Origin of the sequence: Streptomyces broussonetiae (assembly GCF_009796285.1) — a bacterium.
In the GTDB taxonomy this organism is placed as follows: domain Bacteria; phylum Actinomycetota; class Actinomycetes; order Streptomycetales; family Streptomycetaceae; genus Streptomyces; species Streptomyces broussonetiae.
In genome coordinates this window covers 1-56901 of sequence record NZ_CP047020.1, presented here as the reverse complement: position 1 = coordinate 56901, position 56901 = coordinate 1, and the positions used below count along the sequence as shown (strand labels likewise).

Here is a 56901-nt window from a genome sequence, read left to right as displayed (position 1 = left end):
TGTCCCAGGTGGACGGGGCTGAGGTGGCCCGACGGTATGAGGATCTGCGGGCCGCGGTCCTCGGCGGCCCCGATGGGGGATCGCGGCAAGGCTGGGCGGTGCTGGCCCGCTCCGGCATGGCCGCCTGGATCAAGGCGGTCGCCCGAATTCCCGTGCCGTCACGGCACGTTCGTGACCGACCGCCCGCGCCGGTCGCGGTGGCGGTGGCGGGCGAGCTGGTGGAGGTACTGGCGTCCATGGCCTGGATGGCGGCCGGAGGCTGTCGCAGCGGGTGACCGAGGCGAGATGGTGAGGAGGACGCGGTGAGCATCGACCAGAGTGGAAAGGTCACGGCAGAGCATCTTCGGCGAGGGGCGTATCTGTATGTGCGCCAGTCCTCGCTCAAGCAGGTCGTCAACAACAGCGAGTCCACGCAGCGGCAATACGCCCTGCGCGGCAGGGCCATCGCACTGGGCTGGGAAGACTCCCAGATCACCGTGATCGACTCCGACCAGGGCCGCTCCGGGGCCTCGAGTGCGGGCCGGGACGGCTTCCAGCACCTGGTCGCCGAGGTCTCCATGGGACACGCCGGGATCGTCCTCGGACTCGAGGTGTCCCGCCTGGCCAGGAACAACACCGACTGGCACCGGCTGCTGGAGATCTGCGCGCTCTCCGGGAGCCCGGTTGCGGGGTGGGCAGCTGGCCAAGGCCCGCCGCGGCGAGCTCAAGCAGGGCCTTCCGGTCGGCTATGTCCACGACTATGGCGACCGTATCGTCAAGGACCCCGATGCTGCGGTGCGGGCCGCCATCACACACGTCCTGGCCGTCTTCGCGGCCACCGGTTCGGCCCGCCAGGTAGTCAAGTCCTTCGCCGCCGAACACCTCGTCTTCCCCTCCCGCATCCGCAGCGGCCCCCGCAAGGGCGAGCTGATCTGGGGACCCCTCAAGCACTGGCAGGTCCTCAACGTGCTCCACAACCCGCTGTATGCAGGGGCGTTCTGCTACGGACGGCGCAAAGTCGAACGCAGCACGGACGGCAAGACCCACATCCGGCTTCTGCCCCGCGAGCAGTGGGACACCCTCATCCAAGACCATCACGAGAGCTATGTGACCTTCGCCCGGTGGGAGACGAACCAGCAGGCCCTCGCCGCCCAGGCCGCCTCCCGCGGCCTGGAACGGACCGCGACTGCGCCGAGGGAAGGGCCCGCACTGCTGCAGGGCCTGGTCATCTGCGGCCGCTGCGGCAGGCGCATGACCATCGCTTATCACCAGCGGCAAGGCCGCGAAGTCTCCGATTACCGGTGCATGACCCACGCCATCCAAAACGGCGGCACGGTCTGCCAGCGCATCCCCGGCCCCAGCATCGAACAAGCCGTCGCCACCCTCCTGTTGGACGAGCTGACCCCGCTCGCCGTCGAGGCCGCCCTGCAGGTCACCGACCACCTCGCCACCCAGGCCGCCGAGGCCGACCGGCTCCGCTCCACCCACCTCCAACGCGCCCAGCACCGCGCCGACCTGGCCAAACGGCGCTATCTCGCAGTCGACCCGGACAACCGTCTGGTCGCCGACAGCCTGGAAGCGGACTGGAACGCGGCCCTGCGCGAAGTCTCTGCGGCCCGCAAGGACATCGAACGCGCCCGCAGCGAAGCCGAACCCGTCAACGAGGCCCTGCGGGAGAGGCTGGCCCACCTCGCCGGCGACGTGCACCGACTCTGGCACGATCCGGCCACGCCGATGCGGGAACGCAAACGCATCGCCCGCCTGCTCATCACCGACGTCACCCTCACCAAGGCCGAACGGATCACCGCCCAGGTTGCGGCTGTCCGGCGGCCGGCACCACACCCTCGACCTGCCCTTCCCGCTCGGCGGCGGGAAGCTGTGGCAGACCCCGGGCAGCGTCGTCGCCGCGATCGACACCCTCCTCGAGGACCACACCGACGCGGAGATCGCCGACATCCTCAACCAGCGCGGCCTGACCAGCGGCAAGAACCTGCCCTTCCACCGGCTCCTGGTCCGCGACATCCGCCAGGACTACCAGCTCACCAGCCGCTTCGACCGGCTCCGGGACCGTGGCCTGCTGACCGCCCACGAACTCGCCGAACTCCTCGGCGTCAGCGTCCCCACTATCTGGAAGTGGCACCGGGCCGGACTGCTCGAGGGCGAGAAGTACAACGACAAGAACGCCTGCCTCTACCCATACCCGGGACCCAACCCGCCCCGTGTCCAGCAAGGCGTCCGCCTCGACCGCCGCCGACCAGCAACAACGACCCCAAAGCGAACCCGATAGCAGAAGAGGTGCAGTATGACGACAAGGGCTTGTCCCAGCATTGCCCAGTTCGGCCGACCGACAGACGGACACCGAAGTCCATTGCCGGCGCGGCGAATTCACGACTGGTGTACTGGGCGAGTTCTAGTGCTGGATTCCTCTTTCGGTGGGTATAGCTGCTGGTAGCGGGGCGGTTTCGGGTACTCGGGGGCGGGTGCTGGGGCATGGTGCTGAGGGCACGGCCGGGCCGTGACGAGGACGAGCGAGTGGTGGTCCATCGCCTGGCGTCGGCCAGAGAGGCGCCGAGGGATGTGGTGGAGCGGTGCCGGATGGTGGAGCTGAGCTGGGACGGGTGGCTGGTCCCGCAGATCGCCGACGAGCTGGGGTGTGGTCAGAAGACAGTGCGCCGCTGGCTGCACCGCTTCAACCGCTTGGGGCTGGAGGGCCTGGAGGATCTGGGCGGTCAGGGCCGCAAACGAAGGATCACCGAAGCAGAACGCTCGAAGATTGTCGGCCTGGTCAAGCAGACCCCGCCCGGCCGACTCGAGGTGCAGCCGTCGAACGAGATGTGGGCCGCCAACGAGTCAGGGCCCTCGGAGTGGACCTTGGACACGCTGGCCGCCGCGGCCCGAGACCTGGGCATCGAGGTCAGCCGCTCCCAGGTGCGCCGGATCCTGCGCGCCGAAGGGGTCCGCTGGCGGCGCACACGATCCTGGACGCGCTCGAAGGATCCGGACTTCGAGGGAAAAGGACGCGGATCGTCGAGCTCTACATCAGCCCGCCCGCCGGCGCGACGGTGGTCTGCGCCGACGAACTCGGCCCGGTGATCCCCCGCGCTTTCCCGCCGGCACCGGGCTGGTCGCCGGACGGGCACCGCATCAAGAACGAGATCGACTACACCCGCGGGCCGGAGAAGACCTGGGTCTACGGCGCCTTACGCGTCCGCGACGGTCAGGCGATCACGATGACCGCCACCTCCCGCAACAGCACCTTCTACCAGCAGTTTCTCCAGCTGGTCGAGGACGCCAACCCCGCCGGGGACATCTACGTGATCACGGACAACCTGTCCTCGCACAACAGTGTGTCCACCCGCACCTGGCTCGAGGACCACCCACGCATCAAGCACGTCTTCATCCCGGTCGGCGCCTGCTGGCCCAACCTCCAAGAAGGCTGGTGGCGCATCTTCCGCAAGACTGCCCTGGCCGGACGCTCCTTCGGCGACCCAGGCCACATCACCCACGCCACCAACGTCGCCACCGACCAGCTCAACTCCCGCGCCCGACCCTGGATCTGGGGCAGACCCGCACCACCCACCAGGCGCCTACGCCGCCGCTATGTGTACTTCCTTTGAGGAATCCAGCACTAGTAACTGTGTGGTCGTCAGTTGCGCGGAGGGCTGGGCGACGCGCTGATCTGCTTGGCGTAGGTCTGGGTGTACTTCGGGATCAGCGCCTCGATCCGGTTGACGTAGTTCTGCGTCTCGGGGATCTGTGGGATGCCCTGGGCCTTGAGGACCGGGCGGGAACCCGCGTTGTAGGCGGCGAGCGCGAGCTGGGTGGGGTCGCCGGGGATGCCCTTGACCTCCTTGAGCAGATGGCACATGTAGGCGGCCTGGGCCGGGATGGCGTCGGCTGGGTTCCACACGTCGGCCTTGCCGTCGCCGGTGTAGTCCTTGCCCCACTCCGCCCAGGTCGACGGGGAGAACTGCGCGATGCCCTGGGCTTTGCCAGAGTCCGCCTGCGGGTTCCAGTGGCTCTCCGCGTCGAGTTGCGCGGCCAGCATCGGAACGCTCAGCTCCGGGCAGGTCTTGGTGGCCGACTGAACGGTCGCCAGATACTGAGTGGGGATAGTGGGCAGTGCGGGCGGCCGGGTCAGCCACCAGACGGCGCCGAGGAAGGCGGCGACGAGTACGGCTCCGAGGGCCAGGCCCACCAGACACCCTCGGCGGCCGGAGCGCCTGGGTGTTATCTCCGTCTGAGAAGCGCGGTACTCCGTGGCGGGCGACGACACCCCCCAGGAGGGGCGTGCGGGCTGACCTTGCCGCCATCCCTGGCCGCTGTCCGTCACGCCGGCTTGGTGGTCTTGCATGTGCCCAGTCCGTCCAGTCGTCCATCCGGTGCCGATGACGGGTGGGACGCATTGGGCTCCACGTCAGTTGCAAGATCACGCAATCGAGCGAGCGTCTGTGGGCTTTGCCACATGGAGGAACCGGCCTCCGCCGCCCACGAGCAGGGCGTGGCGCAGAACGAGCTGGGCCTTGGTGATCACGATGCGGTAGAACGGAATCCTTGAGTGACCGTGGACGTCACATTCCGCAGGGGAGATGCGTGTGGGGATGCCGCCGGACCTGAAGGTCATCGCCGAGGGGATGATCAAGGCCTCGATGGGCATGGTGACGACCGTCATGCCCGGCGCCCGAGACACCACCATCGCGCATGTAGTGCCGCGTGCCGACATCAACCCGGGAGAAGTGCATTACTGAGCTCTTCGGATTGAGCGACTCTGTCGGGAATCTTGAGGACGGCAGTTAACGATCGTGACGTTGCGTCAGGCTCGTTGGGACGTCCCGCCATCGTTCCCCAGGAGCCCGATGTGTCCCTCCAACCTCACTCCGGAGCCGAGATCCCGCCGCTGACCGCCCGGGTTGCCCGCGCGGCCAACCCCAAGGGCACCACCGCGATGTGGATCCGCGACCGCCTCGATGGCCTCTGGAGTGACGAGGACTTCACCGCCTGGTACCCGCGTGACGGCCGCCCTGGGCTCTCACCCGCCCAACTCGCCACCGTCTGCGTGCTGCAGTACGCGATGAACCTCTCCGACCGCCAGGCAGCCGAGGCGGTGCGCTGCCGAATCGACTTCAAGTACGCCCTCGGACTGGACCTGGAGGATCCCGGCTTCCACCACAGCGTCCTGTCCGACTTCCGCGACCGGCTCGCCGAAGGCGACCGCGCCGACCGGCTACTGGGCCTCGCATTCACCCGGATCCGACGGGCCGGCCTGCTCAAGGGGCGCGTCACGCAGCGCACCGACTCCACCCACGTCCTGTCCGCCGCACGGGAGTTGACCCGCCTGGAGCTGGTGACCGAGGCGGTCCGCGCCGTGCTGGAAGAGGTGGCCCGCGACGCGCCAGAGGTGCTGGATGAGCTGGTCACCGCCGAATGGGCCCAACGCTACGGCCGGCCGGTTCGCCTGTGCTCCCAGCCCAGCCACCCCGTCGCCCGTCTGGAGCAGGTGGGCAACGACGCCCGCGAACTGCTGCAACGCCTTGACGCCCGGTTCCCCGGCGGCGCTCCGGCGCAGGCGAAGGTGCTCCGAACGATCCTGGTGCAGCACTTCCTGGTGGATGCCAAGGGGCGGTTTAGGCCGCGCACGAAGCGCGACGGCCGGCCGCCCTCCCGGATTCAGATCGAGTCGCCGTATGAGGCCGAGGCACGCTGGACGCGCCGCGGCGACACCCGCTGGACCGGCTACCTCGTGCACGTGACCGAGACCTGCGACGACAAGCGGATCAACGTCATCACCGACGTGGCCACCGCCGTCTCCAGTGCGGACAGCCAGGCGCTGCCCGGCATCCACGCCCGCCTCAGGAGGCTGCGCCTGCTGCCGGACCGGCACCTGGTCGACGGCGGCTACACCTCCGTGGCCGGCATGGACGCCGCCGCCCGCCTGCACCGCGTCACTCTGATCGGGCCGCTTCCGCCCAGCACCACCCCGCAGCACCGGGCCAACGACGGATTCGGCCGGGAGAACTTCATCATCGACTTCGACCAGCGGGAGGTAACCTGCCCCAACGGGCAGGTCAGCGGCAACTGGCAGGACCTGCCGGTGGCCGAGCCGACCAAGGTCACAGTCCGGTTCGACGCCCGCCAGTGCGGCCGCTGTCCCGAGCGGGCCAAGTGCACTCCAGGCCCGTTTCGCAGCCTGTACTTTCCCACCCGCCGCCTGCACGAACTCCAAACCAAGAACCGCGCCGACCAGCAGGATGCGGACTGGCGCCGACTCTACGGGCGACGCTCGGGGGCCGAGGGCACCATCGAGGAGTTCGCTGATGGCCACCGCGGACGCCGGTGTCGCTACCGCGGCCTGGCCAAGACGCACGTCCAGCACGTCCTGACCGCACTCGCGATCAACGTCGAGTGGCTGAGCCTTCAAGAACCCGTCCACGGCTCGTACCGACCCCGCCCTCCCACGGCATTCCAGCAATACCTCGACGCACGCGACTTACCCCGGCCGCTGTGGTGGCGCCAAGGGAAGTGACGCCCGTCCTCAAGATTCCCGACAGAGTCACTCAATGGTTCGACCCGGGCGAGGTGACCCTGGCTTCGATGCCGACCCTTCGAGGGAAGTTCATCAGTTGCGCAATAATGAAAGCATCATCTGAACGGAGCCAGGGGGAGGGCCGGACCATGCGAGGCACGTCCGCTGCAGAGCGCCTGCTGGAAGAACTGGCGCAGGGATACCCGCCGCCTCCCCCGGACGCCCAGGTCCAGCTCACCTACCGGCCAGTGGCCATGAACGAGCAGGCCGGATGGCCGCGGCCGGGCACCGTCACCGCCTGGTGGACAACCCGGACGGCGCCACCCTGTACCGCCTGCGCCTGTCCGGCGCCCCGACGCCGCGCTGGGTCGTCTACGACCCCGACCGGATCGCTCTGCTGGTCGAAAACGGCACATGGCGCTCCCGGACGGCAAGAAGGTTGCCGGACGGCACAACAGTCGAAGTCAGCCTGGGCGATACGCCCTCGGGGGAGGAAGACCATCCATGGTGCACGGCAACGTTCAGCGGCGCGACGCGAATCTCCGGCTGGGAGCCGCCGTGTCCGAGATCGAGGGGCTCTATACGGCCCTGCTGAAGACCACCTCCCCTGGACGGCGCCGACGGCTACAAGCCGAGCTGTCGCGTGCCGCCAAGCGGCTCGCGGGGCTGGCAGCCGCTCCCGGACCGGGGCGAGGAGCTTTGCCTGCGGCTCCGAGACGTTCACGCAGGGCACGCCGGAAGGCACTGGCCGAACGAGGCGCCGCGTGGATCATCGCGCGCTACGGACGGAACGCACGCTGAGGCCATGCCGGCCGACCACATGAGATCACTGACGCCGGGAATCGGGTCGCAGTCCGTTGATCGGGCACTCCGTGCCATCGGGCGCTGACCGGCACGTTGCCCGGGCCCACCCTGATACACATCCAGCTCGCATCCGGCGCGCCCTTGTCTTGCGCCGCCATGCGCTGGCCGACACAGCACAGAGCAGCATGATTCGCGGAGGAATGTCCGACTAGTCTGTTCCCAGGTGTCTCGGAAAGTCTGGTCGACATGGCCCGCCCGCAGTCACCGACCGGGAGACTCAATGCCGGAGCACTCGCCCGCCCCGCCACACGGACACCGCAGCCTCTGGGAGACCGCACGCGGCGCACTGCACCGACTGAGAGGGCGGACAGCCCGCACGGCCCGTGCCTCGGAGCACGTCATGGTCCGGCTGTCGGGCGAGATCACCGCGAAGAACGCAGAAAGTGTCAGCAAGGACCTGCTCGACGCCCTCGCGACGCATCCACGCGTTCTGGAGGTGGATCTCCAACGCGTCACCTACATGAACAGCGACGGAGGCCAGGCCTTCCTCTCCATGCTGCGCCAGGCACGACTCCATGGCACAAGGATCATCGTCACCCATACCAGCACCAACGCCAGCATTACGTTCCAGCGGCTCGGCCTGACCCAACTGCTCGACATCCACGAAGAGGGCGCACCCGAAAACGGCACACCAGATGGCCAGTCTCCGTGACGGCGCGGCCTTCCGCAGGACGAGCGCAAAAGGCATGCAGGTCGGTCGCTTGCCCCGCGACGCTGCCTGACGCCACCGCGACGCCTGACCACCGAACGCCAAGGCATAGATCGAAATTGCTCGTAATAGAGAAATGGCAGTGCCGTAACAATTCCGTCAGTACAGATACAGAATGGCACTGACCGCAGGCTCGGTCAGGTCCGGCGGGCACACTGCCCGGCATGAACGGATGGCCCGAGGGGTGGAGCGAGGACAGCGAGCCGGAAGGCGCTCGCGCGGTGTCTCAGGCGGGAAGACCACTGGGCGGTTACGCACCGCAGTCACAGCAGTTTTCCGGTGCGCCGCAGGGGCCGACTGCCGAGCCACCGCTGCCGCCTCAGCTGTCACCACGCAGGGCGGCGGCACACGGTGGCGTACCGCGGCAGGTGAGAGGTGACGGCAACGGTACGTACCGGGCGGGCCGCCCGGCGCGTCCGGACCGCCCGAGGAGCTGGCGCAAGCGGATCGGATACGGGCTGCTGGCGCTGGTGGTCGTTCTGATGGTCACGTCTGTGGGGACGTACTTCTGGGCGGACAGCAAGCTGACCCGAACGATCGACCTTGGCGCGCTGCCGAACCGTCCCCCGCAGGACACGGGCACCAACTATCTGATCGCGGGTTCCGACAATCGCGGCAACCTCACACACGCACAGCAGCAGGCGCTGCATGTCGGCAGCGACAACGAGGGGCAGTTCGGCAACAGCGACACGATGATGATCCTGCACGTGGGCTCGCACGGGGACACGTTGCTGAGCCTGCCGCGCGACAGCTATGTGACGATCCCGGCATTCACCGGGCAGACGGGCAAGCACTACCCGGCATCGAAGCACAAGCTGAACGTGGCGTTCTCGTGGGGCGGCGGGCAGTTGCTCGCGCAGACGGTCGAGTACAACACGGGCCTGCACATCGACCGCTACGCGGAGATCGGCTTCGGCGGGTTCGTGAACCTGGTGAACACGCTAGGCGGGGTGAACATGTGCCTGGACAAGCCGATCAAGGACAAGGACTCGGGCGCGGACTTCAAAGCGGGCTGCCAGGAGTTCAACGGGGCGCAGTCTCTGGCGTTCGTCAGGGAGCGGCACCAGGAGGCGAACCAGGACCTGGGCCGCGAGAAGCACCAACAGCAGTTCCTGCACGCGGTCGCTCAGCAGACGGCGACGCCGGGGACGTTGCTGAACCCGTTCAAGCTGTACCCCGCCCTTGGCGCGGGGCTGGAGACTCTGAGCGTCGACAAGAGCATGAGCCTGTGCGACCTGGCGAAGCTGGCGCTGGCCATGAAGGACGTCTCCGGCGGCCAGGGCACGTCGACGGTCGTCCCGGTCGCCAACCCCAGCTACCCGACAGCAGACGGCGATTCCCTCCTGTGGAACCAGACCCAAGCCAAGACCCTCTTCAGCAAGCTCCAAAACGATGATCCTGTGGCCGGCTAACGCGAAGCGTCGAACACCATCGTCGTCGCGCTGTACGCCGCCGGGCTCGTCCTGGCCCGCAAGCACCACGAACGGAACCTGCTCGGTAGGGATAGTCCTGGCGAGACCGGATACTTCCGCGTGCTGGCGTCCGCGAGAGGGAGCAGTGTGAGCTGAGGGCTTCGGGTGGCCTGTCCGGATTCTTGCCCGCCTGTAGTACCTTCCGCGGCCGCAGCCGTGCGCGCGTGATCCGCGGCCTGGTCACGTCGGTCACCCAGCGCCGCGTCGAGACCGTGGACCAGATGTTGGCCTGGCTGATCGTCACCGCCTACGTCCCGGTCGCGGTCGCCGGCGTCGCGCTCGACAAGGTGTTCCGTACAACGCTCGGGCAGCACGTTCCGACCGCGATCTTCTTCGCCCTCAACGGCATCGCGCTTTTCGTCACCGAGCAGCTGCGGCGCGGCGGAACCGCGCGCAGGCGGGCCGTGGCCGTGGCCGCGCGCGGGGAGGAACAGCTGTCGGCGGAGGAACAGTCGGACCTGCGGATCACCCGGCTGACCATGCGCCAGGCCGTGACCATCGGCGCCGCCCAGATCATCGCTCTCCTCCCCGGCATCAGCCGCACCGGCTCCACCATCAGCGCGGGCATCTTCAAGGGCCTGAACCACGAGGACTCCGCCCGCTGCGCGCTCCTCCACGCCGCGCCGGTCATCGGCGGCGCCGCCCTGCTCAAGCTGCCGCCGCTGCTCGGCGCTCTTGGCAACGGCCTACGCGGCCCGCTCCTAGCGGGCAGCGTCGCCGCCTTCGTGGCCGCCTACCTCGCGCCCCGCTACCTGGCCCGGCACTTCGAGCACCGCGCCCTGATCCCCTTCGCGATCTGCTGCTCGGTTGTGGGCCTGGGCAGCCTCGCCTACTTCGCCGTTGCGTAAGGGGCGTCCGTCCCAAGCAGGGACGAGGGCTGGTTCATGCCGGCGTGGGGGCGCTGCCACGCGGGGCGGGGGGGCACGCATTCTTCCTCGGGCGGAGGGGCCGGTGCTTTCGTCCTCGGGCGAAGGGCCGGCGCGTTCGCTTCCGAGCGACGTCCCGGTCCTCCGCAGTATCCCTGATGGCTCGGTGCAGCCAAGGGGGGTTGTCTGACCGCTCGTCGTGGCTCAGGTGGCGTCGGGATCGTAGGCGTGCGCGGGGGCCTGATCCGGCGAGGCCGCTCGGCTCGCCCCGCTCCCGGTCCGACCGGTCGGCTCGGTTCGCGCGGCCCGCTGGGTCGACTCACTCGGCTCGCCGTTCACCGCGTCGGCCAGCTCGGCCAGCTCCGCCCTCGGATCCAGGGCGGAGCGAATCTCCTCGATCCCGAGGCCGTCGCCGTCGAGGAGGTGCTTGCGCACGAACGTCTTCGGGTGCAGGTCCGCCAGCTCCAGGTCCTTGAACTCCGGGCCCAGTTCCGAGCGGACGTCCTCCTTGGCTGCCTCGGAGAACGCGCGGACCTTGCGAAGGAACCCGGTCACCTTCTGTATGACCTCGGGCAGCTTGTCGGGACCGAAGAGCAGGATGATCATGATCCCCAGGACAAGCAGGTCCAGCGGACTCACGTCGAACAACATCGGTGTCTCCACTCTGTCCCCGAAGGGATGCCGGGCTCACGGCCGTACGAACTGGGTCTCGGCGGCGCTGACGTCGGCGGCCGGCTGCGGCGGGGGACGGCGGGCCGTGTCGCTGACCTTGAGCAGGACGGCGACCAGCAGCCAGTTGGCGACCATCGACGAGCCGCCCTGGGCGAGGAACGGCAGGGCCTTGCCGGTGAGCGGGATGAGCCCGGTGACGCCGCCCACGACGACGAAGACCTGGAGGACGAGCGCCGAGGCCAGGCCGCCGGCGAGCAGCTTGCCGAACGGGTCGGTGACGGTCAGGGCCGTGCGCAGGCCGCGCTCGGCGAGCAGGGCGTAGAGCAGGATGACGAGCGTCACCCCGGTGAGGCCGAGTTCCTCGCCGACCGTGGTCAGGATGAAGTCGCTGCGCCCGGCGAAGCCGATGAGCTCAGGGTGGCCCTCGCCGAGGCCGGTGCCGAGCATGCCGCCCGAGCCGAAGCTGAACAGGGCCTGGGCGGCCTGGTCCGAGACCAGTCCGGCCGGGCGCTGGTCGGGCGGCAGGAAGATGTCCATGGGGTGCAGCCAGGCGACGACCCGGCCGTGGACGTGCGGTTCGAAGGAGCCGACGACGAAGGCGCCGACGGCGAACATGACGACGCCGAACACCACCCAGCTGGTCCGCTCGGTGGCGACGTACAGCATGATCACGAACAGGCCGAAGAAGATCAGCGAGGTGCCGAGGTCCCGCTCGAAGACCAGGACGAGCAGGCTGAGCATCCACACGGCCGCGACCGGGCCGAGCTGGCGCCCGCGCGGCAGGTACATGCCCATCAGCCGCCGTCCGGCGAGCGCGAGGGCGTCCCTGCGCATCGTCAGGTACCCGGCGAAGAACACCACGATGACGATCTTCACGAACTCGCCGGGCTGGAAGGACAGCGGCCCGATGAAGATCCACCGCTTGGCGCCGTAGACGTCGCCGGGATAGAACGCGGGCGCCATCAGCAGGACCATGCCCACGGCGATCGTGACGTACGGATAGCGCTGGAGCCTGCGGTGGTCCTTGAGCAGCGCCACGACCCCGGCGAACACCGCCACCGCGATGCCGCACCACATCAGCTGCCCGGACGCCGCGGGCGGCGCGTGGTGGGAGTGGGTCGAGTAGGCGATGTCGAGACGGTGGATCAGGACGAGCCCCAGGCCGGTGAGCAGGGTGGCCAGCGGCAGGATCAGCGGATCGGCGTGCGGCGCGAACCGGCGTACGGCGACGTGGCACACCAGGGGCAGTGCGGCCGCGGCCACGCACGTCAGCGCCATGTCGGGCGGCAGCTTCCCGGTGAGCGCGAGGGCCGTCTCGGCGTAGCCGAACACGCATATGAGTAGGGCGCCGAGCAGGAGGGCCAGCTCCAGCCCCCGGTCGCCCAGCCGCCCTGACCGGCTCGGCCGCACGGCCAGTTTCGCCGGCCCACGCCGACCAGTCATGCCTTCCCCCTTGATCGGGTCCGCCGCCCCGCATTCCCGCTCCGGGGCCCGGCGATTAGAGTTATATAGTTGCGCAATAACGCAACTGAACTGTAGCCGAGGGCGGGTAAGAGGAGAGTCGACGTGGCGGCACGCGGGAGGGGACGCCGCAAGGCGTGGGCGGTGGCGACCGGTCCCACACCGCACCTGATCCCGGGCGGACCGGGACGCTGGCGGTGGCACTGGGCTGAGCCTGCACGGATCATTGGACCTTGACGGACTGGAGGAGTCCCACGGCCACCCACACGGCGAACATGGACGAGCCGCCGTAGGAGACGAACGGCAGCGGGATGCCGGCCACCGGCATGACGCCGAGGGCCATGCCGATGTTCTCGAAGGACTGGAACGAGAACCAGGCGACGATCCCGGCGGCGACGATCATGCTGTGCAGCTCGGTCGCCTCGCGCGCGATCCGGCAGGCCCGCCACAGGATGACCCCGATTAGGCCGATGATCAGGATGCCGCCGGCGAAGCCCAGCTCCTCGCCGGCGACCGTGAAGACGAAGTCGGTCTGCTGCTCGCACTTCCCCATGAGGCATCGGACGAGCTTCGTGCCCCTGCCTGCCACCGGGCAGCCGGTTACAGGCGCTGCGCGCTCAGGCTCCCGCACTACCAGAAAAGTTGCATACTTGCGTAATGCAGCAAGCATATGGCGAGAATGGGCCCGTGACCACCCATGACACCTCGAACCCGCAGCGCCCTGGCCCCGAGCACTGGACCGAGCTGCTGCACATCCGCATGGAACGGATCGAGGGCCTGCTCGCTCCGGCCGATCAGGTATCCGAGTCCGAGCGTCCCGCGTGGCAGCGGCGCACCCAGGGCGAGCAACGCTGGGCTGTGATGGCGGCGCTGCTGGTCGCCGTCTGGGTGCAGTGGGCGCTTCCTGCACGACTCAGCATCCACCCGCACTGGCTGCTGCCCGCCCTGGAGCTGGTCATGATGGCGGCGCTGTGGATAGCCCATCCGCACCGGCGGATCGAGCATCGCTCCCGTCTGCTGCGCGCACTGGGCGTGCTGCTGGCCGCCGCGGTCAGCCTGGCCAACGGCTGGTCGGCCGTCATCCTGGTACGCGACCTGCTGCACGGCACCGAGGGCTCCAACGCCGCGGCCCTGCTGACGACCGGCGGCGGCATCTGGCTAACCAACGTCATCGCCTTCAGCCTCTGGTACTGGGAGTGGGACCGGGGCGGCCCGGTGGCCCGCGCCCTGGGCACGCACCAGCACCCGGACTTCCTCTTCCCTCAGATGCAACAGGAGGGCATCGCGCCCGAGGACTGGGAGCCGCAGTACATGGACTACCTCTACGTCGCTCTCACCAACGCCACCGCCTTCAGCCCCACCGACACCATGCCGCTGTCCCGGTGGGCGAAACTGCTGATGGCGACACAGTCCACGATCTCGCTGCTGACCCTGGCGCTGATCATCTCGCGCGCGGTCGGGGTCCTGCAGTAACCCCGGGCAGAATGGGGCACACGCGAACACGGAAACGCCCGCCGCAGGATGTCCGACTCTGGAAAACACCCCCTCCGTAATTCTGAACGCCGACCGGGGCCACTAGGTCCGGTCGTCACACTCCCGCCGTCCGCCAGGAGGGCGGGCCTCGCGCCAGCCGCGGAGTGGCTGATGCGCGCCGTTGACGGCAGGGCCTAGCGCCCGCCGCCGGGCGGGACGGCGGGTGCTTTTGGTTGTGCGAGGCCTTCGGCGGGCAGGCCCTGCCACCAGGTGCCGGGCGGCAGGTGTTCGCCCTTCATCACCAGGGACAAGGCGCCGAACCGGACTCCGGCGCCGACGACGGCGTCGTAGAGCACCACCGAGCGCGGGCCGATGCTCGCGCCGGGCCCCACGGTCACGGTCGACATCTTCATGACGCGGTCCTCGAAGAGGTGGGTCTGCAAGGAGACGTCTTGGCCGATCGCGGCATCGTCACCCACTTCCACCAGGTCGAACTCCGTCAGATACGTCGTGCCGAGCCAGGTGCGCCGGCCGATGCGGGCGCCGAACAGGCGCAGCACCGGCGGCAGGAACGGGGTCCCCGCCAGCGCGTCCACACCGGCGGGCACCGCGGCCGCTTCGAAGAGACCGGTGCCGAACTCGGTCCGCCGGACGAACAGGCTCCACAGGGGTTCGACACGCGGCCGGTACCGTCCGGCGACCGCCCGCTTGGCCAGCGCGCAGCAGCCGGTAGTCGCCAGGAGCGTGCCGGTGGTGAGACAGGGGGCCAGCAGCAGCGTGACCGACGGGCCGGTGTGCCAGGCGAGGAAGGCCAGGGCCAGCAGACATCCGTAGGCGTCGGCGGCGAGCAGGGTCGCCGGCAGGGTGGCGCGGAAGAACTCGATGGCCAGGCGGCCGAGCACGGCCGCGCGGGTGGGCTCGAACGTCAGCCTCTCGGGGAAACACCCACTGGCCTGACGCACCGGCAGCCGCAGCGCAGGCGAGCCCAGCCAGGTGCTGTCCTCGGGCAGTCGGCCCGAGGACAGCAGGCTGCCGACGCCGACGAGCGAGCCGGGGCTGAGCCGGGTGCCGGCGGGCACCAGCGCCGCGTTGCCGACGAACGCGCGTGCCCCCACCTCGGTGGGCGCGAAAGCCATGCGGTCGGCTGCGAAGGAGGCAACGCCCACGCCGGCCATGTCGGCGACGAACCCGCCGTCGTGCAGGGTCAGCAGATCCGGGTCGATGTGCGCCACGGTCGACACCTCGGCGTGGCGGCCGACCCGGGCGCCGAGCAGCCGCAGCCAGGGGACGGTGTACAGGGTGGCGTACAGCGCGTTGGTGCGGACCAGGCTCTCCTCCAGCAGTTTGTCCGCGACCCACTTGCGCACCCCGAGGGCTGTCCGCGCGCGGTGGACACCCACCGGCGTCCTCGGCAGCACCGCCCGCTTCCCGACGGCGACCAGCAGGCACACCGTGGCCACGAAGACGGGGCCGGACAGCAGGACCGCGGCTGCCGTCACACCCGTACCGCCGTGGGCCCTCGTCCACCAGATCAGGGCGGCTGCGGGCACGGTCGCGGCGACCGGCACCGCTTCCAGCGCCAGCAGGCCGAGCAGGGCGCCCACCAGGTGCCGGGGCCCTCAGCGGTCGGCCGGGCCCGGTGTCGCCAGCATCGACTCCACGACCGGCGCGAGTGCCTCGACCGGCCGCGCGGGCAATCCGGCGCGGCGGCCTCCGGAGGCGATTACCTCGTCCGCGCCGGCCACGGACTGCTCGCCGAGTCCGGCCCCGGCCCCCAGCTCGGCCCCGGGCTCGCAGACGGCGTTCGCGCCGACGTACGCCCGTGCCCCGATGCTGATCGGAGCGATCGTGACCCACCCGTCGGCGACCTGCCAGGGGCGCAGGCAGGCGCCGTAGCCGATCGCCGCGTCGGGGCCGATGCGCAGCAGCGCGGGCAGGCCGATCATGCTGGTCACGACGGTGGTGCGCGGCCCGACCCGGGCGCCGAGAAGCCGCAGATACGGGCCCATCAGCGCGGACCCGCTGAGCACGCGCATCGGGCTCAGCCCGAGCAGCAGCACGTCGAGCGCCCACAGACGCAGGTAGGTGACCCCCCACAACGGGTACCGGCCGGGCCTGATCCCGTGCGCCAGCGGCCGGGCGAGCAGGACGGGGGCGATCCAGCGCACGGCCAGGTAGCCAGCCAGCGCTGCGAGCGCCGACACCAGGGCGCTTCCGCCCGGCAACCGGCCGAGGTGCGCGGCGTATACCCGCGCGTCCCACGCCCCGAACGGCGGCCGGAACAGCGTCGGCCGCCGCCCGGTGACGGAGACGATCTGCCGTGCGCCGGTGCCGATCTCGTACTCGATCCGGGCGAGCGGGAGACGGGTGAGATGCGGATGGGTGACGGTGTGCTCGCCGATCGCGTCGCCGGCGCGGTACTCCCTGAGAACGTCCGCCCGGTAGCGCTGCGCGTGCGGCCCGATGAGGAAGAACGTGGCCGGAGGATGGTCGCTGCGGCACAGGACGCCTCGCTGGCGCGGAAGGTGCCGGACCTGCACTACGCGGTGACGGAGTGGATCAGGCTGCTGCCGGCCGGCTACCCGGCGGGATCGCGGCGCCTGGACGAGCTCGCTGGCCGGCTGCGGATGCTCATCGCGCGCCGGATCGCGCACCCGGACCGGCCCGTCGCCGGGCATCTGGCCGGCTGGGTACAGGCCGCCGTCAATCTGCGCCGCGGCCGGGGCGAGGACGTCGACAGCGCAGCCCTGCGGCCCGGTAGGTCCACCTGGTCGTGCCCGTGCCCGAGGTCCGAAGCAGGTCGAAGGCGACGAAGTGCACCGGCCACTGCTCGACCAGCCGGGTCGCGCCCTCGCCGCGGCGTTGCAAGCGGCCCTGCAACCGCTCGAACGCGAGGCGCCCAGCGGCATCCCATACGACCAGCTCCCCGTCGAGGGCCGTCGCATCGGGGAGCTGCGCGGCGCCGGAGCGCAGCTCGGGGACGGAGGGTTCGAGGTCGGTTCCCTTGCGGGAGCGCAGCACCAGGCGGTGAGCGTCCCACGCCAGGAGTGCCCGCCAGCCGTCCCACTTCTGTTATGCGCTGTTGAGCTGTCCGCGAGCTATGGTCCAGCGCCACGTCGGTCACGGGATGGGGGGTGCAGTTCAGTCGCCGGGATATGGCGCAGTGCAGGTTGAGGGGTGTTGTCGGGTTCGCTGGGTGGGTTGTCGAGCAGGTGCGCGGTGTTCAGTTCGGTGAGAGCGAGCCGGAGGACAGTGGTGTCGGCCGTGGGGTGGGCGCGGGTGGCGGCGGTGGTGAGGTCGGTGAGGGTGCGGTGGCCGTCGGCGAGGTGGAAGACGGTGGCGCACAGCGGGCTCAGGAGGTGCCCCTGTTCGGCGTGTTCGTCGTAGACGGCCAGGCGGCCGTCGGTGGTCTCCTTGACGCGCAGCCCGTCGCGGCGGGCCCGGGGGAGGCTCATCGGGGGCACTCCTTTCGGTGCCTGGGCACAGGTGTCGGGTGCGGTTCACAGGGTGAACTGGTCGCGAAGATCCTCTGCTACCAGTTCGGTCTGGTTGGTCTGGGCGGCGATGACCGGGACGGTGCGGTAAATGTCAGGGCGGTTCCATTGCGCCAGGTACTGGTCCAGTGCGGTGTGGCGGTGGATCCAGGCGGTCATGCCTTCGACGGTGTCGGGGAGTTCGTCGAGCAGGTGGGCGAAGACGCTGTGGTGGTAGGCGATGGCGTGGGTGGTGGTGATGCCGGTGACGGTTTCGAGGTGGTGGCAGCCCTCGGCGCGCGGGAAGGTCCGTCCCCAGTCGGCGCCGCCGAGGTAGAGCAGTGACCAGGGCCGGCCGTCGAGTTCGGCCAACGCGCGGCGCAGTACCCAGGTCGCGCCGGGCAGGAAGAGGGCGTCGTCCTCCAGGACGAGCAGGGACTGCAGGCCGTCGGCGTGGGCCTGCTCGATGGCTCGGCGATGGGAGAGCGCGCAGCCGATGTGGTGGTTGCCCGACGTGGCGGTGGCCGACTGTCGGTGGATGCGTTCGGGACGGAGGCCGAGCGTGCTCAGGCGTTGTTGCATGGCCTGCCAGCGGTCGGTGCGTTCGTCGAGGTTGATACAGGTGATGGCGTCGAAGGCGGTGAAGGGATTGCGCTTTTCGGCCTGGTAGTCGGCCACGGCCTGGCGGACGGCTTTTTCGCCCAGGACAGCGGTGAAGTGGTCGATGGCCTCGTCGGGGCTCTGGCCCAGTTCGTCGTAGCCGATGAGGTAGTTGAACAAACGCTGGTACCAGGTCGTGGCGCTCCGGTTGCGGCGGGGTCCGTCGAAACGGTGGGTCCAGCGCAGGGCGGGCAGGCACTGCACAGTGTGGCCGGCTCGGCGGAACTTCTCGTGCAGGTGGCCCTCCTCGCCGCCGTGGCCGGCGAAGGACGGGTTGAGGCCGGGCCACGCCTTGGTCCGGCAGGCGAACAGGCCCAGCCCCTGCATGCCGATCTCAAAGGGCGAGGCGCCGGGGTCGGTTCCGCGTGGGTCGGTGTCCCAGGCTCCGTACATGAGCTGCTGCCAGCGGGGTTCCCAGTGAGTGGACACCTTGAGCCCGTCCGTGGATACCAGCGGACCCTGGAGCAGGTCGCCGCTGTCGGGGTGGGCGTCGATGTAGTCCAGAAGGGCGGCGAGGGCTCCGGGGTGCAGTTGGACGTGGGAGTCCAGGCACAGGACCCAGTCCGAGGCGGCCTCGCGGAAGACCCGGTCGCGAGCCGCGGTGCTCACGCGGCGGTCGTAAGGGACGTAGCGCAGCTGGGGGATGTCCAGTTCCAGGCGCTTCAGCGCCCAGGCGTGCGCTCCGGAGGGGTGGTTGTCGATGACGAGGATGCTGACCTGGTCCATCACCTCGGCGTGGTAGAGCAGCAGGCTCGTCACGGTGAAGTACACGCCGTCGTAGTCGTCGTACGTGGCCATGCCCACCGTGAGGGTGCGTGATTCCTGATCCGGTCCGGGTTCCGGGCGCAGCCGGAAACGGTCGTCGGAGGCGGCCACCAGCTCCCGCAGGGCCGCCATTCCTGCCTCGTCCGCCGTCGCGGACGTCGCGTCGGACGGCTGCGCTGCTGTCATTCCTGCCTCGCTCACTGGGACTGTGGTACAGGTCCTCGGCCCGGCCGCGGAGGACCGTTGCGGCCTGCTCACCGGTTCGGCTCGCGGTGCTGGGTGAGTCCTCGCAGGCGGTTGACCTCGGTGGTGAGTTCGTCGATGCGTCGGTTCAGGGCCTGGATGCAGACCAGGGCGATGCCGTTGGCGTCGACGAGTGGGATCACACGAGTGTTCTCGTGGTGGAAGTCGAAAGCGGCATGCCAGTCCTGGGCCATCGGCCCGATGTGGCGCACCTGTTCGGGCTCCCACAGGTAGCGCCACGTGCTGATGGGCAGGGCAGTGACCGTCTCCAGTACCTGGTAGCCGTTGACCGCCCCGGCCGGGGCGACCGCGGCGCTGTCCGCGGTGGCGGTGCGCTCAGGGGCCGTCCGGTCCGCCGTCCCGGAACGTCGGAACAGGCGCACGCTCAGCGGCTCGAGTCGACCGGGACCACGGCGCACTTGAGTCGACGGTCACTGGGGGGCGTGGTAGCGCAGTCCGTGCCGATGGTGATCGGCGCGTGCGCTGAGGTCGCGATGTGGACGCCGTCGCCGACCAGGACGGCATCGTAGCCGTTCAGCAGCTCCTGGATGGTGCCGGGGCCGAGATTCTCCGAGGCGGTGATGCCGGCGATGCCGTTGTAGTTGGTGTAGGCCGAGCCCAGCAGGCGGCCACCGGAGGTGTAGAAACGGATGAGCGCGCCCACCAGGGGCCGCCCGGTGACCATGTCGGTGGCCGTGGCCGTGATGTTCTCCAGCTGCATATCCGTGACGTTCAGCGTCCCCTGGCTCGCGCTCAGGCCGACGGGCTTCAGGCTGGGGCAGTCGGTCTCGCCGCAGATGGGCGGCTGAGCCATGGCGGGCGTGGCGGATGCGACGATGGTGCCGAGCGACAACGTGCTCACCGCAACGGCCGCGAGCTGGGCAACTCTGTTTCCTGAGAGCTTCATGTTCTCTCCCCGGGTGTCTCATGGGCGGACTGGTCGGAGGTGCATCTCACCCGAACAGCCCACCACCCGCATCCGACAATCGGGCCATAGGGGACGCCGGTCGCATCTTTCGCCCCATCGGGTGAACACTCCGATCGGGGACGCGTTCGGACTCCGGACCCCTGACCGAGAGGCAAGACTCTCTGCTCAGTGCTACGAAGATCCGTCCTGATCGACCGGCCGATCTCCAGCATCGCCCCGGAGAGGCCTGGGGTGCAGCTTCACCCTGTCCGGCATGACCACACCACCGACGTGGCTGGGGGCACCTTGTGGGCGTCGCTAACGGAACCGGCCACGGACTACGAGCAGACGGCCGAAATCGTTGGCATTGTGGAGGTGGGTTCTGGCGGACAACGGGCGGCGAAAGATCCTGTCCATAACTTCGGCTCCGCCGACCAGTTCTGGGGCAGGACCGGGCTCCTCCCGCGCGATCACCCGCCGGTCCAGCTCGATCTCCGCGGTCTCCAACGCCCCGGCCAGCCGCGCGACTTCCTCCCGCAGCCCTTCCACCCGCACACGGGCAGTCGCCTCCCGCTCCTCCAGCATTCCCAGCACCAACGCCACCGCGGACCCCTCGGCCATCAAGCGGACACAAGACGCCGCATCCTTGCCTCGCTCCGAGCGGGACAATGCCTGACCAGCAGAAATCAAACGATCACGTTCGGTTGAGAGACGGCTTTTCAGCCTGTCTTCCTCGCAGGGGGTGTACCAGTCGGTGTGGGCACGCTGGTCGGGCTGGGGACTTCGGCAGGAGCACCGGATGGCTCGCCCCGGTAACACGACCGGTCGCTCTTGTCCGAGGGATTCGCCGGCCAGTCTTTCCGGATGGGCAGGAAGTAGCCGGGGTGGGCCTTGATCTGCGCGACGCCTCTGGCCCTCAGAGTGAGACACCAGTGAACCGTCAGCGGTCGAGAGTCCGTCGCCCGACGCACTGTCAGGGTTGCGCGGTAGGTGCCCGGCGCGAACAACCAGTTGTCCGCCCGGAAGTCCATGATGGACACCGACGGCTTGTCCCTGGTCACCAGGAACGGCGAGGCGTCGTTCTCCTCGACGAAGCCGTACTGGCCCGTGGTCACGTCCCCCTGCCAGTGCCCGCTTGCATACCACAGGAAGTCGGCCTGGGCGCCGGGCGACTTTGCAGCCCCCTCGCGCCGCATCTGCATGGCGAGCCCGGTGACCGTCTCCGCCCGCTGGGTCTCACCCAGGACGGCGATGACCGGCTGCATGAGGATCTTCGAGTAGGTGCCCTTGCTGTCGACAGCGAGGCGGATCATGTCCGGCATCACCACGGTGATGCCCGGGGCGGAACGCACGGCGATGAAGCTGTACACGGAGATGACCAGGGCGGTCAGAGAAGCCACCAGCGGCACCCACGTGCCGGCCGTCTCCGCGTACTTCTTGCCTCCGCGCCTTACGCGTGGTCCGGCCTCCTCAGCCCGTGACCGGGGGCCCTGTGCGTCCTGCTCGTCCGACACCGAGACCTCCCGCCCACGCTCGCCGACCAGGACAGCCAAAGGGTTTAACGCCGCTGACCCAACCCTGCTCGATGGGGCCAAACGTGGGCGCGGCGAGCAGGGCGTGGCAGCGTGACGTGATCACGAACTGACTCGTAGCGTGGCCTTCGCGGGCTACGGGTGCTGAGTGCATGCCAGTCAGGGCGTGGGTGGGACGGCGCGGGCCAAAGGTTCCAGGTCTCCGTACAGGGCGGCATGGAGTGCGGCGGCGAGTTCGCGGGCTCGTTCTTCGCTCTGAACGCCGTGCATCATGAAGTAGATCGGTCCCGTGTAGGCATCCAGGTCGACCTCGCGGTTTTGGACCAGGCGAGTGATCGCGGCCCGGACCGCCTCGTTGAGGTCGCCGGTGACAGCATGGTGGGAGCCAGCGGTGAGCGTGTCCGCCTTCACGATCCACCGTCGGCGTCTTTCGAATTCGATGGCGACGAACACAACGTTGTGCGCCATGGCATTGCGGTAGACGTCGTGGAAGGCGTCAGTGCCGGTGGCATCGGGGATCAGGTGGGCGGGGCAGGGAACCGGCAGCGGCTGCACCAGGGCATTGTGCCAAGAGGTGAGATCCATTGGCATCCGGGACACGATGGAGCGATTGAACCGCCCCTACTCGAATAGAGACTCCGGACTGCGACTGGATGTTGGGCACGACACGGCGAACGGCCATCGGCGACTCCGACAAGAAGGAAGGTGCCTCTGTCTCCCCAGGACTGCGGCACGTCCACTGCCGTACACACTCTCGATATGCCCCCTAACTCCGTTTGCCGTGCAGCGACATGATTTCGCCACATATCTCAAGCTGCGTCACCCCCTGCTGTTTCTTGGGGACGATGTGATGTGCTGACGTGCGTTCCCAATCTTCGGTGCAGGGGTGACGATGGCTGAACTGTCCCGGCGCAGGCTCCTCGGCTCCGCACTGGGCGTCGGTGGGCTCGCCGCTGCCGCGTCCTTGCTGCCGCCCAACCTGCAACGGGCCATGGCCGGCACGGCGCGGCGGCCGGGATCGCTCCACGACATCAAACACGTCGTGATCCTGATGCAGGAGAACCGATCATTCGACCACTATTTCGGCACCATGCGTGGGGTGCGAGGTTTCGACGACCCGGACGCGGCCGTCCTTTCGACCGGTAGACCGGTGTTCTACCAGCCAGACCCGGAAAACCCGGACGGCTACCTTCTCCCGTTCCACCTCGACACCAGGACCACCAGCTCCCAGGCCATCCCGTCCACCAGCCACGCCTGGTCGGTGCAGCACGAGGCCTGGAACCACGGCCAGATGGACAACTGGGTGCCAGCGCATCGCCAGGCGGACGGCGAAGCCAACGGCCCGTTCACCATGGGCTACTACGAGCGCGCCGACATCCCCTTCCAGTTCGCGCTCGCCGAGTCCTTCACCATCTGCGACGCCTACCACTGCTCGCTGCTCGGCCCTACCTGGCCCAACCGGCTCTACCACTGGACCGGCACGATCGACCCGAACGGCCTGGCCGGCGGGCCGGTCATCAGCAACGTCATCCCCGAGCCGTTCCGCTGGACCACCTACCCGGAGCGGCTCACCAAGGCGGGCGTGTCCTGGCATGTCTACCAGGAGGAGGACGATTACGGCTGCAACCCGCTGGAGTTCTTCCAGCAGTACCAGGACGCCGAGCGGGGCGACCCTCTGTACGAGCACGGCCTGACCATCGGCACCGCCGACCAGTTCGCCCGCGATGCCCTGGCCGGACGGCTGCCTACCGTGTCGTGGATCATCCCGACCGCCGCGCAGTGCGAGCACCCCGACTACCTGCCGGCCTCCGGTGCCGACTTCGTTGCCCGGCAACTGGACGCGGTCGCGGCCAATGCCGAGCTGTGGCGCAAGACCGTCTTCATCCTCAACTACGACGAGAACGACGGCCTGTTCGACCACGTCATCCCGCCGGTCCCGCCGGCCGGGACACCCGACGAGTTCGTCGACGGCGTGCCGATCGGCGCGGGGATCCGGGTGCCGTGCATCATCGTCTCGCCGTGGACGCAGGGCGGCTTCGTGTGCAGCGAGCCCTTTGATCACACCTCCGTGCTGCGGTTCCTGGAGCGGGTCACGGAAGTGCGCGAGGAGAACATCAGTCAGTGGCGCCGCCGTACGTTCGGCGACCTGACCTCGGCGCTCGGCTTCCCCGGCGAGCGTTTCTTCCCGCACCTGCCGCCCACCAAGGGCCAGTTGTGGACGGCGGAGCACGAGGTGGGGACCCTGCCGCGGGCCACGTTCCCCGGAGCGGACCAGACCCTGCCCCACCAGGAGACCACCGGTCCCGAGCCCACTCCGGCCGGCCCCGCCGTGACCGCGCGCGAGACGGAGCCCCTGGCGGGGCGGCGGCCGTACGTCATGAGCCGGTTGGTGGAGAACGCCACCACCCACCTCGGCGACTTCGCCGGTGACGCACCCACCCGCGGCGCCGGCATCCGGGGCTCGAACTTCCCGGGCATCCAGGACTCCGTGCCGAAGACCGGGCCCACAAGCGGCGTCCACGCCTACGCGACCGCACTGGTCAGCTATTCCATCGTGGTGATCGACACCACCACCCGGAGGCTGGTCGCGTGCATCCCCGGCGGGGCCAACCCCTATGGGATCGCTTCCGCTCCGGGGACCGGAAAGCTGTACGTGACCAACTCCGGCGCCGGCGACGTCTCCGTGCTGGACACCACCAAGGGCGCGATCACCGGCACGGTCGACGTCGGCCTCTACCCGCACGGCGTGGCCTCGTCCCCGGACGGCCGCACTGTCTACGTCGCCAACACCGGCCCGGACACCGGCGTCGGCGGATCGCGGACGCTCACAGTGATCGACACCGGCGCGGACAAGGCCACCACGACCTGGCAGACCGGCCTTGCCCCGCGCTCCGTCGCCGTCAGCCCTGACGGCCGGATCGTCTACGTCAGTTGCCACGACGGCCTGACCGTGCTCGACGCGGAAACCGGCATGACGCGCAGGCGGCTGCCCGAACTGGCCAAGGCCAACGGTGTGGCCGTGCACCCCGACGGCAAGCGGGTCTACGTGGTCAGCCCGTCAAGCGACACCCTCGCGGTTCTCGACACCGCCTCGCTGCGCGTCGTCGCCCGGGTCCGGGTGGGCCGCACTCCGTGGCAGGTCGCGCTGAGCCCGGACGGAACACGGGCCTGGGTCAGCGGCGCCAACGACGACACCGTCACCATCCTCGACACGGCGACCGCGAAGGCGGTCGGCACGGTCCGGGTCGGCCACATCCCGACCGGCATCACGACGACCGTCGACACCGTCTGGGTATGCACGAATGCCGGCGCCACGGTGGACGCGATCGACACCACCAGCCTGCGAGTGCTCGCCCGCATCGAACTGGGACTGTCCACGGGCCCCAGCGGCGTGGTGGTCGCCTGACCCGGCGTCGTACGGGCGGAGCTCGGTGCGTGGCTGGTCTTCGAGTTGCGCCGTGAGGCGCTGTGTTTCGTGTGGAGGTGTGGGACTGTGCGCCACGAGGCCCTGATGATCCGCGTGCGGGTGTGAGACCCGCGCCGTCGTCTCCTTTCCGCAGTTGCTGCGGGCGGCCATGACCCTGCGCCGTTCGGCACGCACTTCCTGTCGATCGTCCTCGGCGCACTGCTCGTCGGCCTCCCGCTCATTGCCCGGCTCCTGTTGCGCGGCCACCACGGTCCGAAGTGAGGGTCGACCGGACGAGCGGCCGGCCGTCTTCAGGTGTGTCGGATGATCCGCCCGGGGCGCCTGCCGTGTCGGCAACAGCTTCCTGTTCAGCTGTCAACTCGGAAGCCGCTTGATCAACCCTGTCGAGCGGTCGGCGCAGGGTTGCTGAGCCTGGCCGAGACGTTGCCGACTGCCCTGTCGTGTAGTGTCAGAAGTTACGCGATATGCGTGCAGATAGGTGATAACGGCAAATTAAGGGAGGACTGCCGACGGAATGGACCACCTATCTTGCACAGGCTCCCCTCGTCCTTACCGGGGGTCGCTGCACACCCCGCTGTGAATGCTCATTCCTAGGTCTCCTGCGGCGCTGACGTGCAGGAATTGCTGCTGTTCGCTCACATGACGTAATCTCCGTGCTTGCAATATTGCGCAACTGTGCAACCTTTATTGGGTGCGGAACGTCTTGGAAACCGAGGGCGTGAGTCGCGGCGCGCTGCGTACGCGAGTCGGACCCGGTCCACCATGACCGTCAGCGGATTCGGACGAGGAATGCGGATGACAGGCCAGCGCATCGCCGCTGCCGGCAAGGACACGTATCTCTCCCGCAGCGACGTTAGGTCTTCTGCGGCGTCCCGTGGAGCACGCAGTGTGCCAGGCCCGCGGGCGCGTCGGGCAGCGTCGTCACGTCGTAGATCTGGCGTCCCCTCGGCAGGGTCGCGCCGGGCGGGACTCCTCGTGTGGGGTCTGCCAGTTGTCGGTGTCGGCGTGGACGAACTGCTCGCATCAGGACCGGGATGGGCGTTCGCGCTCACTGCGGTCATCGCGGGGGGCGTGACTGCGGGGATGTGTTCCCGGGCCGGCGCCTGGTGGGTTCTGTGTGCGCCGCCGCTGGTGTTGATGGCGGTCACCGTCGTCACCGAGCAGGTCGCGGGCGTGAGTGCCCGCAGGGTGCTGACCACGTCGGCGGTGCACTGGGGCATCGACGCGTTCCCGGCGATGGCAGGGGCTGAACTTGCTGTGATCGCTGTGCTGGTGGTGCGCATGATCCGGTCCCAGCGAAGCAGGAGGGGGAGCGGTGCCTGAGGTACACCGGAGCGGGGCGGGCCGGGGCAGGACGGAGCCGGGTCGGCGCCGCAACGGCGCGACGGGCGGCAGGACGGTGCGCGGCCACAGGCCGGCCCGACGCTCGCCGTGGGTGAAGGCCGGGCGGGTCGCGGTCGGAGTGACCTCGGCGGCAATTCTGCTGGCCAGTGGGGTCACGTGGGCCACCTTCACCTGGATCAACGGAGGCCTGAACACCTCCGACGCCCTGGACGCAGCCAACAAGGGGGCGCCACGCCATCTGGACAACTCGGTGAACCTGCTGCTGATCGGCCTGGACTCACGCAAGGACATGAACGGCAACGATCTACCGAGGCAGTTCGTGCAGAACCAGCTGCACGCCGGATCGAGCGACATCGGGTACTACAACACCAACACCCTGATCCTGATGCACATCCCCGCCGACGGCGGGAAGGTCACAGCGTTCTCTGTCCCGCGCGACGACTACGTCCAGACATTCAACGGCGACGGAACCGTCCAGGGCCACTACAAGATCAAGGAAGCCTATGCCAACGCCTATACCAGCGCGCACGACAGGCTGAGCGCGCAGGGCGACAAGGGCCCTGACCTGGAAGCGCAGAGCAGGGAAGCCGGACGGGAAGCCACCCTGGTCACGGTGCAGAAGTTCCTCGACGTCCCGGTCGACCACTTCGCCGAGGTCAACCTGCTGGGTTTCTACGACATCGCCAAGGTGGTCCAGCCGATCCAGGTCTGCCTCCAGCACCCGGTGCACGACCGGTACTCCGGCGCCAACTTCCCCGCCGGACTCCAGGAGCTGAACCCCAAACAGGCCCTGGCCTTCGTGCGCCAACGCCACGGGCTCCTCATGGGCGACCTTGACCGCACCCACCGCCAGCAGGCGTTCTTGTCCTCCGTCACGCACAAGCTGAAGACCGACGGGGTGTTCAGCGATCTCGGCAAGCTGCAGGGCCTGTTCGGCGTTGTGAAGAAGGACCTGGTCATCGACAGCAAGCTGAACGTGCTGGACTTCGCCCAGCAGGCCACCAACCTCACCGGAGGGAAAGTGGAGTTCCACACCCTGCCTATCGCCGGTTTCGCCCACCGCAACAACGAGGAGGTCAACCTCGTCGACCCTGAGCGGATAAGGTCGATCGTGCAGGCGATGATCGGTCATGATGCATCTGCCTCGCCCAGCGACGGCGCGGGGGTCGGTAAGCCGTCCTCGGCCGCGCCTGCCGCCCCCGCTACCGTGGATGTCCTCAACGGCTCCGGCAGAACCGGCGCCGCCGCCACGGAACTCAGGTCCCTTGCGGCTCTGGGCTACACCGCGGGGCGAACGTCCAACGCTGCCACGCGGCACGGCACGACGATCGTTTACGGCTCCGGCGCGCAGGCGGCGGCCCGGCAGATCGCCGACCGCCTGGGCACCGCGGCACCCGTCGCCAGCCCCTCGGTCCCCGCCGGCCGAGTCCAGATCACTCTCGGCACGGACTTCACCCCGCCCGCCGCAAACTCGACCGGCTCCTCCGGATCCAAGGCCACGACACCAGGGAGCGAGCCCTCGCCCATTCCGTCGACGGCCTTCGCGGGCGACTCGGTGAAAATGGGCGGTATCCCATGCGTCAACTGACCCGCGCCCCCGGCAACGGGCCCCACAACAAGCAGGCGCATGGTGTCGAGGTCCATCCGCCTGCCGAACGGAGGTCTTCTCCGACCGCGGTACCCGCTGGGCGACCAACGGTGCCTGCACTGTGGACAACACAATAGGCACTCCGTCAGCCGCCCATGGCATACGTCAAGTTCGAGCGTCCAGCGTCAGTCCGCTGCCGTCGCAGGTGAACGTCATGCCGACTTGTGGTCCGGTCTCCCCAGGGTGAATTCCAGCGGCGACAACGGCTGAAGTGGCCTCTGTTCTGCTCGCGCGGCGAGCAGTGCGACCATCGCGCCGATGGTGGCGGCAATGTCGGGGTCCTGAACGTAGTAGACCTGCCGTCGGCCCTCGGGGCGGGCGGCAACGAGCCCGGCGAGCTTCAGCTTCGCCAGGTGCTGACTGACCGCGGGCAACGCCATGTCCACCCGGCCGGCCAGGCCGGTGACATCGCTCTCACCCTGGGACAGAGCCCACATGATGCGCAGTCTGGAACGTGAAGCAAGCAGCCCGAACGCGGTGACCGCCTGCGCTACTGCTTCGACGGGAGGAGCCTGAAGGCCACCGACGTCAACCGTCATGGTCCTCTCCCGCCGCTTCACAGGTCACAGTTGACACACGCACACACACCCAGTGTAGGCGTCGGTGCGTGTATCGCCGGGGCGCACGGCCCGTCGGTCCCCTGTGCCGGAAGGCGGAATGCTCCGCCAGATGGACGACCTGCCGCCCTTCCGCAAGATCAGGCTCGCAGTCTCCCGACGGTGGGTGGGATCGGAGCCGGGTCTGGTCAATGGCGTCCGTCCGCGTAGTCGGCCGCCAGTAGCACCCGCTCGGCAAGCGCGCCAAGGCGGATCACCCCCTTAATGCACATGCTCCGCTATCTGCACACGCACGGCCCCCAGTTCGTCCGCGGCACCCTCGCGTACCTCGTAGGTGACGCGAAGGCCCTCGGTAACGAACGTGCCGCCTTCAATGTCCTCGCGCCGCACCCGTGCCTCACGGCCGTCGTCCCCGTCGATGTAGCCGTAGCCCCTCACCTGATTGAACCACCGGACCACACCCGCTGACCCGCTCACTCACTCCCCCGTGCCTCCTTCAGGCGTCATCCGGGTAGCCAACTGGCCCCCGTTACATCCTTTTCCCACTCATATGGGGCGCACTCCGCACCAGGCGCACGGCCAAGCGCCTTCTCAAGTACCCGTAGAGCGCACTGACGGTCCTCCAGGGCCACCACCCGAAGAACTCCCGCAACCGGTCCGCCGGTACCGACGCGTCGAATTCCTGGGTCAACTGCTCGCCGCGGGTCACGCGTCGGAGTCGGGCTGGCTGCGCGCGGCTGCGTAGGCCTGGGCCGGGGTCATACTGACGCCGTTGAGGGAGACAGTCCTGTACGGGCTGACCTGAGCACAGGTCTTGGACTGGTCAGCGGTCTGGGCGTGGGCGTTGGAGACTGCGGCATGGGTGTCGGCCGGGGCTGGCGAGGATGAGCCAGAGCCGGAGCCGTAGGTGGTGCCGCTGGGCCAGTCACTGCCGATCACCAGGGTCAGACCGGTGCCGGTGCCCTGCTTGAGGCGTGAGGAGGGCAGGCCGAGCGTGCCGGCCACCGCCTGGGCCTGCGGCTTCTCGCCAGGGCCGTAGGTAAGGGTGGTAGTCGTCGCGCCGGGTGCGTTGGCCGTCGTGCCCGAGCCGAAGCCCTTGCCCGTGAGGGCGGTGGCGATGTCGGAGGCACGGCCGCCGATGCCGGTGCCGTTCTCGACCTTCACCGCGATCTGGGCGGTGTTGACCGGCGCCGGAGAGGCAGGGCCCGTAGTCGGCTTCCTGTCCGAGCCGCCGCTCAGGGACTGGTCGTTGGCGATCGTCGCGAACAGGGACTTCGCGCCCTGCCCCACGACGAGTCGCTCGCTGTTGTTCGGATCCGGGCCTGTCTGCATGGTGGTGAAGGTGATCCGCTTGGTGGGTACCTTGTCGACGTCCGAGGCCAGGCCGATCAGTTTGCTGATGCTGCCGAGACCCGTGTCGACGGTGAGTGCCTTGGTGGCGGCGTCGGCGAGCCCGTAGACCGCAGTAGGGTCGGTCAGCGTGCCCGCGCTCTTGAGCTTGCGGAGCATCGAGCTGAGGAACATGTGCTGGGCGTACGTGCGGCCCAGGTCGCTGCCGTCGCCGAAGCCATGTCGGGAGCGGACGAACTCCAGGGCGGCGACGCCCTGGAGGGTGTGGGTGCCCTTGGCCAGCTTCAGGTGGGAGTAGGTGTCGTAGACGTTGTCGCTGACGCAGACCGAGACCCCGCCGACCGCGTCGGACATGCTGACCACGCCGGCGAAGTCGAGCTTGACGAAGTGGTCGATGGGGATGCCGGTGAGCTGGTGGATGGTGGCGACCTGGCAGGCCGGGCCGTACGACAGGGCGCTGTTGATCATGCCGTAGTAGCCGGTCGTGCTCTGCTTCGACGTGGGGTCCGTGCAGGCGGGGACGTTGGTCATGGTGTCGCGGGGGAGGCTCATCACGGTGGCGTTGGAGCGATCGGCGGCTATGTGCACCATCATCTCCACGTCCGCGTTCCCGTTGCCGGACTGCACGCCGGTCTGCGAACAGCCGCCGCCGAGCTTGCAGTCCTCCGCGCTGGTGCGGCCGTCCGAGCCGATGACCAGGATGTTGATCGGGGTGCGGCCGAAGGCGTCCGCCTTCTCGCTGCCGCCCTTGCCGTCGAGCGAGACGCTGTGGATGTTGCCGTTGAGGTGCTGGTAGAGCCACCAGCCGCCACCGGCGGCAGCGAGAAGGATCACCGCCAGGGCTATCCCGCTGATCCGCAGCACGCGCCTGCCCCGCGAGGCCGGCCTGGCTCGGCCCCGCGCCTGGGCGCGTCCCTGCGTGCGGGAAGCCGCTCGTCCGCCGGACGAGCGGCCGCGGGCGGGTTCGCCCGCGCGCTGTCGGGGCACCCGGCCGGCGCGGTTGCGCGTGGCCCGGCCTACGGAGTCGTCCCTCAGGTCACTCATCTCCCACTCCCGCGAACGGTCGGGCCCATCCGTCCCTCGGGCATGCGGCGGGCGAGCACGGCCGTATCCGTCGGGCGAAGCAGGGCTTCACCTCTGTTGCATAGTTGCGCAACCTAGCAAACGAATAGCCTGTTCATCATCCAACCTGCCCGGATTTACAGGGTGAGCGGTGTCAAGGAGGGTTCACGGCGGTGTGGGGTGCAGGGTCACCCCCAGTCGCCGCCGCCGAAATCGCCACCGCCGTCCGACCCGAAGTCGCCGCCGAAGCCGCCCGAGAAGTCGGAGGCGCTGAAGTCCGCACCGGAGAAGTCGCCGCCCTCCGGCAGATCCGGAGCGGACGAGAAGACGTCGCCGGAGTCGGCGTAGGCGGAGGATGCGCTGAGCAGGCTGCCCAGCAGGGTCCCGGCGAGCAGCCCGCCGACCACCGCGCCTGCGCCGCCGAAATAGCCGCCCGCCCACGGGGCATAGGCGGGGCCGGCGTTCCAGTAGGGCTGGGCGCCCGCATCGGTGTGGACCATGCGGGTCATGGGCTGCTGGCCCTGGCTGACACGGACGGCGTCCTCGGCGCAGGCCGGGACCATACGGAATCCGCCCCCGGGCGGGAACCAGTTGACTTCGCTGACCGACGGGCCGTGCCGTGGGTCGAAGAAGCAGGGCAGGCGCTTCTGCGGCAGCGGCGCCCCGGTGCGGCGCGCGGTGAGGGTGGCCAGCGCGAAGCGGCCGTCGGCCAGCGCGGCGGTCACAGAACGCACGTCCTGCGGCCGGGCGGCAGCGGCCATCTGCTCCTTGGCCCGCTCGTAGGCGTCCAGGGCAAAGCCGTAGTCGGCACGCATCTCATCCGTGGCGCCGGGCTCGGACGGGGAGAAGTCCAGCCGGTCCAGCTCCTCGCCGAAGGCGGTGATGTCCTCGTCCACTACCACCCGCAAAGCCTCCAGCTCCACGCGCTCCGCCTGCCGGCGCTTCTTCACCCGCCGGTACAGTGCGTACCCGCCCCCGGCCGCCCCGGCCGCGATCAAACCGCCGGCCAGCAGCCCGCCACTGCCAAAGCCGCCTCCGCCGGCCTGCGCCCACGAGGCCGGGGCGTGTCCCCTGGCCTGCTGGACGGCCTGGTCGACGAAAGTGTTCAGCTGCGCCTCCGTGTTCGAGGCGTCGGCGCGCTGCACCGCGCCGCGCAGATTGGCCACGGCGCCCGGTGACATCACCTGATGGTCGGCCTTGGCGTTGAACAGCGTCCCGAGGCGGACGGCGTACACGCCGGTGATGCCGGTCAGCGACCGCAGATCCCGCATCAGGGACGCCTGCGGGTAATCGGCGGACTCGGGCAGCACGGCAACGAAGACCGGCTTGTCGGCATCCTCGATCTTCGCGGCCAGCTTGTCGGCCGCGGCCTTCGGCAACTGGTCCTGGGCCCGCGGGTCGACGTACACCGGGCCCTTCCTGAACGCCTCCGCCACCACCCCCGTGCCGGTACCTGTGGCTGCGGAAGCACCGGGAACCGACACCGAAAGTCCCAGCACCGTGACTGCGGCCAGCACGACCAGGCCGCGGACAGGGCGGGCGGCACGGCGGGCCCGTGACGAAGCAGGCATGAAGACGACCTCCTTGGAGAGTGAGGGCGGGCGGCTGCCACCGCGGCAGCCATTCGCTCAATTGCGCAATCGCTAAAGTATCAAGACTTTGGAAAGTGGCTGGCTGTCCTGACGTCAAGCCCCCGTGATGCACGCCACGTCGAGAGGGCGGCTCAAAGCGCACCGAAGCCCGGAGATTCCATCATCTGCGCAACTTCTAAAGTGTTACGCAGAGGTTCCGCGGCGGGGCGGACCGACGGAGACGAAGGGGTGAGGGCATCGGATGTTCCCCGACGTGAGCCCTATGGACCTCCTCACGCTGGCGATCCTCGTGGTTCTGCTCTTCGGTCCGGACAAGCTGCCCGAGGTCATCCAGAGCATGGTCGGATTCCTGCGCAAGGTGCGGGAGTTCTCCGACAGCGCCAAGGAGGAGATCCGCTCCGAACTCGGCCCGGAGCTGAAAGACTTCGAGTTCGAGGACCTGCGCCCCAAGATGTTCATCCGCAAGCACGTCCTCGACGGCGACAACCTCGGGATCGACGAGATCCGTGCCGCCCTGGACCCGAGCGCGGAGCTGTCGGACCTCGCCGAGGCTGTACGCGACGCGGGGAATGCCGGCCGATCGGAACCGCCGGCGAGAAGCGGCGTGTCCCCGTCCGAGGAGACGCCGTCCGATCCGGTCTCACATCCTGCATTCGATCCCGACGCCACCTGACGCCGCGACAGGCAAGACCTCAAGACGCTCACCCCTGGCTGCCGAGCCTCCGCTCGTAACGTGCCCGGGTCGGCAGGAGTGCGGCGGTATACAGCGCCAGGACGGCCGCGAGGAGGAGGTAGTACTCCAGCGGGAGGGCGGTCAGACCGAGCAGGGGGCCGAGTGGTGACGGCGGGAGCACCATGCCGATGACCGCCAGGGCGGCCGCGGTCCAGCCGACCGGGCCGGGCGCACGTTCCTGAAAGAGGCGGTGGCCGACGCGCAGGAGCACCATCGCCAGGCCCTGGGTGATCAGGTTCTCGGTGAACCAGCCGGAGTGGAAGACCGCCCCGTCGTCGCTCGTTCCCGGGCGGTGGAGGGCGAGGGTCAGGATGGCGAAGGTCGCCAGGTCGGCGGTGGCGTTGAGGACGCCGAACCCCATGATGAAACGGAGGATCGAGCGGGGATCGAGCATCGTCGGGCGGCGCAGCATCGACGGGTGGGGGTGGTCGTAGGCGAAGGCGAGCTGCACCGTGTCGAAGCACAGGTTCTGCACCAGCACCTGAGCCGGGAGCATCGGCAGGAAGGGCAGCAGCAGGCCCGCGGCGAGCATCGCGATCACGTTGCCGAGGTTCGACGACAGGGTGATGCGCAGATAGGTGGCGATGTTGCCGGCGCTCCGACGGCCCGCGGTGATGGCATGGTCGATCGCGGTGAGGTCCTTCTCCGCGAGGACCACGTCGGCGCCCTCCCGGGCCACGTCGGCGGCGTCGCGGGGGGCGATGCCGACGTCGGCGGCGCGCAGCGCGGACAGGTCGTTGACGCCGTCCCCGAGGAAGCCCACCGTGTGCCCGCCGGTGCGCAGCGCGGCCGTGATCCGCGCCTTGTGCTCCGGGGTGCAGCGGGCGAAGACCGTCGTACGGGCGGCCAGTTCCGCCAGTTCGGCGTCGGTCAGGCCGTCGATACGGTCGGTGGTGAGGACTTGGTCCGGGGCGAGCGGGATACCCAGGTCGTGGCAGGCGCGGGCGGCGGTGCCGGGGTGGTCGCCCGTGAGGATCGTGATCGTGACGCCGCGTTCGGCGAGCGCGGTGAGGGCGCGCGCGGCGGTGGGCGCGAGGGCGTCGCGCAGGGTGACGAAGCCGCGGAATTCCAGTACGCGCTCGTCGGCCGGGGAGTAGTCGCGCAGGCGAACCGGACGTTCGACGGTGGCGACCGCCAGCACCCGCAGGCCGGCGCGCGCCGCCCGGGCGGCGAGTGTTGTCAGCCGTTCGCGCTCGTCCGGCTCCAGGGCGCAGCGTTCCAGTACGGCTTCGACGGCTCCCTTGACGACGAGCGTGTGCGTGCCGAGGCGGCCGGGTATTCGGACGACAGCGGTGGACAGACGGCGCACGGGATCGAAGGGCAGCGCCGCCACCCCGTCGTACGCCATGAGGTCGTCCTCGTCCACCGCGTCCAGGACTGCCTCGTCCAGGGCGTCGGGCTCGGGCAGTTCGGCGAGCTGGAGGGTCCACCAGGCGTTGACGGCCGCCCAGCGCACCACGTCGGGATCGGTGCCGCCGGCCGCGTCCAGGCCCTGTTCGACGACCGGCCGGTCCTGGGTGAGGGTGCCTGTCTTGTCCAGGCACAGTACGTCGACGGCGCCCAGGTCGTGCAGCGCCGGGAGCCGTTTGACGATCACTCCGTGGGCGCGCGCCAGCAGCGCCGCCCCGCGCGCCAGGCAGGTGGTGACGACGACCGGCAGCATCTCCGGTGTCAGCCCCACGGCCACGGCGACCGCGAACGGTAGTGTCTCCAGGCCGCGGTCGCGCAGCGCGGCGTTGACCATCAGCACCAGCGGCGGGGTGAGCAGCATGAACCGGATCAGGATCCACGAGATGCTGCGCACCGACCGGTCGAAGGCACTCGCCTCTCGCTGACCGACCCTACGCCCGTGTGCGGCCGCGAACCGGGTCCGCCCGCCCGTCTCCACGACGACCGCCGTGCCGCTGCCGGAGGCGACGCTGCTGCCCTGGAAACACATCTGCGGCTGCTCGAACACCGCGGTCCCGGCCGGTCGGGAGAGGTCCGCCGCGTACTTCGTGACGGGGGCGGACTCGCCGGTCAGCACCGCCTGGTGCACGGTCAGCCCCCGTGCACGCAGCAGCCGTACGTCGGCCGGGACCAGGTCGCCCGCGCCAAGCTTGATGATGTCGCCGGGGACGAGGTCCTCCACCGGAATCTCATGGGCCACCGGTGCGGCGTGGTCGTGAGCACGACGCAGCACCGTGGAGGTGGTGGCGACCAGCTCGCGCAGCTGGGCCATGGACCGGTCGGCGCGGTGCTCGCCCGAAGCCCGGAGCACGCTGCTGGCAGCGACCAGGGTGAGGATCACGGAGGCGGTGGACCAGGCGAACATGGCGGCGGAGACCAGGCCGAGGCAGAGCAGCACCACGGTGAACGGTTCGCGCAGGCTGCGCACAACGAGGCGTGGCCAGGAGGCGTTCTTCCGGGCCGGAAGCGTGTTCGCCCCGAATCGGGCCAGGCGAAGTGTGGCCTCGTCCTCCGTCAACCCGCGCGGTCCGCTGTCCAGCCGCCGCAGCACCTGCAGTGTGGTCGCAGCGTCCGGCTCCAGAACATCCGTTCCGGAAGTACCGGCCTCGCATGGTCCTGGGGCGACTCCGGAAAACGACGACTCAACGCCCTCTCCCCAGTCTGCGGTCCTAAGCACTGGTCCCCTGGCGCAGGCCCACCGGTGCGAGCGAGCCCTCGGTGCGCAGGGCCAGCTGGCCGACCATGAGGCGGACGACGGTGACGACGTCAGGGTCGCCGAGGTAGTAGACCTGCCGCCGTCCCTCTCGGCGGGAGCGGACGAGACCCGCGAGCTTCAGCTTGGACAGGTGTTGGCTGACCGCGGGCAGGGCGCCGCCCACCCGATGGGCGAGATGGCTCACATCGCTCTCGCCCTCGGACAGGGCCCACATGATGTGCAGCCGTGCCGGGGACGCCAGCAGCCCGAAGGCGGCGGCCACGTCAGCCAGTACCTCGGCGGACGGGTCCTCCAAGCCCCCGACGACGTGCTTCACAGTCCTCTCCCGTCCGCCGCATCACAGCCCCGCAACCCGCGTCCGCCCAGTGTAGGCATGAGCCGCCGCGCGCCGCCCGGTACCGGAACGAGGTGGAAACGCGGTGCCCACGCCTCCTCGCTTTCCCCGACGGGTAGCGGAGTGGAAGCGCAGCACGACGCGGTTGCGTCCTATTACTCCTATGTCAAGCGGCCGTTGCGAGAGTGATCACGTTGCTGTGTGATTCTCGGGCGTCGCGCCGGAGGGCCCGGTAGACGACGTCGGACAGGTGACGCTTGAGGGCGCGGATGGCTTCGGTTGTGGTGTTGCCGGCGTTCTGCCGACGCTGGAGGTAAGCGCGGGCGTCGGGGTGGTAATGGGCCTGGGTGACCGCGATGCGGTGCAGGGCTGTGTTGAGCTGGCGGTTTCCGGTACGACTGAGTCGGTGTCGTGCGCGGTTGCCCGACCACACGGGCAGGGGTGCGGTGCCGTTGTGTCGGGCGAAGGCGGCCTCGGACCTGAAGCGCGTGACGTCGGCGGTCTCGCCCAGGATCTTCGCAGCGGTGAGCGTGCCGCAGCCGGGGATCTTCAGCAGGTTCGGGGCCAGCGTCTCGATCCTGCCGGTGATCTCCTTCTCCAGCTCACGGATCTCGTCGGTCAGTGCCTGGCAGCGAGCCAGCAGTCGCCTGGCCAGCCGTGCAACGATGCCGTCGGAATCACGCAAAAAGTCCTCGACCACGGCGACCTGCCGGGAATGTGTCAGGCTGCGAGCCGGGGGATCAAGACCGGGGTCGAGTTCGTGCAGATGCCAGCGCATCCGGTTGATGATGCGCGTGCGTTCGGTGACCAGGTCTTCGCGGTAGTCGACCAGCAAGCGCAGTTCCCTGCTGGGCCCGTCCAGTTGGGCTGTGGGTAGGTCGGGTTCACGCAGCGCGGCCCGGGCGACGGCCAAGGCATCGATGGGGTCGGACTTGCCGTATGTGCGGGCCGCCTTACGGCAGTTGGCCATGAGCTTGGGAGGCACGCGGACAATGCGTTCCCCGGCTGCCAGTAGATCGGCTTCCAGCCGCCGGGAGAGTTGTCGGCAGTCTTCCACCGCCCACAGACGGTGCTCGCCGAACCGCCGTGCCCAGGCCAGTAAACGCAGGTGATCGGAACTGGTGGTGCCGGTGGTGTGAGTCCCAAGCTCACGGCCTCGCTCATCAGCAGCGACTGCGGTGTGGTTGCGCTTGTGGGCATCAATTCCCAAGACGACCATCGATCCCCTCCTCTGTGCTCGCACAACGGACGGGCCGGGCGACGGGCACCCCTCAATGCGGACGAACTCACACTCCTATCAAGCCACTGCCGCTGGCCCGCAAGGCCGCCCCGCGGGCCGCATAACGGGACTTGGCCACCGACAACGAGGCACGAAGTGGTCGAGCGAACCCGCGGGACTACTACCGAGCATGACATTGAGAGAAGTGGTGTACGGGCTCCCACCTGATCCGGGCGTTTGCCCCGGCGTCGGAGTGAGTGCCCGGATACAAGAACGGCCACCGGCTGATCTTCGAGATGTCGAGTCACGAAGGAGATCAGCACGATGACCGCACCCGACAGTGTGCCCCTGCACGCCCTCGCCGAAGACAACCTCGGCGCGGCGAGTCCCGATCTGCTGCGCGCGATGGTCAAGACGTTCGCCGACGCGCTCATGTCCGCCGAGGCCGATGCCCTCTGCAATGCCGAATACGGGCAGGTCAGCGACGAGCGAGTCAACCACCGCAACGGATATCGCCCGCGCGAGTGGGACACCCGGGCAGGCACCGTCGAACTCGCCATCCCCAAGCTCAGGTCCGGCAGTTACTTCCCGCACTGGCTGCTGGAGCGACGCCGGCGAGCCGAGCAAGCCCTCATCTCGGTGGTCGCCACCGCCTACCTGCTGGGCGTGAGCACGCGCCGGGTCGAGAAGCTCGCCGAGTCCCTCGGGGTGACCCAGCTGTCGAAGTCCCAGGTCAGCGCGATGGCTAAACACCTGGACGAACAAGTCGCCGCGTTCCGCAACCGGCCCCTGGATGCCGGCCCCTACGCCTTCGTCTGGGTGGATGCGCTCACGCAGAAGGTCCGCGAGGGCGGCCGCATCATCAACGTGCATGCGCTGATCGCGGTCGGCGTCAACGCCGACGGGCACCGCGAGATCCTCGGCTTGGACGTGGCCACCGCCGAGGACGGCGCCGGCTGGCTGGCCTTCCTGCGCTCACTGATCGCCCGCGGCCTGTCCGGCGTCCAACTGGTCATCTCGGATGCGCACATGGGCCTGGTCAACGCGATCGGCGCCACCCTGCCCGGCGCAAGCTGGCAGCGATGCCGTACTCACTACGCCCGCGCGTTGCTGAGCCAGGTGCCCAAGTCGGCCCAGCCCTGGGTGGCCACGCTGCTGCGGACCGTCTTCGAACAGCCCGACACCGACGCCGTCCAGGCCCAGATGCGGCACGTCCTGGACGCTCTGGAAGCCAAGTTCCCCAAGGCCGCGGCCCACTTGGACGGCGCTCAGGGCGACGTGCTGGCATTCACCGCGTTCCCGCGCGAGATCTGGCGGCAGATCTGGTCGAACAATCCCCAGGAACAGCTCAACAAGGAAATCCGCCGCCGCACCGACGTGGTCGGCATCTTCCCCGACCGCACCGCGCTGATCCGCCTGGTCGGCGCGGTCCTGGCCGAGCAGAACGACGAGTGGACCGAGGCCCGCCGCTACATGGGCCTCGACCTGCTCGCGAAGGCCCGCCTCCACCCGATCGAGTCAGGAACCGACGAGACCGTCCTGCCCACCGAACTCACCGCATAGCCTCAAAGCGAGATCACCGAGTGGCCGTCAATACACCACTCCGGCGGACGTGACCCACGACGCAGGTCGGTGACCTTTGGCTGCGCCTCGATTGCCTGCCATCAGGGGTGCTCGTGAGACGGGAGAACGGGTCACGGCCGGCTTGCCGTGACCCGTTTCCCATCCATGCCGCCGAGAGGACCCCACGTCTCCCTCGCAGTGGCGGCGCCCCGTGACCAAGTTCGGCCCGCAGCCGCCGACCCGTCCGGGAGACGTGGTCTTCAGCAGAGCCGTATAGAGCCCTTCGATCTCGGCTACGGCGGCTCCTGTCGGCGTACTCTCCCTTCGGGCCGGGCCGGTACGTTTGAACGTCCCCAGTTGTCAGGCCACGTCGGTCTCTCGCTCGATGGCCTGTAGGCGGTTCTTGAGCCGGTAGCTCGGGCCATTGATGGCGATCACTTCGCAGTGGTGGAGGAGGCGGTCGAGGATCGCGGTGGCGAGGACCTCGTCGCCGAAGACCTGTCCCCACTCGCTGAAGGTCTTGTTTGAGGTCAGGATGATGGAGCCCTTCTCGTAACGCTTGGAGATGACCTGGAAGACCAGGTTCGCCTCGGCTCGTTCGAGGGGCTGGTAGCCCACCTCATCGACCACAAGGACGCTCGGCCGCAGGTAGGTGCCGAGTTTGTTGACCAGCCGTCCGGCCGACTCGGCGGCCTTCAGGTTGCGGACCATGTCGTCGAGGCTGGTGAAGTAGATCGAGTAGCCGGCCCGGCAGGCCGCGACAGCGAGAGCGACGGCGATATGCGTCTTGCCCACTTCGGGCGGCCCCAGCAGCGCTGCGTTCGCTTTGCCGTCGACGAAGGAGAGGCTGGCGAGGTCTTTGACCTTGCGCGGGTCGAGCTCGGGCTGGAAGGAGAAGTCGTACTCGTCCAGCGTCTTGTGGTGCGGCAGCTTCGACAGCCGCAGGCCCTGGCGGAATCGGCGGTCGTCGCGGACGGCCAACTCTTCGGACAGGACCAGGTCGAGGAAGTCGAGGTAGCCCATCTTCGCCTCGTCGGCCCGGCGGGTGTACTCGTTGATGGTCTCTGCCAGGTGGGGCAGGCCGAGCTTGCCGGCCGTGGTGCGGATGCGGTTGCCGGTCAGCTCGCTCAAGACGACTCCTTCGTCGGGAAGTTGGTGGTGAAGGGCCGGGTGCCGGTCAGTTCGTCGTAGACCGATAGCGGTCGCCTCCCTACCTCGATCTGGGTTGCGGCGGACCGGCTCAGCAGGGCCTGCAACGGCCCGATGCGACCGGACGCGGAGGACTCGCTCCGCGGTGGTGGCGGCTCGTCGCCCGTCGTGGTGCGGCGGTTCCTGCCGGTCGGCAGGCCGTCCCAGTGCTCGTCCTGCCTGACAACCACGCCACGGCCGACCGCCCGCGGATGGCTGGACAGCAGGGTCTCGCCGCCGGCATCGGGGACGGTCGTGTGCACCATGACCTGGGACTTCGTCGCTCTGATCTCCACCAGCTGACGCGGGCGAACCTTGCGGGCGGGCACCGAGTAGAGGTTTCCGCCGAACGCGACCAGGCAGTCCTTGCCGACCGGCCGCAGATGCCGCTCGGCCACCAGATAGGGCGAGGGTGGCAACGGCTTGAGGGCGGCGTGATCCCGGGCGGCCCGGTGTCCGATGACCTCGTGGTGGGTGGCGTGGGTGCGGGCGCGTCGCTGCGGCACCCACGCCATGAAGGCGGCATCCAGCTCCTCGAGCGAGGAGAACGCCCGCCCGGCCAGCACGTGATCACGCACGATCAACACCTGGCGTTCGACCCGGCCCTTCCCGGTGGGCCGGTAGGCGGCCAGCACGTCGATGTCGAAGTCGTAGTGGCCGGCGAAGCCGACCGCTTCCGGATGCAGCGGCACCGCCTCGCCCGGGGCGACGTGCCGGCGCACGACGGTCTTGGTCCGGTCGTAGACGATCGACATCGGCACCCCGCCGAAGTGCGCAAATGCCCGCCGGTGGCAGTCGAAGAAGGTCTGCAGGTCCTGGCTCGTGGTGAAGCAGCAGAACGGGTCGCGCGAGTACGACAAAACCATATGGAACGAGTAGACCTTCGGGATGCCCAGGTGGGCGAGGATCTTGCCTTCATCGCCCCAGTCGACCTGAGCCTGGGCCCCGGGGACCACCTCGAAGCGGCGATGCATACCCGCCAACTCCCGCGGTTCGATGCCCAGTTCACCCGCGATCCGCGGCCGGGCCTCCTGCAGATAGAGCTTGACCCGCTGATAGTTGATCGTCGAGCCGTACTCCTTCACCAGACGCTCGTGCACCACGGCGCCCTTGATGAGGATCTCTGCCCGCAGCATCGCGTCGATCAACGGGGCGACCTCGTCGACCACCTTCTTCCGGGGCCGGCCGTTCGACGTCCGCCTCGGCGGCACTGACGCCGCCGTGCTCGACAGATACTTGCGGACCGTCTTGCGGTCCAGCCCGGTCTCCTTGGCCACCTCGGTCAGACTGACCGCTCCTGACTCAACCAGAGCACGGAACCGCCGCAGCTCCAGCCAGCGCTGCGGGTCCAAAACCACCGCGTCACCGCCCTCCGCCACCCTTCACCGGACGAACAGCAGGGTGCCGGGCACCACGATTCACCGCACCATCAAGCGTCCCTTTTCACTCGTACGCGACCGGGGACGATCGTGTGTACGCCGACAGCTCCCAGCCGGAGATTCGCGTCGCGCCGTTGAACGTCTCGGTGCACCATGGATGTTCTTCCTCCCTCAGAAGGCTTCTCGCGCCTCAGGCTGACTTCGGCTGTTGTGTTACGCGGCAACGTTTTTGCTGCCCGGGACCGTCAGGTGCTGTCCTGGACCAGCAGGGCGATCCGGTCGGGGTCGTAGACCACCCAGCGTGGCCTCGGGACACCGGACAGGCGCAGGCGGCACAGGATGGCGCCGTCCAGGTTGGTCCACCATGCGGTGATGGCGCCGGGGCACGACCATCCGGCCTGGTCGTCCACGGCCACCGGCCGGTAGGTGAGCTGGACCTGGTCGTCCGGGGGAGGTGGCAGGCACCCCTTCGCCAGTTCTTCGAGCAGGCGCTCAGCTGTGGATGTATCTCGCATGGTCCGGTCCTCCCCCTGGCTCCGTTCAAGCGACGATTTCATTATTGCGCAACTGATGATGCTTTTCGGGGTTCGGCCCGCGCGCTGTGTCAGGTCGCGCCGTCGAAGCAGTCGGCCAACTCCACTACGGCGCATGTCTGTTCCGGCAGTCTGCGGTCGACCCTCACGGGTTCGGCTGCGCCGATGGCTTCCGGAGTGAGGTCCAGTTCGCCGACGGAGCGACCGATCACGGAGCGAGATGACGCGTCCGCTGCCGACGGTGTCCTGGTCGTACGGCCGGTCTTCGGGCCCCGATCGGACGGTCGGCCCGCAGTGCCGTCCGCAGTCGCCTGGCGAATGAGACACGCTCGTTGGCCACGGTGCCGCACTGAGCACTCCGGCCGATCCGCACTTCGACGACAACGCGAGACGGCAGCACCACGCAGCACCGCGGGCTGTTCAGGCCGACCCCAAGGGGGTATGCATCGAGTGCGCCGCGGTCGTCCCGACCTCGCGCCTTCACTGGGTGAACGTGCATGCGTCGGCTGCAACGCGGGCGTGAGAGGGAGAGAACGGTGGCGGCGAACGCCGAGGGCTTTCAGGACCCGCCTGCCGAAGTGCTGGCGGCGGCCGCTGCGGCGTCCTGGCTGCTCGCCTCACCGGCCCGGCTGCACATCATGTGGACAAGCCGCCGACACCGCGGCGGATGCGGATGACGGCGCCCATCCAGGATGTCAGCGGGCCGCCGTAGCCGGTCGCGGCCAGCGGCCCCAGCCACTCCCGCCCGACTCGCTCGCCGAGCCGGCGGCAGAGCGCCCCGTCGGCGGGCAGCGGCCGGGGCTGATCGGCGCCGCTGTCAGCCCACGCCAGTTCGGTCATGGCGGGGTCCAGCAGCGCGTCGGCAACAGCCACCGCCTCGGGGAGGACGACCGCGTCCCGCCCCACGATCCGCCACCAGTCCAGTTCCGTCCCGGCGTTGCCGCCAGCGACCTGGTGCAGTCGCTGCGGCACACCTTCTCGTGTTCCCACTGCAGGGCCTGCTCCCACCACCGGGCCACCATCGCGTGCGCCAGCGCGAACACCCTCTCTGGCTCGCACCGCACGCCGCGACACCCGTACCCGCCGCCGCGCGGCCACGACCTCCGGCAGGCCACGCAGATCCACATGCCCCAGGAGCTGGTCGGCGTCCGCGTCCGACTGCCGCCGCGCATGCCGCTCGTGCGGGTGTGTGTCGGCCTGCGCGGGCAGCGCGGCCGGCTCGGGGTCTTGTCGGTGATGCTGCTGGACTGGGCACGTGTGGTGCCGGCCCGCCTCCGCTATTCGGTCTTGCTAAGTACCGGTAGTCAGCGATACTGTGTACCGGTACTCAACAGCGCTGACTAGCGCAAGGGGGGGAGGTGTTCCGTGACCAAGCTGGAGACGGAGATGCTCAAGGGCACGCTGGAGGGCATCATCCTCGCGTCCCTGGCCGGCCGGCCTGCTTACGGCTACGAGATCACGGTACGGCTGCGGGAGCAGGGTTTCTCCGACATCGCCGAAGGGACCGTCTACGCGCTGCTCCTCAGGATGGAGAAGCGCGGCCTCGTCGACGTGCAGAAGGTGCCCTCTGAGAAGGGGCCGCCTCGCAAGGTGCACTCCCTCAACGACGAGGGGCGGGAGTACCTCGAAGAGTTCTGGAGGACGTGGAGCTTCCTCACGGAACGACTGGAACAGCTCCGCGAAGGGGGCAGGTGACCATGTCCGATGTCGAAAAGAGCGGCTTCCTCTCGAAGGTGATCGGGCCCAAGAAGCGCTGGCGGGCGTACAAGGCGCGCGTCAAGGAGCTTCCCGGGAACCACCGCACGGCAGTCGAGGCGATCGAGCGGTACCTGATGCACTTCGTGCCGACCGACGAAGACAGCAACGCGTCGATGTTCGAAGACCTCGCCGACCTGTTCGAGCAGGCCGCGGCGGACGGAACGCCGATCCGCGAGATCGTCGGGGAGGACCCGGTGGAGTTCGTCAACGCGTTCGCCGAGAACTACTCGGAGGGCGGCTATGTCCCCGCCCGCGCGCGGAAACAGCTGACCGACGACATCGAGCGCGCCGAGCGCGCCGCCGGCAACGAGACCGGAACAGAAGACAAGACGGTCTGATCGCGCCTCAGCACATCGCCCCCCAGGGGCCGAGCACCACTTTCATCGCCTTTGTGCACCACGCGGCCGCGGGGTCATGCCCGGCCGGCCGCATCGCGCCGCATGCCCGCGGCGCCGTCGGGACCGACCACTGCGTGCAAGGAGATCCATGATGGGAAACGCCGACAGCGGCTTGTCCGAAGCAGGACTGCGACGGCTGCGCGAGGTACTGCAAGCACATGTCGAGTCCAAGAAGATCCCCGGGCTCGTTGCCCTGGTCGGCCGGGGCGGTCAGACCCATGTCGAGGCGATCGGGACGATGCGCCATGACGGCGGCGGGCCGATGCGCCGGGACACCATCTTCCGGATGGCCTCGACGACCAAGCCGGTCGCGGTCGCCGCGACGATGGTGCTGCTGGACGAGTGCCGGCTGCGACTTGACGACCCGATAGACCGGTGGCTGCCGGAACTGGCCGACCGGCAGGTGCTGAAAAGGCCCGACGGCCCGCTGGACGACACCGTGCCGGCGCGGCGTCCGATCACCGTGCGGGACCTGCTCACCTCCACCTGCGGGCTCGGGCTGGACACGACGGCGATGGGCTCCCCGATGATGAGCGCGTACTTCGAGCAGAGGGTCTACGGCGAGAACGGATGGATGCTGCCGGCGGTGGAGCCGGATGAGTGGATGCGCCGCCTGGGCACACTCCCGCTGATGTACCAGCCCGGAGAGCGGTGGCTGTACAACGTCAGCGACGACCTGCTCGGCGTGCTGGTGGCCAGGGTCACCGGCCAGCCGTTCGAGACGTTCCTGCGCGAACGCATCTTCGATCCGCTGGGCATGAAGGACACCGGCTTCCACGTGCCCGCCGACAAGATCGACCGGCTGCCACCCCTGTACGCCCCCGACCCGCAGACCGGAGAGTTCACCGTGGAGGACCAGGCCGAGGGGGGACACCACAGCAAGCCTCCGGCGTTCCAGTCCGGCGGCGGCGGACTCGACTCCACCGCCGACGACTACCACGCCTACTTCCGGATGCTCCTCAACCACGGAATGCACGGCACCCAACGGATCCTGTCCCGGCCCGCCGTCGAGCTGATGACCACCAACCGCCTCACACCCGAGCAGACAACCGCCCTGCAGTCCTGGGCCCGCAGCGTCGTCCACCTGTCACACGGCCAGGGCCAGACCGGCGGCTGGGGCTTCGGCATGACCGTGCGCACCTACCGGGGCGACTACGCGCCCGTCGGCCAGTTCGGCTGGGACGGCGGAGCCGGCACCACCACCTACGCCGACCCGCACCACCAGCTCATCGGCATCCTGCTCACCCAGACCGGGATGTCCACCCCGGACTCGGCACGGGCCATGCAGGACTTCTGGACCACCCTCTACCAGGCAATCGACGACTGACCCGCCTACCGGCCGAGTCGGCCGACGCCGGATTCCTCGGCCAGCTGGGGGTGGCGCCTTTGCGGACCCGGCGCCTGGTCATGAGGGTGATGGCGGCCCAGGTGATCAGAGTCTCCGACGACACAACGACGAGGCAGCACGACGAAGCCCGAGGCGTCCTTGGGACGGCTGACCGGCTTGATCGTCAGGTTGATCTTGTGGTCAGCCGGGTTTGGATCCCGTCTGAGGGGTGTTGGTGGTCTCCAGGCATGATGATCGGATGCCGAACTCTGCTGCGCGTTCCGCTCTGCTCGATCATCTCCGCGGGACGCTCCCGGGTCGTGTCGTCGATGAGGTGTCGGGGGTCGATGGGCCGATCCAGGATCGTGTGCCCGGCTTTCGGGTGTTCCGGGTCCACCCGGCTCACCCTGGCGATTGGTGGCTGTATGTGACGTCGGGCTGCTGGGAATCGACGCAACACGGCGGTCATGGGGTTGAGTTCTTCCTCGCGGCGCCGCGCGACGAGTGGCTCAACCTGGAGAGCGTCACGATGAATGCGTACTACCACTGCGGGCCCGTTCACCAACGACTCGATGTCGGGCACACCGTGCCGATCGGCAGGCCATGGCTCGACGACTCGGACTGCGATCACTACCTGGTGAGTCTGCCTTATCCATTCGGGCCCGCGTTCGAGATCTGCAAGTGGGGCGATGGTGCCCATGCCCGGATCCTGTGGCTGTTGCCGATCAGCAAGGCGGAGAAGGACTTCCGGCGGGAGGCCGGGTTGGAAGCGTTGGAGAGCCGTTTCGAGGAGTTGGGGATCGACCCAGTCGATCCCCAGCGGGCGTCCGTGGTCTGAGTCGCGGCAGCCGGGGAGCAGGCCGAGCACGCGAGTGTAATGTCTTTCGGTCCATCGATGGAGGGCTGGGGAGTGGTCTCGGTCGGTCGCATGCTCCCCTCCTGGGATGCTTCTGTTGTCAGTGCTGCCTGGCATGGTTCTGGTCATGTTCGACGGACTTGATGACATCGACTGGGCGTCGATGGAGCACGCGTACGGCCCGGCCGAGGAGGTGCCGGCGCTGCTGTGGGCACTGCGCTCCCCGGAGGGGGAGGAGCGCCGCAAGGCCTTCGACCGCTTCTACGGCGCGGTCCACCACCAGGGCAGCGTGTATGCGCCCACGGCAGCCAGCCTGCCCTTCCTGTTCGAGCTGGCCGCCGACGGTGCCACGCCCGACCGGGCCGCCGTCGTCGCGTTGGTGGTCAGCATCGGCCGGGAGTCCCTCGACCGGGGCTTCGAGGACGACGGCACCGAGATCGAGTACTACCCGCCGATGGGCTGCGCGCAGGCCGTCGCCTTCCTGCGCGAGCGGGGTGCGGAGTTCGCCGAACTCGCCCGCGACCCTGATCCGGACGTGCGTCTGGCCGCGATCCCGGGGCTCGGGCTCTTCCTCGACGGCGCCGGCCGGGCCGCCGCGGTGCTATGCGAGAGGCTGGCCGCCGAGCGCGGCATCGCGGCACGGCTGCGGATCGTGGAGGCGGCGGCCACCCTGGCACTGCGCCTGCCGGCCGCCTCGCACCAGGTGACGGACTGGCTCGCCGATCTCGCCGCCGACCCGGGCCAGGGCCCGGCGACCCGGCTCGCGGCCCTGGTCCAGCGGGCTCACTGTGCCCCGCACGAAATCGGCGAGGACGTCGTACCGGCCGCCGTCGGCCTGCTGCGCGAGACCGCCCGCGCCATACCCGTGCGGCGGATCGCACCGGCCCCGAGCCGCCCGGCGCCCACGCAAGGAGTTGCGCCCCAGATCGTTGCCGCCTTCGAGGACCTCGGCCGGCACACACGCGTGCACACACCGACCACGGGCCTGCGTACGTTCCACGAAGCCCTGGGGGCACGGCTGCCCGAGCGCACCACAGTGCTGGCCGAGCAGCTGAGCAGCCCCGACCCCGGCTCGCGCCTGGATGCGCTCCGTATGAGCGGGGAGCTGATCCGGACCTGGCGCGGAGACCACACCCGGCTCCTCCTGCTCGTCGCCGACCAGCTCACCACGGCCGACCAGGAGGTCGCCGCCGAGGCTGCGGCCGTCCTGGAGTCCTGCCACCCGATCGCCGCCCCGGCTCGGGAGGCACTCGCCGCGCACATCGACGCCCAACGTGCGGCCCACGGCCCTCACGTATGGGCCGCACCGGATGCGCGGCTGCGCAGAAGCCACCAGGTGGCCGTTCGGGCCCTGGCGCGCCTCGGCGACGCACGCGCACTGCCGAGTCTGCTGGCCGCGCTGGACAGCGACGTCGACGCCTGGCGCGCGATCCAGGTCGTAGAGCATCTCCCGCAGGCGGCGGACCAGTTGGTGCCCCGGCTCTGCGACCACCTGCGCCGGATCGACCTCTCCCATCAGCGCACCGAGATGAGCGCCAACGCGATCCTCTCCGCCCTGGCCGCGCTGGCCGACCCGGCCGCGGTACCGACGGCTGTGGACACGCTCGGCGCCGCAGTGCGCCATGACCAGGACGGCGTCATTCAATCTGCCTTGAAGGCCTTGGGGGCGTTCGGCCCGGCGGCGACCGGCGCACGGGACACGATCCGGTCGCTGACCACCGCCACCGACGCGCAGGTACGACCTGCCGCCGTCGCCGCGCTGTGGGCCCTCGGCGGTGACCTGGCCGAAGTCATGCCGCTCCTGCTCGACCTCCTCGATGACCGCATCATTTTCCGGATCCGTGACGCGGCTGATCTGCTCGGCGAGATAGGACCGCCCGCCTCCGACGCCCTGCCACGCCTGCGGCACCTCCTGACGCACGACTACGAATGGGTTCGCGTGCATTGCGCGGCCGCACTCTGGGAGATCGGCGGCGAAGCTGAGGCACCGGCCGTCCTGGACACCCTGCTGCAGGCCATGGCCCAGAACCCAGCGACGGCCAACCACGTCGTGGCCTGCCTGGACCGCATCGGCCCCCTCGCGGCACCGGCCCTGCCCCTGCTCCGCGAGCAACTGGCCCTGAACCGGCGTGGCGGCAGATTCGGAAGCGTCGACCACGACGAGGAACTCCAGCGGCTCGGCCGTACGCTCATCGCCCGGCTCGATCCTCCAGCGTTGGGAGCACCCGTTGCGCGAACAGTCTGAGGCTGCGCCGCCCCTCCGCTACCGGTATCCCGCCCACCAGCCGGTGCAGCACTTGGCAGTCCACCGCCCCAGACAGCCCAGGACCGATCGACGCCTGCAGCGTCCTGCCGCAGGCCGGAGGACGCTGGGGTTCCGCGCTGACTCCCACCCTCTGGCCGCGGCAGCAGCCGACGCCCAGCGGTGGCGCCGGGCGACCGGGTCAGGACGTCCAGCAGGTGTAGGTGATCCAGGTCTGGACCTCGTCGGCGGACAGCACACGGGTCAGCTCGGCCGTCCCCGGGAGCATCGGGAAGAACCGGTCGGCGTTCCAACTGCGCGGGTACATCGGCTCGTCCAGCACGAGTAGGCGGCGTCCCTCCACAACGGGGATGCTCAGGCCCGACCCGGCACAGCGCGAGCGACTCGTTGAGATCCGCGACAACCTCATCGCTCGGATCGCCGAGGCCGAGCGCGAAGGCTGGCTCGGCGAAGTCGAGGGTCTCCAGGTCAGCCTCGCCGGCGCCCAGGACAAGCTCACCCAGCTCGATACCGAAGCAACCCGCCGAACCACCACGGTCAGCCTTGGCATGCCGACGTTCGGCCAGATCGCCGCCCGCGCTGAAAACCCGACCCCGATCCCTGGCCCAAGAGGCTGACCTTAGGCTTTGGCCATGCTTCTGATCTACGACGGCCAGGCCACTGCCGACGCGCCCAGGCCGCGCACCGGCGGAGTCCCGCTGGTCCCGCATGAATTCGTCTGGCCGAGGTGCCGCGAGTGCGGCGGGGCCATGCAGTTCCTCGCCCATCTCCCCCTCGACATCGGCGTGGTCGCGGTGTTCTTCTGCCAGAACGATCCTGGAATGTGCGACGACTGGGACGCCACGGCCGGCGCCAACCGCGCCTACCTGTTCTCCGGTGAGCTCACCCCGGCCGCTGTCCCGGCCGACGGCGAGACGCTCTTGGGTGCGGTCACCTCTCTGCGCCTCCATCCCGCTGACGAACCCACGGAGGAGCCGGTCCTCGGACGGGTGGGCGGGGAGCCTGAATGGATCCAGGGTGACGAGACTCCCGGCTGTCCCTCGTGCGCCACCCGCATGACGTTCACGGCCGAGCTGGAGGAGGGCAACGACTTCGCCACCTCCGCGAACTTCGGCGGCGGAGGCCGCGGTTACCTCTTCAACTGTCAACCCTGCCGTCAGGCCGCGTTCCTCTGGCAGCGCTGAGAGCCGTCCCAAGGACCATGCCGGTTGCGTAGTTCAGAGAAGCGACGCTGGACTGGATCGAGACGGCCGTGGACACCGGCAAGGTGGACGTCGACGGCGAGCTGGCCCGCCTGCTGCAAGGTGAGTAACCGATGCCCCGCGCTTCCGAGCGCAGATCACCCGCCGCCCAGCGACACGCCGACACCGTCCGGTTCGTACTCTTCGAGGCCCGCCCGGCCGGTCTGGCCTTCAACCACGGTGTCACCGCGGCCCGCCGGTGCTGCGAGCACAGGGTCCGCGAACTGGCCGCCGCACTGCACGCGGCCTGTACGGACACCTCGCACCACTGGCCCACGCTATGCCGGCAACCCCGGCCTGACCCCAGCGCCGCCCTTGCCGTGGCAGATGTTGTCCGCGCGGACGCCCGCGGCGTCGAAGGTGAGGTCGAACTCCACCGGCTCGCCCGCGAGCAATCTCCCGTCCCCAGGACCCCGAACCGCTGACCGGTACGCCACGGCCTCCGGCCCTGCGCCGTCCTGCACGATGCGGCCCACACCCCGTTCAGGGTCGAACCACTTCACGACTCCCACAGGCACGTCATCACCCCGCATGGTGGCCGATGGATGATCGTCCAGCGTCCACTCGCGCGAGACAGACGGCAAAGGGCGCGGCCCCGGTCGCGCGAGGCGCGAACCCGGCGCTCGTGCCAGCCGTCACCCCTGCCGCCACCGGGCATGCGCATTCTCGGCGGCGGCAGGGATCACCCATGCATGCGTAAAGCACCACACACAAATATTTCCCCTGAAACGTCTAAATCATACCTATTCCGGCAGGTCAGCGGCCTGGGGTTCAGAAGCGGTCACTTACGCCACCGAGAACCGGTGGCTACTCTTGCAGTCATGTCTGTCACCACCATGACCCTGCGCATCCCCGATGATCTCGCCCCCTCGATCAGGGCAGCCGCTGCCGAGGCCGGCCTGAGTGTCAACGCGTACGTCGTGCGCGCCGCCCGCCGCTCCGCGACCCTCGACGCCGCGCAGCAGCTCGCCGCGCTCGGTCTCGGCGACGACTTGGCGGGCGAGGGCGACACCCTGTGAAGCGCGGTGAGATCTGGGCCCTCCCCGACGGCCGCAACGTCCTGATCATCAGTCTGACCGGGCTGGAAGAGTCGTACGGCGCTGTGCTCGTGATCGTGCTGCACGAGAGCGGCCGGTACCCCGATACGGCCATGTCGGTGGTGATCGGCGATCCGATCCCGTGCACCGCGGTCGCCGTCAACATCACGCAACTGCGGACCACCCGGTTCGAGGGGGCCAAGCTCCTCGGCCCCGTCGATGCTGCGGCCATAGCCCGGGTGGACCAGGCACTACGCGCCGTCCAAGATCTCTAGTGCCGTGACCGAAAACGATCACCGGGGTGTGAGCAGGGCGTCTACAGCGGTGGATGTCGCGCAGGCCAACTCAAGGTGAGGCCACGGCCTGTCAGTTCCCTGCTCTAGATGAATGAGTCCAAGGGGTGTCTCACGATCAGTGGTCGTAAGCGATCAGCGACCTTTTGACCGGCTGTTCGGTGTGGTCGTTGTGCCAGATCACCGCTGTGGGGGCGAAAATCCGGCACAGGATCCGCGCAACGATACCGGCCGGGCTCTTGCCGCCGTGTCGTTCCAGGTCGAGCTGGCCCTTGAAGGTCTGGTTGATCGACTCGATGACCTGCCGCAGCGGCTTGAACAGGTGTGCTCCGACCCGCCCAGGCTCGCCCTTGCGGGCTGGTCGCAGCAGTACCAGGCGACGCTCGGTCAGGTCGTGTTCGAACTCGCGGCCGTAGTAGTTCTTGTCCCCGATGATCGTCTGGCCCGGGTGGCAGGCGACCACGTCCGGCGCGGTGTCAAGCATGTCGCGCAGCGTCTCGCGTTCGTCGGCTTTGGCTCCGGTGAGCGCGAACAGCACCGGCAGGCCGCCGAGCGTGCACACCAGGTGCAACCGCAGGCCCCAGAAGTACCGGGAGTGCGACGCGCAGTAGCCGTACTCGGCCCATCCGGCCAGGTCCGAGCGTTTGGCCGTCTCCCGGGAACAGCCGCAGCCGACCGGGGTGGAGTCGACCACCCACACGTCGTCACTCCACAGCAGGTGTCCTGCGCCAGCATCCTGATCATATGCGTGACCAGCTCGGATGCGTTGCGGAGCCGCTTGTTGTAGCCAGACTGCTGAGGCAGGTACGGGAAGAGGTGCCGGAAGTCCCGGCCGGCGCGCCGCAGCCACCGCCGCTCCGAGGTGTAGCCGAGCAGCGCCGACATCACCGCGACAGTGACCAGTTCGGCGTCACTGAGCGTGGGCGGGATCCCGACGGCCGGACGCCACGGTGCCAGATGCGGCGAAGCCTTCAACGTGTCGTCGATCCTGACATACAGTGCCGTTGCGAGGGTGTCCAAGTCTGTCATCACACACCGACATTGGACGCCCCCGCGCTACGTGCGCAGACCACCCCGTGGACCCATTCAGGGATCGAGAGCGGTCTGCACTGCGGTGACTATGCGGCGCGGTCATTTCGCAGGGCCTGGATGAGCCAGGGGTACACCGGAATCAGGTTCGGTACTACCTGCCAGCCGTTGACGATCCACACCAGCCGCCAGTACCGATCCACCCTGGAATCGTGTGCTTCTTCGAACTGCTGGGCCATCCAGTCCCGGAATTCCGTGTCCGGGGTGCGCGCGAACACCTCGGCGAAGCGGTGCACGAGGTCGTCGATGACGGGTACGACCCTGTTGCTGAGCGGGTCGATGCCCGACTCCATGGCGTCGGCCACCTTCTGACGGGTGAACTTCATCAGTTCCTCGCCCGCTTCGCTCTCGATGTCGAGCGGGCGCCCGGCGGCCTGCCACATGGCCATGCGGCGCATCCGGGCCCGGAAGTCTTCATCGCCGACCAGCCCGGCGAGCTCCACCCACGCGGCGATCTGCTCGCTGGACGGATCATCGGGAAGGTCGGGAGTGGCAGCGCGAACCATGGCCACCGCAGCCGGATCGGCATCCGCTGTGCCGAAGGTGCCGTCCATGAAATCGTCGATCAAACGTCGGCGTTCCTCGCCGGACAACTGCGTGAGCCTGTGCATGAGCTTGATCTCCTCGGGATCGGACCCGCGTCCGGCCACGACTCGCAGGACATGGTTGTGTCCCTTGTCGTGGTGTAGCCGATCAATCGGCGGTTGTGTTGGTGGTGTTGGGTAGCTCGGGGGCGCTTTCGGGGAGCTCGGCGGGGTAGATCTGGTCCATGCTGCCCTCGGGGAGATAGCGGCGGGGGAAGGCGATCCACTCGTCGTGCATCTCGAAGAGCACGGCGGTGACCAGCCGCAGCAGCGCGTCGTCGTTGGGGAAGACCTGGACGACATCGATGCGACGCTTGATCTCTCGGTTGACCCGCTCCAGCGGGTTCGTGGACTGGATCTTCTTCCAATGTCGTTCGGGGAAGGCTGCGAATGCCGTCAGGTCGTCCTTGGCTTCCAGGAGCATCTGTTTGACCTGCGGGAACTGCGCGCCGAGCATGTCGGCGACCGTGTCGAGCTGGCGGCGAACGGCGGCCTGGTCGGGCTGGGCGAAGATGGTGCGGATGGTGGCGGCGACCATCTCGGCGGCGTCCTTGGGGATCACGCCGAAGACGTTGCGCAGGAAGTGCACCCTGCACCGCTGGTAGGCCGCACCGATGATCACCTTGCGGATCGCCTTGACCAGGCCCGAGTGGTGGTCGCCGAGCACGAGCCGGACCCCGTTCAGGCCGCGTTCGCGCAAGGAGCGAAGGAACTGGGTCCAGAACACCTCGGTCTCGCTGTCGCCGACCATCACTCCCAGCACCTCGCGGCCGCCGTCCTCGGTGATACCGGTGGCGATCACCACGGCCCGGGAGACGATCTGGTGGGCGACCCTGGCCTTGCAGTACGTCGCATCCAGATACATGTAGGGGAAGCGGACATGGTCCAGCGACCGGGTGCGGAACGCGGTCAGCTGGGTGTCCAGGTCGGCACAGATCCGCGAGACCTCGCTCTTGGAGATCCCGCTGTCCGCACCGAGGGCCTTGACCAGCTCGTCGACCGAGCGGGTGGACACCCCGTGGACGTACGCCTCCATCACGACGGCGAACAGGGCCTGGTCGATGCGCCGGCGGCGCTCCAGCAGGCTGGGGAAGAAGCTGCCCGAGCGCAGCTTGGGTATGCCCAGGTCCAGGTCGCCGGCCTGCGTGGTCAGTGTCTTGTCCCGGTGCCCGTTGCGCAGCGCGGTGCGGGTGTCGGTGTGTTCGTTCCACTCCGCGCCGATCCTCGCGCTCGCCTCGGCCTCGATCAATTCCTGGAGCATCCGCTCGGCCACCGAACGGACGAGTTCGAGCCCGTCCGCCGAACGTAGTGACTCCAGCAGGCGGAGTAGGTCAGACTGAGACAGGGCCACCGTGCACCTCCCGGGTTGAACTGGCCGTTCACCAAGGAGAGTTGCAGGTGGCCCGCCTGCTGGGCAGGGAGCGGAATCCCCATCACCACACGCCCCGGGGCGTACGCCCTAGCCTTGATCGGCTACACCACAAAGTGGGACGCCATCCAGGACATTCCGACGCAGTTGCAGCACCCGGATCTGGACGTCCATGGCGTCGGCGTGCGCCGAGGCGACTTCCGCCACTGAGAGCTCGCGGTCCAGTACCCGTTGAATCGTGGCCAGGTCCATGCCCAGCTCGCGCAGTGTGCGCAGGAGTTCCAGACGAAGCAGTGCGTTGAGGTCGTAGAGCCGGTAACCGGCGGGACTTCGAGTGGTCGGCGCTACCACCCCCGAATCGGAGTAGAACCGGATCGTCCTCACAGACAAGCCAGTCCGCCGGGACAGCTCCCCGATCGAGTAGAGGGTCGTAACGTCCATGTCCCCAACTCTGCTGTCTCCAGTCACTGGAGACTCAAGGCTATTGCCCATCTGGGGCGCCGACCGAGACAGCCTCCGAGTTGCCGAGCACGCGTCACGTGGTTTCCGCTGACCGCCAGGACGACCGGCACGCCGTGCACTCGCGGGGCAGCAATGGCAGCGACGTGTGCCACCGTTCGCCGACGGTCTACGGCTACAAGCCCTTGGACTCATTCATCTAGAGGCTTGCCCGGGAACCGGCGACCCGGCTACGCCATGGCGGCCGCCGCGCTCAACGAGGACCAGGAGCCCGAGCCCGATGAGCCCCTGGGGTGGCAGCCGGTCTGGAAGCGGCCCCGGAAACCGAAGTCGAAGGCGGCGAAGAAGCAGGAGCTGCGCAAGCAGCGGCGGCGACTCCAGGACGCCGGACGGCGCCGCCTCGCCGCCTCGCAGTCGCGCCGGCCCCGCTCCCGGCAGAACCGGATCGGTAACGCGGCCGCGCGCCGCGATGCCCGCGCCCTGTCGCGGCTGCGGCACTCCAACGCCTGGCTGTGGTGACGATGCCGGGCATCGTCCACCGGGTGGAACCCGCGATGTTCTGCATCCGGCGGCGATGCCCGACATCGAGTGCGCTCACTCGGTGGATTCCATCCGGTGGGCTCCACACGTCAGGGTCGTGTGGCGTGCTCTCCATGATGGATATCGCGTTGATCACTGCCGGGCAGATGTACCGCTACCACCAGCGTCACGTTGTCGCCAGCGACGGCCGTCGACCGGCACGCACGCCACTCGCTAGGCCCAGGAGGAGGCCGGGGTCCAGGCTGGGCGTTGTATGGGGCGGGGCCTTGCCGTCCTCGATGAGCCTCCGGCGTGGGAGCCGGTCTGGAAGCGGCCCCGGAAGCCGAAGTCGAAGGCGGAGGAGAAGCGGGAGCTGCGCAAGCTGCGGCGGCGGCTCCAGGACGTCGGACGCCGCCGCCTCGCCGCCGGGCAGTCCCGCCGGCCCGCCCGATATCGCGGCTGTGGCCGAGCTGTGCAGTTCTGGTTCCAGGTAGGAAGACCACGGGCGGGGAGGGGCTCACAAGCTGCTCTCCGCGCTGCACCGGGGTGCGTACGCCGGGGCACAGGCGCACATTGGGCGTTGGTCGGGTGCCAGGGGGTGTTGTCGCTGGCATGCCTGGTGGGCAGTGCGACCGGTTCACTTGATGGATGGGTTTGGCCGCCGCAGGCGCGGACGGGGATCTGTCGGCATTCAGCATGGGAGCAGGCGCCCCGGCGTGCACGTTCGCTTCGTCCATGCACGCCGGAAAGGTTCTCTGTCCAGCGAGACGATGCAGGCCCTTACCGGTACAGGCGATACGGCACCTGCGGGGGCTGGCAGATCTACGACACCCGCCTGCAGCGGGCGGTCGGTAACAGTGAAGGGATGATGATGTCATGCGCAGATACATGACGTTATGCACGGTGCTTACGCTCGGAGGGAGCCTGCTATTGGGGGGGAAGGCGGCTGAGGCCACCACCGGGGCGACGCCTACCCGGACCATGGCGGTCCGGGTGGTGACTCCCCAGTCGGCTGTTCCCGACCTTGATGCTCCTGGGCCGGCCAAGCCTGTCGATTTTCCGCCGGACCAGCAGTGGCATGGCCCGGGGAAGGTCACGATCCGGGCTCCGCAGTACACCCGCATCACCCAGGTGGACTGGAGGTGCAGGGGGCTCGCCTGCCCGGCGGCTATTGCCGCCGACGGCTCGTCCGCCACTGTCGACATCCAGGGCGGCTACAGCTGGATCTGGCCGTGGACGGTCTACGTTGCCGCCAACACCGATGCGCCCCTGGCCGGCGGCCGGTTCAGCGGGAGCCTCACCGCGGAAGGCGTGACGGTGCCCCTGGACGTCAACATCACCCCGGGCACACCGGGCGCCTTTGGCGGGGTGACCGGCACCGTCCCTGGGGGAGGGGGTGTCCGAGTGCGGTTGATTGACCCGGCCTCGAATGCCGCGGCCGCAGGGTTCATGGTCAACGACATCATCACCTCCGTCGACGGACAGTCCGTCACCTCGTCAGGGGCCTTCAATGTC

The 56901-nt window shown here is 68.9% G+C and carries 55 protein-coding genes and 7 pseudogenes; 31 read left to right on the top strand and 31 right to left on the bottom strand.

The genetic code is table 11. From position 1 onward, the window contains the following. Positions 1-23: 23 nt before the first annotated feature. The 6 genes and pseudogenes from GQF42_RS00295 (at position 24) to GQF42_RS00280 (ending at position 3596) form a co-directional block, all read left to right on the top strand. The gene (locus GQF42_RS00295; protein WP_158916658.1) at positions 24-275 is read left to right on the top strand and encodes a hypothetical protein; all 252 of its coding nucleotides are present in this window, start codon (positions 24-26) and stop codon (positions 273-275) included. Between the two features lie 27 nt (positions 276-302). Next, a pseudogene (locus GQF42_RS44645) lies at positions 303-596 on the top strand (recombinase family protein); the annotation flags it as partial. Beyond that, positions 514-1305: pseudogene (locus GQF42_RS45320) on the top strand (recombinase family protein); the annotation flags it as partial. The pseudogenes GQF42_RS44645 and GQF42_RS45320, both read left to right, overlap by 83 nt. Before the next feature lie 487 nt (positions 1306-1792). Further along, a complete protein-coding gene (locus GQF42_RS45315) occupies positions 1793-2266 on the top strand; it encodes a hypothetical protein (protein ID WP_233273857.1) in 474 nt (157 codons plus the stop codon). Positions 2267-2469: 203 nt separating this feature from the next. Further along, complete coding sequence (locus GQF42_RS00285) at positions 2470-3072, top strand: helix-turn-helix domain-containing protein (protein ID WP_158916656.1); 603 nt, start codon at positions 2470-2472, stop codon at positions 3070-3072. Continuing rightward, positions 3069-3596: a transposase gene (locus tag GQF42_RS00280; RefSeq protein WP_158916654.1), complete on the top strand. Its 528-nt coding sequence runs from the start codon at positions 3069-3071 to the stop codon at positions 3594-3596. The genes GQF42_RS00285 and GQF42_RS00280 overlap by 4 nt, the downstream gene beginning before the upstream one ends. Positions 3597-3625: 29 nt before the next feature. Here the strand turns inward: GQF42_RS00280 and GQF42_RS00275 are convergent, their stop codons facing one another. Further along, the gene (locus GQF42_RS00275; RefSeq protein WP_233273137.1) at positions 3626-4177 is read right to left on the bottom strand and encodes a lytic transglycosylase domain-containing protein; all 552 of its coding nucleotides are present in this window, start codon (positions 4175-4177) and stop codon (positions 3626-3628) included. A 397-nt stretch (positions 4178-4574) separates the two neighbouring features. Between GQF42_RS00275 and GQF42_RS00270 the strand changes: the two genes are divergently transcribed. From GQF42_RS00270 to GQF42_RS00250, 5 genes are all read left to right on the top strand, one after another. Beyond that, the gene (locus GQF42_RS00270; RefSeq protein ID WP_158916650.1) at positions 4575-4727 is read left to right on the top strand and encodes a hypothetical protein; all 153 of its coding nucleotides are present in this window, start codon (positions 4575-4577) and stop codon (positions 4725-4727) included. A gap of 110 nt (positions 4728-4837) precedes the next feature. Further along, positions 4838-6502, top strand: coding sequence for an IS1182 family transposase (locus tag GQF42_RS00265; RefSeq protein WP_199272519.1), 1665 nt, complete (start codon positions 4838-4840; stop codon positions 6500-6502). A gap of 1150 nt (positions 6503-7652) precedes the next feature. After that, positions 7653-8018: an STAS domain-containing protein gene (locus tag GQF42_RS00260; RefSeq protein ID WP_325100406.1), complete on the top strand. Its 366-nt coding sequence runs from the start codon at positions 7653-7655 to the stop codon at positions 8016-8018. Between the two features lie 221 nt (positions 8019-8239). Beyond that, on the top strand, positions 8240-9487 hold the full coding sequence (locus tag GQF42_RS00255) for an LCP family protein (RefSeq protein ID WP_158916646.1): 1248 nt from the start codon (positions 8240-8242) through the stop codon (positions 9485-9487). A 224-nt stretch (positions 9488-9711) separates the two neighbouring features. After that, positions 9712-10395 (top strand): undecaprenyl-diphosphate phosphatase, encoded by a 684-nt coding sequence (locus GQF42_RS00250; protein WP_233273135.1) that lies wholly within the window; start codon positions 9712-9714, stop codon positions 10393-10395. Positions 10396-10617: 222 nt separating this feature from the next. Here GQF42_RS00250 and GQF42_RS00245 read toward each other — a convergent pair whose 3' ends face one another. The 3 genes and pseudogenes from GQF42_RS00245 to GQF42_RS00235 all read right to left on the bottom strand — a co-directional run. Next, the gene (locus GQF42_RS00245; protein ID WP_158916644.1) at positions 10618-11064 is read right to left on the bottom strand and encodes a sec-independent translocase; all 447 of its coding nucleotides are present in this window, start codon (positions 11062-11064) and stop codon (positions 10618-10620) included. A 36-nt stretch (positions 11065-11100) separates the two neighbouring features. Beyond that, complete coding sequence (locus tag GQF42_RS00240; protein ID WP_158916642.1) at positions 11101-12528, bottom strand: FtsW/RodA/SpoVE family cell cycle protein; 1428 nt, start codon at positions 12526-12528, stop codon at positions 11101-11103. A 241-nt stretch (positions 12529-12769) separates the two neighbouring features. After that, positions 12770-13087, bottom strand: a pseudogene (locus tag GQF42_RS00235) (FtsW/RodA/SpoVE family cell cycle protein); the annotation flags it as partial. A gap of 146 nt (positions 13088-13233) precedes the next feature. On the opposite strand from GQF42_RS00235, the gene GQF42_RS00230 reads away from it, so the two are divergent. Then, entirely contained in the window at positions 13234-14019 is a 786-nt protein-coding gene (locus tag GQF42_RS00230) for a DUF1345 domain-containing protein (protein ID WP_079173615.1), read from the top strand. A 194-nt stretch (positions 14020-14213) separates the two neighbouring features. Here the strand turns inward: GQF42_RS00230 and GQF42_RS00225 are convergent, their stop codons facing one another. The 10 genes from GQF42_RS00225 to GQF42_RS00185 form a co-directional block, all read right to left on the bottom strand. After that, positions 14214-15623, bottom strand: a complete 1410-nt coding sequence (locus GQF42_RS00225) for a hypothetical protein (RefSeq protein WP_233273134.1) — start codon at positions 15621-15623, stop codon at positions 14214-14216. 15 nt (positions 15624-15638) lie between these two features. Continuing rightward, the gene (locus tag GQF42_RS45310; protein ID WP_233273133.1) at positions 15639-16559 is read right to left on the bottom strand and encodes a polysaccharide deacetylase family protein; all 921 of its coding nucleotides are present in this window, start codon (positions 16557-16559) and stop codon (positions 15639-15641) included. 163 nt (positions 16560-16722) lie between these two features. Next, positions 16723-17040 carry an ATP-dependent DNA ligase gene (locus GQF42_RS00220; protein ID WP_233273132.1) on the bottom strand — a complete coding sequence of 106 codons (318 nt, stop codon included), beginning with the start codon at positions 17038-17040 and terminating at the stop codon, positions 16723-16725. A 77-nt stretch (positions 17041-17117) separates the two neighbouring features. Beyond that, entirely contained in the window at positions 17118-17474 is a 357-nt protein-coding gene (locus tag GQF42_RS00215; protein WP_158916638.1) for a hypothetical protein, read from the bottom strand. A 45-nt stretch (positions 17475-17519) separates the two neighbouring features. Beyond that, entirely contained in the window at positions 17520-19103 is a 1584-nt protein-coding gene (locus GQF42_RS00210) for a glycosyltransferase (protein ID WP_158916636.1), read from the bottom strand. A gap of 68 nt (positions 19104-19171) precedes the next feature. Next, positions 19172-19543, bottom strand: coding sequence for a tail fiber domain-containing protein (locus tag GQF42_RS00205; RefSeq protein WP_158916634.1), 372 nt, complete (start codon positions 19541-19543; stop codon positions 19172-19174). 2 nt (positions 19544-19545) lie between these two features. Next, positions 19546-20067: a hypothetical protein gene (locus GQF42_RS00200; RefSeq protein ID WP_158916632.1), complete on the bottom strand. Its 522-nt coding sequence runs from the start codon at positions 20065-20067 to the stop codon at positions 19546-19548. 318 nt (positions 20068-20385) lie between these two features. Continuing rightward, positions 20386-20670, bottom strand: coding sequence for a hypothetical protein (locus tag GQF42_RS00195; RefSeq protein ID WP_199273164.1), 285 nt, complete (start codon positions 20668-20670; stop codon positions 20386-20388). A 116-nt stretch (positions 20671-20786) separates the two neighbouring features. Beyond that, positions 20787-21467 (bottom strand): hypothetical protein, encoded by a 681-nt coding sequence (locus tag GQF42_RS00190; RefSeq protein WP_158916628.1) that lies wholly within the window; start codon positions 21465-21467, stop codon positions 20787-20789. Between the two features lie 291 nt (positions 21468-21758). Further along, a complete protein-coding gene (locus GQF42_RS00185) occupies positions 21759-22154 on the bottom strand; it encodes a hypothetical protein (RefSeq protein WP_158916626.1) in 396 nt (131 codons plus the stop codon). A 337-nt stretch (positions 22155-22491) separates the two neighbouring features. Between GQF42_RS00185 and GQF42_RS45305 the strand changes: the two are divergent. The 4 genes and pseudogenes from GQF42_RS45305 to GQF42_RS00170 form a co-directional block, all read left to right on the top strand. Then, positions 22492-23892: pseudogene (locus GQF42_RS45305) on the top strand (alkaline phosphatase family protein); the annotation flags it as partial. An 84-nt stretch (positions 23893-23976) separates the two neighbouring features. Next, the gene (locus GQF42_RS45300; RefSeq protein ID WP_233273727.1) at positions 23977-25005 is read left to right on the top strand and encodes a cytochrome D1 domain-containing protein; all 1029 of its coding nucleotides are present in this window, start codon (positions 23977-23979) and stop codon (positions 25003-25005) included. A 783-nt stretch (positions 25006-25788) separates the two neighbouring features. Beyond that, positions 25789-26349, top strand: a complete 561-nt coding sequence (locus GQF42_RS47110; RefSeq protein WP_325100273.1) for a DUF6542 domain-containing protein — start codon at positions 25789-25791, stop codon at positions 26347-26349. Further along, positions 26342-27958, top strand: a complete 1617-nt coding sequence (locus tag GQF42_RS00170; RefSeq protein WP_158916620.1) for an LCP family protein — start codon at positions 26342-26344, stop codon at positions 27956-27958. Before GQF42_RS47110 ends, GQF42_RS00170 begins: the two co-directional genes overlap by 8 nt. 212 nt (positions 27959-28170) lie before the next feature. On the opposite strand, the gene GQF42_RS00165 is transcribed toward GQF42_RS00170, so the two are convergent. The 4 genes from GQF42_RS00165 to GQF42_RS00150 form a co-directional block, all read right to left on the bottom strand. Next, positions 28171-28557, bottom strand: a complete 387-nt coding sequence (locus GQF42_RS00165; protein WP_158916618.1) for an ArsR/SmtB family transcription factor — start codon at positions 28555-28557, stop codon at positions 28171-28173. Positions 28558-28836: 279 nt separating this feature from the next. After that, positions 28837-29052 (bottom strand): cold shock domain-containing protein, encoded by a 216-nt coding sequence (locus GQF42_RS00160; RefSeq protein WP_158916616.1) that lies wholly within the window; start codon positions 29050-29052, stop codon positions 28837-28839. 228 nt (positions 29053-29280) lie between these two features. Further along, a complete protein-coding gene (locus tag GQF42_RS00155) occupies positions 29281-30969 on the bottom strand; it encodes an LCP family protein (protein ID WP_199272518.1) in 1689 nt (562 codons plus the stop codon). Between the two features lie 206 nt (positions 30970-31175). Next, a complete protein-coding gene (locus GQF42_RS00150) occupies positions 31176-32558 on the bottom strand; it encodes a hypothetical protein (RefSeq protein ID WP_158916614.1) in 1383 nt (460 codons plus the stop codon). Positions 32559-32841: 283 nt separating this feature from the next. Here GQF42_RS00150 and GQF42_RS00145 point away from each other — a divergent pair, with 283 nt between their 5' ends. Beyond that, a complete protein-coding gene (locus GQF42_RS00145) occupies positions 32842-33252 on the top strand; it encodes a Sec-independent protein translocase subunit TatB (protein ID WP_233273726.1) in 411 nt (136 codons plus the stop codon). Between the two features lie 28 nt (positions 33253-33280). Here the strand turns inward: GQF42_RS00145 and mgtA are convergent, their stop codons facing one another. The 3 genes from mgtA to GQF42_RS00130 all read right to left on the bottom strand — a co-directional run bounded on the left by mgtA (position 33281) and on the right by GQF42_RS00130 (position 37530). Then, the gene (gene mgtA / locus GQF42_RS00140; RefSeq protein WP_407699471.1) at positions 33281-35779 is read right to left on the bottom strand and encodes a magnesium-translocating P-type ATPase; all 2499 of its coding nucleotides are present in this window, start codon (positions 35777-35779) and stop codon (positions 33281-33283) included. A 151-nt stretch (positions 35780-35930) separates the two neighbouring features. Then, positions 35931-36293 (bottom strand): ArsR/SmtB family transcription factor, encoded by a 363-nt coding sequence (locus GQF42_RS00135; protein WP_158916608.1) that lies wholly within the window; start codon positions 36291-36293, stop codon positions 35931-35933. 184 nt (positions 36294-36477) lie between these two features. Beyond that, positions 36478-37530, bottom strand: coding sequence for an IS110 family RNA-guided transposase (locus tag GQF42_RS00130; RefSeq protein WP_158916606.1), 1053 nt, complete (start codon positions 37528-37530; stop codon positions 36478-36480). A 324-nt stretch (positions 37531-37854) separates the two neighbouring features. On the opposite strand from GQF42_RS00130, the gene GQF42_RS00125 reads away from it, so the two are divergent. Then, positions 37855-39093, top strand: a complete 1239-nt coding sequence (locus GQF42_RS00125; protein WP_158916603.1) for an IS256 family transposase — start codon at positions 37855-37857, stop codon at positions 39091-39093. 360 nt (positions 39094-39453) lie between these two features. On the opposite strand, the gene istB is transcribed toward GQF42_RS00125, so the two are convergent. The 5 genes from istB to GQF42_RS00095 all read right to left on the bottom strand — a co-directional run bounded on the left by istB (position 39454) and on the right by GQF42_RS00095 (position 43183). Further along, complete coding sequence (istB, locus tag GQF42_RS00120; protein ID WP_158916601.1) at positions 39454-40224, bottom strand: IS21-like element helper ATPase IstB; 771 nt, start codon at positions 40222-40224, stop codon at positions 39454-39456. After that, the gene (gene istA, locus GQF42_RS00115) at positions 40221-41660 is read right to left on the bottom strand and encodes an IS21 family transposase (RefSeq protein WP_158916599.1); all 1440 of its coding nucleotides are present in this window, start codon (positions 41658-41660) and stop codon (positions 40221-40223) included. The genes istB and istA overlap by 4 nt, the downstream gene beginning before the upstream one ends. A 245-nt stretch (positions 41661-41905) precedes the next feature. Next, a complete protein-coding gene (locus tag GQF42_RS00110) occupies positions 41906-42175 on the bottom strand; it encodes a hypothetical protein (RefSeq protein WP_158916597.1) in 270 nt (89 codons plus the stop codon). Positions 42176-42264: 89 nt separating this feature from the next. Beyond that, entirely contained in the window at positions 42265-42405 is a 141-nt protein-coding gene (locus GQF42_RS00105; protein WP_158916595.1) for a hypothetical protein, read from the bottom strand. A gap of 424 nt (positions 42406-42829) precedes the next feature. Next, positions 42830-43183 carry a hypothetical protein gene (locus GQF42_RS00095; protein ID WP_233273131.1) on the bottom strand — a complete coding sequence of 118 codons (354 nt, stop codon included), beginning with the start codon at positions 43181-43183 and terminating at the stop codon, positions 42830-42832. A gap of 375 nt (positions 43184-43558) precedes the next feature. Between GQF42_RS00095 and GQF42_RS00090 the strand changes: the two genes are divergently transcribed. The 5 genes from GQF42_RS00090 (at position 43559) to GQF42_RS00070 (ending at position 48777) form a co-directional block, all read left to right on the top strand. Next, positions 43559-43888 carry a PadR family transcriptional regulator gene (locus tag GQF42_RS00090; protein ID WP_158916591.1) on the top strand — a complete coding sequence of 110 codons (330 nt, stop codon included), beginning with the start codon at positions 43559-43561 and terminating at the stop codon, positions 43886-43888. A 2-nt stretch (positions 43889-43890) separates the two neighbouring features. Beyond that, complete coding sequence (locus GQF42_RS00085; protein WP_158916589.1) at positions 43891-44289, top strand: DUF1048 domain-containing protein; 399 nt, start codon at positions 43891-43893, stop codon at positions 44287-44289. Positions 44290-44440: 151 nt separating this feature from the next. Continuing rightward, positions 44441-45676, top strand: a complete 1236-nt coding sequence (locus GQF42_RS00080; protein WP_158929593.1) for a serine hydrolase domain-containing protein — start codon at positions 44441-44443, stop codon at positions 45674-45676. A gap of 259 nt (positions 45677-45935) precedes the next feature. Continuing rightward, on the top strand, positions 45936-46514 hold the full coding sequence (locus tag GQF42_RS00075) for a suppressor of fused domain protein (RefSeq protein ID WP_158916587.1): 579 nt from the start codon (positions 45936-45938) through the stop codon (positions 46512-46514). A gap of 145 nt (positions 46515-46659) precedes the next feature. After that, the gene (locus GQF42_RS00070; RefSeq protein WP_158916585.1) at positions 46660-48777 is read left to right on the top strand and encodes a HEAT repeat domain-containing protein; all 2118 of its coding nucleotides are present in this window, start codon (positions 46660-46662) and stop codon (positions 48775-48777) included. Between the two features lie 199 nt (positions 48778-48976). Here GQF42_RS00070 and GQF42_RS00065 read toward each other — a convergent pair whose 3' ends face one another. Then, positions 48977-49138 (bottom strand): hypothetical protein, encoded by a 162-nt coding sequence (locus GQF42_RS00065; protein WP_199273163.1) that lies wholly within the window; start codon positions 49136-49138, stop codon positions 48977-48979. A gap of 7 nt (positions 49139-49145) precedes the next feature. Between GQF42_RS00065 and GQF42_RS00060 the strand changes: the two genes are divergently transcribed. From GQF42_RS00060 to GQF42_RS00035, 6 genes and pseudogenes are all read left to right on the top strand, one after another. After that, positions 49146-49412, top strand: a complete 267-nt coding sequence (locus GQF42_RS00060) for a hypothetical protein (protein ID WP_158916581.1) — start codon at positions 49146-49148, stop codon at positions 49410-49412. 15 nt (positions 49413-49427) lie between these two features. Then, on the top strand, positions 49428-49979 hold the full coding sequence (locus tag GQF42_RS00055) for a YwqG family protein (RefSeq protein ID WP_199272517.1): 552 nt from the start codon (positions 49428-49430) through the stop codon (positions 49977-49979). Positions 49980-50020: 41 nt separating this feature from the next. Next, positions 50021-50107, top strand: a pseudogene (locus GQF42_RS47470) (DUF6192 family protein); the annotation flags it as partial. Between the two features lie 3 nt (positions 50108-50110). Continuing rightward, the gene (locus GQF42_RS45290; RefSeq protein WP_233273130.1) at positions 50111-50461 is read left to right on the top strand and encodes a hypothetical protein; all 351 of its coding nucleotides are present in this window, start codon (positions 50111-50113) and stop codon (positions 50459-50461) included. A 396-nt stretch (positions 50462-50857) separates the two neighbouring features. Beyond that, positions 50858-51055, top strand: coding sequence for a toxin-antitoxin system HicB family antitoxin (locus GQF42_RS00040; protein ID WP_233273129.1), 198 nt, complete (start codon positions 50858-50860; stop codon positions 51053-51055). Beyond that, complete coding sequence (locus GQF42_RS00035; RefSeq protein ID WP_158916575.1) at positions 51052-51348, top strand: hypothetical protein; 297 nt, start codon at positions 51052-51054, stop codon at positions 51346-51348. The genes GQF42_RS00040 and GQF42_RS00035 overlap by 4 nt, the downstream gene beginning before the upstream one ends. Before the next feature lie 136 nt (positions 51349-51484). Here the strand turns inward: GQF42_RS00035 and GQF42_RS00030 are convergent. The 4 genes and pseudogenes from GQF42_RS00030 to GQF42_RS00015 form a co-directional block, all read right to left on the bottom strand. Continuing rightward, positions 51485-52398: pseudogene (locus GQF42_RS00030) on the bottom strand (IS982 family transposase). Positions 52399-52484: 86 nt separating this feature from the next. Further along, on the bottom strand, positions 52485-53105 hold the full coding sequence (locus GQF42_RS00025) for a hypothetical protein (protein WP_233273128.1): 621 nt from the start codon (positions 53103-53105) through the stop codon (positions 52485-52487). A 43-nt stretch (positions 53106-53148) separates the two neighbouring features. Continuing rightward, entirely contained in the window at positions 53149-54390 is a 1242-nt protein-coding gene (locus tag GQF42_RS00020; protein WP_067049883.1) for an IS256 family transposase, read from the bottom strand. 138 nt (positions 54391-54528) lie between these two features. Beyond that, positions 54529-54849, bottom strand: a pseudogene (locus GQF42_RS00015) (helix-turn-helix domain-containing protein); the annotation flags it as partial. 255 nt (positions 54850-55104) lie between these two features. Between GQF42_RS00015 and GQF42_RS00010 the strand changes: the two are divergent. Both GQF42_RS00010 and GQF42_RS00005 read left to right on the top strand, forming a co-directional pair. Further along, positions 55105-55386: a hypothetical protein gene (locus GQF42_RS00010; RefSeq protein WP_233273724.1), complete on the top strand. Its 282-nt coding sequence runs from the start codon at positions 55105-55107 to the stop codon at positions 55384-55386. A gap of 993 nt (positions 55387-56379) precedes the next feature. Next, positions 56380-56901 (top strand): PDZ domain-containing protein (locus GQF42_RS00005; RefSeq protein ID WP_325100272.1); only part of this gene is annotated, 522 nt, incomplete at its 3' end.

What these genes read in the sequence shown, in the direction of transcription:
- GQF42_RS00285 (WP_158916656.1), top strand. Translation starts at nt 2,470, where the DNA reads ATGGTGCTGAGGGCACGGCCGGGCCGTGACGAGGACGAGCGAGTGGTG.
- GQF42_RS00255 (WP_158916646.1), top strand. Translation starts at nt 8,240, where the DNA reads ATGAACGGATGGCCCGAGGGGTGGAGCGAGGACAGCGAGCCGGAAGGC.
- GQF42_RS00245 (WP_158916644.1), bottom strand. Translation starts at nt 11,064, where the DNA reads ATGTTGTTCGACGTGAGTCCGCTGGACCTGCTTGTCCTGGGGATCATG.
- GQF42_RS00240 (WP_158916642.1), bottom strand. Translation starts at nt 12,528, where the DNA reads ATGACTGGTCGGCGTGGGCCGGCGAAACTGGCCGTGCGGCCGAGCCGG.
- GQF42_RS00215 (WP_158916638.1), bottom strand. Translation starts at nt 17,474, where the DNA reads ATGAGCCTCCCCCGGGCCCGCCGCGACGGGCTGCGCGTCAAGGAGACC.
- GQF42_RS00210 (WP_158916636.1), bottom strand. Translation starts at nt 19,103, where the DNA reads ATGACAGCAGCGCAGCCGTCCGACGCGACGTCCGCGACGGCGGACGAG.
- GQF42_RS00200 (WP_158916632.1), bottom strand. Translation starts at nt 20,067, where the DNA reads ATGAAGCTCTCAGGAAACAGAGTTGCCCAGCTCGCGGCCGTTGCGGTG.
- GQF42_RS45300 (WP_233273727.1), top strand. Translation starts at nt 23,977, where the DNA reads ATGAGCCGGTTGGTGGAGAACGCCACCACCCACCTCGGCGACTTCGCC.
- GQF42_RS47110 (WP_325100273.1), top strand. Translation starts at nt 25,789, where the DNA reads ATGACCGTCAGCGGATTCGGACGAGGAATGCGGATGACAGGCCAGCGC.
- GQF42_RS00165 (WP_158916618.1), bottom strand. Translation starts at nt 28,557, where the DNA reads ATGACGGTTGACGTCGGTGGCCTTCAGGCTCCTCCCGTCGAAGCAGTA.
- GQF42_RS00155 (WP_199272518.1), bottom strand. Translation starts at nt 30,969, where the DNA reads ATGAGTGACCTGAGGGACGACTCCGTAGGCCGGGCCACGCGCAACCGC.
- GQF42_RS00150 (WP_158916614.1), bottom strand. Translation starts at nt 32,558, where the DNA reads ATGCCTGCTTCGTCACGGGCCCGCCGTGCCGCCCGCCCTGTCCGCGGC.
- GQF42_RS00145 (WP_233273726.1), top strand. Translation starts at nt 32,842, where the DNA reads ATGGACCTCCTCACGCTGGCGATCCTCGTGGTTCTGCTCTTCGGTCCG.
- GQF42_RS00130 (WP_158916606.1), bottom strand. Translation starts at nt 37,530, where the DNA reads ATGGTCGTCTTGGGAATTGATGCCCACAAGCGCAACCACACCGCAGTC.
- GQF42_RS00125 (WP_158916603.1), top strand. Translation starts at nt 37,855, where the DNA reads ATGACCGCACCCGACAGTGTGCCCCTGCACGCCCTCGCCGAAGACAAC.
- GQF42_RS00110 (WP_158916597.1), bottom strand. Translation starts at nt 42,175, where the DNA reads ATGCGAGATACATCCACAGCTGAGCGCCTGCTCGAAGAACTGGCGAAG.
- GQF42_RS00085 (WP_158916589.1), top strand. Translation starts at nt 43,891, where the DNA reads ATGTCCGATGTCGAAAAGAGCGGCTTCCTCTCGAAGGTGATCGGGCCC.
- GQF42_RS00080 (WP_158929593.1), top strand. Translation starts at nt 44,441, where the DNA reads ATGGGAAACGCCGACAGCGGCTTGTCCGAAGCAGGACTGCGACGGCTG.
- GQF42_RS00075 (WP_158916587.1), top strand. Translation starts at nt 45,936, where the DNA reads ATGCCGAACTCTGCTGCGCGTTCCGCTCTGCTCGATCATCTCCGCGGG.
- GQF42_RS00070 (WP_158916585.1), top strand. Translation starts at nt 46,660, where the DNA reads ATGTTCGACGGACTTGATGACATCGACTGGGCGTCGATGGAGCACGCG.
- GQF42_RS00060 (WP_158916581.1), top strand. Translation starts at nt 49,146, where the DNA reads ATGCTCAGGCCCGACCCGGCACAGCGCGAGCGACTCGTTGAGATCCGC.
- GQF42_RS00055 (WP_199272517.1), top strand. Translation starts at nt 49,428, where the DNA reads ATGCTTCTGATCTACGACGGCCAGGCCACTGCCGACGCGCCCAGGCCG.
- GQF42_RS45290 (WP_233273130.1), top strand. Translation starts at nt 50,111, where the DNA reads ATGCCCCGCGCTTCCGAGCGCAGATCACCCGCCGCCCAGCGACACGCC.
- GQF42_RS00040 (WP_233273129.1), top strand. Translation starts at nt 50,858, where the DNA reads ATGTCTGTCACCACCATGACCCTGCGCATCCCCGATGATCTCGCCCCC.
- GQF42_RS00010 (WP_233273724.1), top strand. Translation starts at nt 55,105, where the DNA reads ATGGCGGCCGCCGCGCTCAACGAGGACCAGGAGCCCGAGCCCGATGAG.